We start from the raw sequence: 57,671 nt of genomic DNA, 5'->3' as shown, positions 1-57,671 counted from the left end.
GATGCCGTGCAGCTGGGCCATCGCATGCTCGACCGCGCGCTGGAAGCAATGGATTCCTCGCTGGAGCGGCTGCCGAAGGGGCGCCTGGACGCGTTCCTGGCCGAGCACCGCTTCCCGCGCCTGGAGGCCCTGCTGGCCGAAGTCGCGCTGGGCAACTGGATGCCGACCCAGGCCGCGCAGGCACTGATGGCCTACGCCGAACTGCGCGGTGGCCCGCATTCGCGCCACCACTCGCAGGAAAAGATCCTGATCAACGGCAGCGAGCGCGGCGTGGTCACCTTCGCCGGCTGCTGCCAGCCGATTCCCGGCGACGAGATCATGGGCTACCACACCGCCGGCAAGGGCATCGTGGTACACCGCATGGACTGCCCGAACCTGGCCGAACTGCGCAAGTCGCCCGAGCGCTGGGTGCCGATCGGCTGGGACACCACTGTCTCCGGCGACTACGACACCTCGTTGGTGGTGGAAGTGGAGAACGGCACCGGCGTGCTGGCGCAGCTGGCGGCCGCCATCGCCCAGAGCCACTCCAACATCGAGCGCGTGGACTACCTGGACCGCGACTTCAACGCCGCCGTGCTGGCGTTCAACATCCAGGTGCGCGACCGCAACCACCTGGCCGAAGTGATGCGCCGCCTGCGCCGCCTGTCGGTCGTGCAGTCGGTACGCCGGCAATAACGCGAACCTGGTAGTGCCGGCCGCTGGCCGGCAATCGCGTGGACCCGCTGCATTGCGAGGTTGCCGGCCAGCGGCCGGCACTACCGGGTTGCTACAATTGCCGCTCTGTTTCCCCCAAGCTCCGGAGCGACCCATGTCCCGCCAGATCATCAACACCGAAAAGGCTCCCGCCGCCATCGGCCCGTACTCGCAGGCCGTGCGCGCCGGCAATACCGTGTACTTCTCCGGGCAGATCCCGCTCGACCCGGCTACCGGCGACATCGTCGGCGCCGGTGACGTCGAAGCCCAGGCCCGTCGCGCCTTCGACAACCTCAAGGCCGTGGCCGAAGCCGCTGGCGGCTCGCTGGACAAGGTCGTGCGCCTGGGCCTGTACCTGACCGATCTGGGCGAGTTCGCCAAGGTCAACGCGGTCATGCAGGACTACTTCCAGGCGCCGTACCCGGCCCGTTCCACCATCGAAGTGTCCGGCCTGCCGAAGGGCGCCAACTTCGAGGTCGACGCGGTGATGGTCATCGACTGACCGCCACGTGGCACGCAAGGCGGCGGTCACCCCGGTCCTGTCACCGTCCGGCGAAGCATCCCTGGCGATGCTCGCTGGCGTGGGCCCGGCCGTGGCCGCCAAACTGCAGGCGCGTGGCCTGGCCACCCTGCAGGATCTCTGGCTTCACCTGCCGCTGCGCTATGAAGACCGCACCCGGCTGACCCGCATCGAAGACCTGCGCAACGGCGTGCCGGCGCAGGTGGAGGGGCGGGTGGTCGCGGTTGAACGCGGCATGCGCTACCGGCCGATGCTGAAGGTGGCGGTGGAGGATGAAGGGCAGGGCACCCTGGTGCTGCGCTTCTTCCATTTCCGCCAGCAGCAGGTCGGCCAGTTCGCGGTCGGCAACCGGCTGCGCTGCTTTGGCACGCCCAAGCCCGGCCACCTCGGCCTGGAGATCGTCCACCCCAGCTACCAGGTGCTGGGCCGCAATGACGATCCCGAACTCGGCGACCGCCTCGACCCGGTGTATCCCACCGTCGAGGGCGTTGGCCCGATGACGATGCGCAAGCTGATCGGCCAGGCCCTGGACCGCCTGCCCGAGGAAAGCACGCTGGAACTGCTGCCCAGTGGCTGGCTGGACGGCCTCAAGCTGCCCTCGCTGCGCAGCGCGCTGCTGACCGTGCACCGGCCGCCGCCGGATGCCGACCTGGCCGCGCTGGCCGCAGGCACCCATCCGGCGCAGCGTCGCCTGGCGATGGAAGAGCTGCTGGCGCACCACCTCAGCCTGCGTCGCCAGCGCATCGCATTGCAGGCGCATCACGCGCCGCCGCTGGCCGGCCCGGGCACGCTGGCCAAAGCACTGCTGAAGCAGCTGCCGTTCGCGCTGACAGGTGCGCAGGCACGCGTGTTCAAGCAGATCCGCGAAGACCTGTCGCGGCCCAGCCCGATGCTGCGGCTGGTGCAGGGCGACGTCGGCTCCGGCAAGACCGTGGTTGCCGCGCTGGCGGCGATGCTGGCGGTGGAACAGGGCAAGCAGGTCGCATTGGCGGCGCCCACTGAACTGCTGGCCGAACAACATCTCAACAACCTGCGCGGCTGGCTGGAACCGCTTGGCGTGCGCATCGCCTGGCTGGCCGGCAAGGTCACCGGCAAGGCGCGCGCCAAGGTGATGGAACAGGTCGCCAACGGCGAGGCGCAGGTGGTGGTCGGTACCCACGCGCTTATGCAGGACGCGGTGGTGTTCCAGGACCTGGCCCTGGCCATCGTCGATGAACAGCACCGCTTCGGCGTGCACCAACGCCTGGCCCTGCGCGACAAGGGCGCGGGCGGCAACAGCGTGCCACACCAGTTGGTGATGACCGCAACGCCGATTCCGCGCACGCTGGCGATGTCCGAGTACGCCGATCTGGACGTGTCGGCCATCGACGAACTGCCGCCCGGCCGCACGCCGGTGCAGACCGTGGCACTCAACAACGACCGTCGCCCCGAGCTGATCGAGCGCATCGCGCTGGCCTGCCGGGAAGGACGGCAGGTGTACTGGGTGTGCACGCTCATCGAGGAAAGCGAAGAGCTGGATGCCACGCCCGCGCAGGCCACCTACGAATCGCTGCAGGCGCTGCTGCCGGGCGTGCGCGTCGGGCTGGTGCATGGCCGCCTGAAGGCGGCCGAGAAGCTGGCGACGATGGTGGCGTTCAAGGCCGGCGAGATCGACCTGCTGGTGGCGACCACCGTCATCGAAGTGGGCGTGGACGTACCCAATGCCTCGCTGATGGTGATCGAGAACGCCGAGCGGCTGGGCCTGGCCCAGCTGCACCAGCTGCGTGGCCGCGTCGGCCGCGGTTCGGCCGTGTCGCGCTGCGTGCTGCTGTATCAGGCGCCGCTCTCGCAGATGGCGCGCGAGCGCCTGCAGACCATGCGCGAAACCAACGATGGTTTCGTCATCGCCGAGAAGGACCTGGAGCTGCGCGGCCCCGGCGAACTGCTCGGCACCCGCCAGACCGGACTGGCCGGATTCCGCATTGCCGACCTGGCCCGCGACGCCGGCCTGCTGCCCGGCGTGCACGACCTCGCCGAACGCCTGCTGGCCCAGCAACCCGCACTGGCCGACCGCGTGGTGCAGCGCTGGATCGGCACCGCCGTGCGCTACGCCTCGGCGTAATGCCGCTTGGGTGGGTGTGGACCTTGGCCCACACATCCACGCTGCGCGCGTGAGTCGAGCATGGCTCGACTCTACAGAGAGCTTTTTCGATGAATTCGTGGATGTGTCGACCAAGGTCGACACCCACCAAAGGCAGCGCAGAGCGCCGTTCCGGCAGCCGCGGAAATCTGTCGAAGGCGGGGTGGGTCCGGTGGCAGGGGTGTGAGCGGCATGGATGCCGCGACCAAGCCCCCATGGACGGGTTCACGGCGGCCCCTGCCACCGGACCCACCCCGCCATCCCCCAGGAAACCAGCTTTTGCCGTTGCTCTGGCGTTTGCCGTTGATTCGGCGGGTGCAGGGCGCAGCCCTGCCGAACCCCAACCCCCGTACTTGCAACGGTCATCATCCCGGTCCACACTTCGTTGCCGATCTGAAGACGGCAACGATGACCCACAAGATCCCCCTGTTGATCGACACCGACCCCGGTGTGGACGACGCCCTGGCCCTGCTGATGGCCTTTGCCGATGAACGGCATGACGTGGTCGCCCTGACCATCGCCGCCGGCAATGTCGGCCTGCAGTACACCGTCCGCAACGCCCTCAAGCTCTGCGACATCGTTGGCCGCGCCGACGTGCCGGTGTTTGCCGGCAGCCCGGATCCGCTGCTGCATCCCTCCGTCGACGCTGCCCACGTGCATGGCCGTGATGGTTACGGCGACGTGGACCTGCCGCCGCCGAGCCGCCAGGCCGAAGCCGAGCATGCTGCGCTGGCCATCCTGCGCCTGTCGCACGAACACGCCGGCGAACTGATGCTGGTGATGCTCGGTCCGCTGACCAACCTGGCGCTGGCGCTGAAGCTGGACCCGACCCTGCCCCAGCGCATCAAGCGCATCGTGGTGATGGGCGGCGCGGTCACCTGCCACGGCAACATCACCCCGGCCGCCGAGTTCAACATCGCGTTCGATCCGGAAGCGGCGCATGTGGTGTTCACCTCGTTCAAGCACCTGCTGGTATCGGACTGGGAAGCCACCGTCGCCCACGGCCTGCCCCTGCAGGACGCCGAGAAGTGGCTGCAGGCCGATTCCGATCGCGCCCGCTTCTACGAGCTGATCTCGCGCAAGACCCGTGGCCTGTCCGAAGACAGCAAGGGGGGCCGCTGGTACACCGCCGACGCGGTGGCCATGGCCTGGGCGTTGAACCCGGAAGGGCAGCTGCAGGTCGAGTCGCGGCCGCTGAACGTGGAACTGAACGGCACGTTCAGCCGCGGTGCCACCATCGTCGACTGGAACCGCCAGACCGGCCAGCCGGACAACTGCGATCTGCTGATGGCCTACGACCAGCAGCGTTTCGAGGCCCTGGTACGCCAGGCCCTGGGCGCGGACTGAGGTCGATGTCCCGGTACCGGTTGCCCCGGGCGGCAACCGGTGCTTATAATGCCGCTCTTGACCACCAGCCCATTTACGGTGTGAGCCCATGAAGGCCGATATCCATCCGAACTACCGCGACGTCGTCTTCCATGACGTCACCTCCGATTTCAAGATCCTGACCCGCTCGACCATGGCGACGAAGGAAACCATCCAGTGGGAAGACGGCAACGAATACCCGCTGGTCAAGGTTGAAATTTCCTCGGCTTCGCACCCGTTCTACACGGGCAAGCACAAGGTCATCGACACCTCGGGCCGTATCGACAAGTTCCAGAAGCGCTACGCGCGCTGATCTGTCGATCCAGCTTCGAACCGACGGCCGCGCTCTGCGCGGCCGTTTGTTTTTCCCCAACGCCTGCCCAACGGGCGTTTGGATGGACGGAACACTGCGTTCGTGTGACAACGCTTTTGCCGATCCGGGCCGCTCAATGGCCGGGTTCTGGCCGCCTGTCGTCTACGACTTCTGTCTAGCGCCGGGCAAATGCTGCTGTGCGATAATGGCGTGATCCCCGGCACAGGCCGAGGACGTCATTCACGTGCCTGACCAATGCGCTTGGGCAGGCGCCTTCCCATGAAGGAGCGCACACAGTGTCCGATCTTGATCAGGTCACGCTCAACGCCGGCGATAAGTCCGTCGTTCTGCCCGTCATCAAACCCACCCTTGGCAACGACTGCGTCGACATCGCGAAGCTGACCAAGGAAACGGGGTATTTCACCTACGATTCCGGCTTCACCGCGACGGCCAGCTGCAAGTCCGCCATCACCTACATCGACGGCGACAAGGGCGTGCTGCTGTATCGCGGCTACCCGATCGAACAGCTGTCGGAAAAGTCGAGCTACGTCGAAGTGGCCTACCTGCTGATCAACGGCGAGCGCCCGAGCGCCGAGCAGCTGAAGGCCTTCACCGACGAGCTGGCGGCCGAAGCCAATGTCGATGCGTCGATCAACACCCTGATCGGCAGCTTCGCCAAGGATGCCCACCCGATGGCCATCCTGACCGCCGCCATCGCGCAGCTGTCGGGCATCTACCACGCCTCGCTGGACCTGTCCGACGCCGAACAGCGCCGCCAGGCCGCCGTGCGCCTGATCGCCAAGGTGCCGACCCTGTCGGCGCTGATCTACCGCCACGGCAAGGGCCTGCCGGCCAACAAGCCGGACACCTCGCTGGATTACGTCAGCCGCTTCCTGAAGCAGACCTTCGAGTCGGCCGACGGCCAGTACGAGCTGAACCAGGACGTGGTCAAGGCGCTGGACCTGCTGTTCATCCTGCATGCCGACCACGAGCAGAACGCGTCGACCTCGACCGTGCGCCTGGTCGGTTCGACCGGTGCCAACCCGTATGCGTCGGTCGCTGCGGGCGTCACCGCGCTGTGGGGTCCGGCCCACGGCGGTGCCAACGAAGCCGTGCTGAAGATGCTGGAAGAAATCGGCACTGCCGACAACGTCGAGTCCGCCGTGCTCAAGGCCAAGGACAAGACCTCCGGCTTCCGCCTGATGGGCTTCGGCCACCGCGTCTACAAGAACTTCGACCCGCGCGCCAAGGTCATCGGTGAGATGACCGGCAAGGTGCTCAAGCAGCTGGGCGTGCAGGATCCGCTGCTGGACGTGGCCGTGAAGCTGGAACAGGCCGCGCTGCAGGACGAATACTTCGTCGCCCGCAAGCTGTACCCGAACGTCGATTTCTACAGCGGCATCATCTACAAGGCGCTGCAGATCCCGACCGAAATGTTCACCGTCATGTTCGCCCTGGGCCGTACCTCCGGCTGGGTGTCGCATTGGCTGGAACAGCAGGTCGATCCGGAAATGAAGATCGGCCGTCCGCGCCAGGTCTACACCGGCAGCGACGTGCGCGACTACCAGGGCTGATCGCCCGCAGTAGGTTGTGCTGAAGACGCCCCGCATCCGCGGGGCGTTTTTCTTTGCCTGGCGTTGGTAGGTGCCAACCTTGGTTGGCACGCATTCCGCGCAAGCCATCCACGCATGGCGTGGATCTACCGCGATGCCCGCGCTTTGGTGGGTGCCAACCTTGGTTGGCACGCATTCGGCCCAAACCCTCCACGCATCGCCTGGATCTACCGGGCTCGACGGGCGTTGAACCACCACCGCGCCAAGACCGCGTGATTCAAGGGTCTCATCCGCTTCACAACGGCTCGCGCAGCCTCAGGACGCCAGCTGCATTCGCAGCCCTTGAAACGGAGCGTCCATCCCGATGAGTACCCGATTTGATCCACCCGAGCGTGGCCCGCTCGGCCCCGACGTTGCCACCGTCGTCACCGCACCGGTCGTCCCGCCCGCCAGCGAAAGCGCGGTGTCCTGGGGCGCGATCTTTGCCGGTGCCGTCGCCGCCGCCGCCCTGTCCCTCATCTTGCTGATTCTTGGCGTCGGCCTCGGCCTGTCATCGGTGTCGCCGTGGTCGTTTGAAGGTGTCAGCAAGGAAACCTTCGGCTGGTCCAGCATCGCCTGGCTCACCTTCACCGCACTGGCCGCATCGGGCCTGGGCGGCTACCTGGCCGGCCGCCTGCGCACCAAGTGGACGCTGATCCACGGTGATGAAACCTACTTCCGCGACACCGCGCATGGCTTCGTGTCGTGGGCCGTGGCGACGCTGCTCACCGCCGGCCTGCTGACCTCGGCCATCGGTGGTGTGCTGGGTGCGGGCGCCAAGGTCGCCGGTGCCACGGCGGGTGCAGCGGCCTCGACGGCAGGCGTGGTCACCGCAGCAGCCGGCACGGCCGCTGCAGGCAATGCGCAGGAAGGCGACCTCAACTATTGGGTCGATTCGCTGTTCCGCAGCGCGGCTCGCCCGGCTCCGGGCGCACCGGAGGCAGGGGCGCCGCCGGCACCGGGCACGCCGCCGGCACCGGGTGCGATGAACGATCCGGCCGCACCGCCGCCGCCGGCGGCACCGAACGCCGGTCCGCGTCCGGCCGGCATGACGCCGCCGCCGCGCCCGATGGCGGGTGGCCCCGGCGGCGATCGCCGCGAGGTGCGTGCGGAAGTGAACCGCATCATCGTCAACAGCCTGCAGGGCGATGGCCTGGACCCGGCCGATACCCAGTACCTGTCACAGCTGATTGCCCGCGAAACCGGCATGAGCGAAGCCGAAGCGCAGGCCCGCGTGACCGACGTGCAGACGCGCATGCGTGCGGCGCTGGAGAAGGCCAAGACCACGGCCAAGCAGGCCGCCGACGATGCACGCAAGGCGACGGCGTACGCCGCCCTGTGGCTGTTCATCACCCTGCTGATCGGCGCGTTCTTCGCCAGCCTCAGCGCCACGTGGGGCGGCCGTCGCCGCGACCTGTAATTCCTATTGCTTCAGGAGAACGGATATGAAGATGTTGCTGCTATGGCTGCTGGGTGTTCCGATCCCGCTGCTGATCCTGTACGCGATCTTCTTCTGACGATTGCGTAGTGCGTGAAGTCTCAGGCCGCCGTAAGGCGGCCTGAGCCATTCTGGGTTGGGCGTTTCATGATGTTTGCGCAGAGCAATGAGAAATGTTGCAAAAACAGGTTGAGAGATATTGAGTAATTCCCAAACCTTGAGCGGCTTCAAAAATCCTGATCAGCGTTCAGCGTTTTAGGAATGCTTGAATGGTTTGTGGGGCAATGGATTCCTAACATTCTCTCCGTCGCCCGCATCCACCTCCGCCGGCGGCGCTTCCCTCGCCTTTGCGGAGAGGGGAGCTTTCACGTTTCCTGTCCGAGAGAGACACGCCCCATGAACGTCATCGTCAAGAAAGCCGCGCTCGCTGCAGCGCTGGCCACCGCTTCACTGTCTGCGCATGCAGTCGACACCCGCATCTCCGTCTACGCCAACGTGGACACCACACTTGCCTTCCAGCAGGAGAACGGCAGCCCGCTGCCGGACAGCATCACCATGAACTACCTGCCGGAGTTCAACGATGGCAGCGGTGGCAACGTCCGTCCCGGCGGCCTGGAGCCGTGGACGCTGATGACCCGCATCTTCACCAACGACGACAGCAAGGACATTCAGGTCAGCCTGCAGAATGCTCTGGAACTGGTGCCGACCATCGGCCACGTGGGTGCCACGCCGGTGCCGATGACCGTCAGCCTGCACAATCTGGAACTGACCACCGCCAGCCAGGATCTGAGCGCCACAGATCTGTTCGATGGTGCCATCGACGGCGTCTCCAAGCCGCTGGAACTGGCAATCACCCAGACCACCGCCGGGGTGCTGAAGTCCGGCAGCTATGAAGGCATGGCCACCATCGTGATGCGCCAGAAGCCGTAAGCACCACCCGCCGGCCCGTGATCGCGGGCCGGCCCCAATGCGATTCCCACTGCATGAACATTCCCGCCCCCGCCGTTACCCGGCTGGCGATGGCGCTCGCCTTGGCGCTGGCCCCCGCGCTGTGCGATGCGCGTACCGTCCCCGCCGGTTTCGAAGATCTGGTTGAAGGCCAGACCGAACAGCTGGACGTCAGCCTGTTTGGCCAGTCGGCCGGGCTGTCGCCGGTACGGGTAACGCTGGATGACGTGCAGTTGCTGGAGCCAAAACGTGTAGCCGAAGCCCTCGGGCTAACTGCCGAAGCACAGGCGGCCCTCCTTCCTGCGCTCTCGCAGCCGATGCCACGCAACAGCCATCTGGCCTGCCGCTACGGCGGCGCTGCAGCGGGCTGTGGCTACATGGCGCCTCCCGAGGAGCCCACTGCCGTAAGCGCGCTCTACGACGAGGGCGAAGGCTCGGTGCGCCTGTTCGTTGCCCGCCAGTGGATCCCCGGTGAAGTGCGCGAGCCGCACCGCTTCCACAGTGTCAGCAGCAACGCCGAGAACGCGTGGCTGCACCGGCAGACCTTCAACATCAGCGGTGGCCGCGATTACCAGTCGTTGAGCGCACAGGGTGCAGGCACGCTGGGTGTGTTCGCGCGTGGCCACCTGGCAGGCGAGTGGAACTACAACCGCCAGCAGTACCGCCACGGCGGCAGCCGTGATGATTTCCAGCTGGACAGCGCTTATTACCGGCACGACCTGGGTCAGGAGCACTACGTGCAGGCTGGCCTGATGGACCGCCGCAACCTGTCCAGCACGCAGGGCGGCACCTTCGCCTTCGGAATGCTGCCACTGGACCGCTTCCGCGGCGTGCGCTTCGGCACCACTTACGCTTACGTGGATGCCGACGGCGCCGTGCAGGCGTCACCACTGACCGTGCTGCTGGCGCGCGATGCGCGCGTGGATGCCTTCGATGGCGAGCGCCTCCTGCAGACCTTCTACCTGCAGGCGGGGGTGAACCAGCTCGACACCCGCAACTTCCCGATGGGCAGCTACAACGTCACCCTGCGCGTGTACGAGGACGGCATCCTGGTGCGCAGCGAAGATGCGCCGTTCGACAAGGGCGGCGACTGGACCGACAGCCGCATGCAGTGGTTCGTGCAGCTGGGACAGCGCGATGAGCGCCGCAGCAACACTTTCGACAGCGACCAGGCCCTGCATGCGGGCGTGCGCGTGCCGCTGGTGCGCGATGTGGCCGTTACCGCCGGTATGGCCGACATTGCCGGCTTCACCTATGGCGAAGTACGGCTGGATGTGCGGCGCCAGTTCACCACCCAGGATGTGCGCGGTGCCTTCAGCGTGCTGCGCGGCAGTGATGGCAGCAGCGGCCAGCAGCATCAGCTGTCCTACCGCCGCACGGCGGCGTGGAACCTCTACCAGCAACGCATGCGCGGCAATGCCTGCCGATTCCAGGACGATGCGCGCGACCGGCTGGGCTGCAGCGATTCGCTCAGCGCCTCGATGTCGCTGCCAGTGGCCGGCGGCAGTGCCTACGTGGGCTACACCCGCCGCCAAACCTGGCGGCCCGCGCGCGAGTTGCCCGGCTTTGGCGATGACCCGCTGGACGGGCTGCTGCCGTGGCTGCCGCCGGATCCGCTGCGCCCGCAGCGCGAGGCCCAGCGCAGCCGCACCTGGCAGGCCAGTTTCAGCCGTACCCATCGCTGGGGCGAGTTCACCGTTTCCACCCGCACCGGCGTGTGGCAGCAGCGCAACGACGCCGTGCTAGGCACACAGGGCAGCCGCGACCGTGGCGTGTTCCTCAGCGTCAGCCTGAGCCGCCTGCAGCAGGGCGAGCGCGGCAGCTCGCAGCGCCGCTATGCCGTGGATGCGCGCCAGCCCGAACACCAGCGCCCGGACGTGACCTACAGCGTGGCGCAGAGCCTGCGCCAGGACGTGGACGCCAACTACCGCGAAGTGACCGGCGAACTGCGCGCCACCAACAATGACCGCTACAGCGCCACGCTGGGTACGCAGCTGCAGAACCCGTGGGGCCAGACCGGCGCCACGCTGGCTGGCTACCGCCAGCCGGGCCGAAACACTTACTCGTACAGCGCCAACCACGCCTCCAGCTTTGCTCTGAGCCGCCGCGGTCTCTATTGGGGCGGCGGCGCCACCGCCGATGCCGGCTTGGCCGTGCAGGTGGATGACACCGACGACCTGGACCTGAGCGGCCTGGCCGCCGAGCTGCAGGTGGGCGGCGCACGCCGCCAGCGGCTGAAGCTGGGCGAGCGCCGGCTGATGCCGCTGCAGGCCTACCAGACCCACCGCGCCGAGCTGCAGGATGCAAGCGCGCTGGAGGGCATCGCTTCGGTGCGGGTAACCGGTGCTTCGGGCATGCGGCCGCTGTTCCTCTCGCCGGGCCGACTGGTACGCATGCCGGTGCCCATCGAGGTGACCTACACCTTCATCGGCAGTGCGCGCGACGTGGCAGGGATGCCGCTGGGCGGCGCCCGCATTCTCAACGCGCCGGTGCCGGGCACCAGCGCCAATGGCGGCTTCGTGGCCGAGTTTCCGCGCTTTGAGAAGACGCTCTATCTGCTGCAGGACGACCGCCTGCTGCAGTGCCCGCTGCAGATACGCGAGCGCCGCAGCGTGGTGCTGCTGGTGGGCGCCGTGCAGTGCGAGCCGCTTGCCGTGGCGCAGCTGCCGCCGGAGATCCGCCAGCAGGCGCGAGTGACGCGGCTGCTGCAGGAACAGGCCTTGATTGCGGTTGTGCCGCAGACCGCTGCTACAGGAGAAACGCCATGAGCCGGCGCGTGTTGTTTGTGTGGATGGTGATGAGTGCGTTGGGTGTGGTGGTGCCGAAAGCGTGGGCGCAGAGGCCGCCGCAGATGGATCCGCCGAGCGGTGTAACCACCCAGGACATCGTGATGAGCTGGGATCGATCAACGATGCCGGGGGATGTCGAGATATGGCCTCGACGAACGTTGATTGCCCACGATCATCTTGATCTTTCGAAAAAGTATGGCGCACTGTTTTTTACGTGTGCGTCCGCGAGTGACTCGGCGAGGGGGCGGTGTGCAGTTGAGGACACGCATCAAACAGCCTCGACGCTCAGTGACGTCCCTACGATGTTCACCGAACAGCGGAGTGGCCTGCGCTCCAACATTGTTGTTTCCGTGGGCGTTCAGCGTGTTGATCCAAGCGCCGGCTGTTCGAGTAACTACTGGGGAGACCCGCAAGTGGCTGAGTCGTCCAATGGGCGGCCCTGCTTTGGCGGCCCTCAAGTTGGAACCGGAGGGGTACTAATGCTGGCCGCGCAAAGTCTTCAGTCTCTCACCGCAGGCCACTGGAAAGGCACCCTCGAGCTCCGCCTGCGCCGCCCACCTTCCGAGCGCCTCGCCACCTACATTTTCAACTTCGATTTCACGATCACCGACTACGACGCGATCTCGATCTACCTGCCCGCGTTCGAGAACGGCAACGCCAACGTCAACATGGATTTGCGCTACGACCCGATCAAGGGAGAGATTGGCGGCAGCAAGGACGTCGACATGTGCCTGTACGACGGCCTGGGTTCGCAGAGCGAACATCTCGGTATCACGGTGCGGGACACAGGCTCACGGCCCAGCGTCGGCGACGACTACCCACTCTGGCACCGCGATGCCACCGGCGACGACCGCGAACGCGTGAGCTTCAATGTCTGGCTCAACTATGCCGGTAGCAAGCGCCGCATGCGCAATAACGTGGAAGAGCAACTGCTGGGTGTCGACACAACCGCGCTGCGGCTGGTGAAGCTGCCCAAGTTCGACCAGCCCGTCTATTGCGTACCGACGCCGATCACTCTTGAAACGCCAGCCTTCAAAGCCAGCACCAAGCGTGAAGGCGTCTACACCGGTGAGCTGAAGGTGGAACTTCGCGTCCCCACCGCCCGGCCCTGATTCCCACGGAGATACTCATGAACAAGTTCGTCTACCTGTTACTGCCGGTAGCGCTGCTGCATGCAGCACCCGCCCATGCCAATCTGACCGTTCACCCCATGCGCTCGTCGGTGGAGGGCAAGCGCAGTACGCAGATCCGCGTGTACTCGCAGTCCACCCAGGCACAGTACGTGCAGGCCACGCTGCGCCGCATCGACAATCCTGCGAGTGCCAACGAGCAGGAAAGCGAAGTTGAGCCGCATGAGGCCGCCATAGCGGTAACACCAGGGAAGTTCGCACTGGCTGGCGGCGGCAACCGCCTGATCCGCGTCATTCCGCTGCAGCCCGTGCAGAAGGAAACGGCCTACCGCGTGTACTTCGAGGGCGTGCGCGGGCCAGATGAAACCACGCAGGAAGGCGAAGGCCGCTCCCAGGCCAACGTAGGGGTCAGCCTGGTATGGGGTGCCTTGGTCAACGTGCTGCCCACCGATGGCGAAGTGGTGCTGCAGCTGCAGGGCAACACCCTGCTCAACACCGGCAGCCTGCGCGTGGGCATCACAAGCGTGGCCGAGTGCACCCGCGCGGGCGCATGCACCGCCCACGACATTACCCACAGCCTGTACCCGGATGCCGCGCTGGAGCTGCCCTTCCAGCCCAAGGCCGGCAACACCCTGCAACTGCGCTATCGCCTTACCCGCGACGGCTACCGCGAGCACGTGCAGACCGTCGCCGGCTCAGCAGGCTGAGGCCAGCCCCATTCTTTGGCCTGCGCATCGGCGTGGGCTGCTCTTTCCCTGTGTTGTTGAGGAGTTTCAATGAACCGTATCTATCGACGTATCTGGAATGCCGTCCGGCAGTGCTGGGTGGTGGCCAGTGAACTGAGCTCGCCGCGCGGCAAACCCGCGCAGACGCGAGTACTGATGTCCGCGCTTCTGCTGACGACCGCCGGTGGGGCCTTTGCGGCCAATGAAACGGATGACCTGGATCTGGCTACAGAATCCAGTTCCGGAACATTGCTGATCCAGAAGGAGCTCATCCCCGTGATGTCCTTCGCGGCGCCGAATTCTGTCGCATCGGCGATCGCACCGCGCGGGAGGTACGATCAGTGGGCGATTGTAATGAGCGGAAACTACGCCGATGCTCGTGTCAGCGGTGCTGATGTTCTGGCACTTGGCTCGCGCGCACAGATCTACGGCACCGAGTCTACCGGCCTGGGCAACTACGCAGAGACCAGCGGCGGATACGCTACTGCCGTGGGCCACTTCGCAAGGGCGTTTGGTGGACATGGCACCGCGCTGGGCACGAAAGCCTATGCCAGCGGGAAAGGTGCAACGGCGCTTGGCCACGATTCGCAGGCGTCTGCGGGGAACGCGGTTTCAATTGGCAGCGGCGCCCGCGCTTCCTACTCCGATTCTGTCGCCATTGGCGCAAACTCTGTGACCTATGGTTCCAACACGGTTTCGGTAGGCAGCAGCGGCGGGGAGCGTCGAATCACAAATGTGCGTGAGGGCAGCAACGGCACGGACGCGGTCAATCTAAACCAGCTCGCCAACACCAATCGCAACGTCGCCACGACATACGATATGGCGAGCACGGCTAAAAGTACGGCAGCGTCAGCGCAGACGACCGCAAACACCGCACAAAACACCGCCAATACCGCAAGAAGCAATGCAGATAGCGCGCTTTCGAAAGCCAATACGCTTTCAGCACTGCTCAGCCAGACAGCCAGTTACAGCGACATCCGCATCGGTGCCGGCAATAGTGGCTCACTGCTGGACATTCGCAACAGTGGCGGCTATACGCGCAGAATATACGGCGTCTCCGAGGGGACGATTAGTTCCAACAGCACAGACGCGGTCAATGGCGCTCAGCTGAATCGGGTTCAGAACGCCGCCTCCGACGCCAGGACTGTCGCGAACTCGGCGCAGACATCCGCCAATGCTGCGCAGACCACGGCCAACACTGCAAAGAGCAACGCTGACAGCGCTCTTTCGAAGGCAAACACCCTCTCGACTCTGCTAAGCCAGACAGCCAGCAACGGTGACGTCCGGATCGGTGCTGGCAATAGTGGCTCGCTGCTTGACGTTCGCAACAGCGGTGGCTATTCGCGCAAGGTCACTGGCGTTGCCGAGGGAGCGGTTGGTTCAAACAGCACAGACGCGGTCAATGGCACGCAGTTGAATCGGGTTCAGAACACCGCATCCGACGCCAGGACCGTGGCGAACTCGGCGCAGTCATCCGCCAATACCGCGCAGACCACGGCCAACGCAGCAAAGTCCAATGCCGACAGCGCTCTTTCGAAGGCAAACACGCTTTCGACCCTGCTTAGCCAGACGGCCAGCAACGGCAATGTCCGCATCGGTGGTGGAAACAGTGGCACGATCCTTGACGTTCGCAACAGTGGCAACAGCAACCGCCTGATCACGGGCGTGGCCAAGGGAAAAGTCGATTCGACCAGCTCTGACGCCGTGAATGGTCAACAGCTATTCGCCACCGACGAGATTGCCCGTGGTGCCGGAACTCTGGCGCAGGGCGCGGTAGCTGCTGCGAACAATGCGGTAGCCAAGGTTACGGTGCTGGAGGGGTTGGTGCGCGAGGATGGGCCGGCAGGCAGTGTTCGCCTGGGAGGGAACAACGCCGGTTCCGTGCTGGATGTTCGTAACAAGAGTGATGGCAAGCGGAAGATCACTGGTGTTGCGGAGGGCTCGCTTGTTGCTGGAAGTGCGGACGCTGTGACGGGCGGGCAGTTGGCGACAACCAACGCTAACGTGGCTGGCGCTGAGAAGTCGATTGCCGATGTGGTGGCGCGCGTTGAGGCTGCATCCAGGCATATTGCGGTGGGCCGCCCCATTGATGATGAAAAGGCTCAGGCGGGCCGCCTCGGAGTTGCGATCGGTGACTCTGCATATGCAGCGCCAGCAAAGGATGGAGCTGTTGCGCTTGGTAGCTATTCGCGAGCCGAGGCAGAGGACTCAGTTTCGCTGGGACGAGCGGCATGGGTTCAGGAGAGTGCCAGCCGCGGTTTTGCACTGGGATCCCGCTCCGTAGTTGAGGAGGCGGGTGGCTTGGCCTTGGGGGCAAACAGCTCTGTAAAGAAGGGCGCTCAGAATGCAGTTGCTATTGGTTACGGATCAACGGCGTTGGAAAGCAACACTGCATCCTTTGGCGATGGTGCGCTGCAGCGTCGCCTCACCAACATCGCCCGCGGCACCGCCGATCACAACGCCACCACCGTGGGCCAGTTGAACGACAGCCTCGCCACCCTCGGTGGTGGCGCCAAGCTGGACGCCAACGGCAACGTGACAGCCCCCACCTACAGAGTCCAGAACACCGACCAGCGTACCGTGGGCGGCGCACTGGCCATCCTCGATGGCGCCGTTCTCCGCACCACCTCCCGCGTCGACGGCATGGAAGGCCAGCTCCGTTCCATCTTCCAGGACACCGCCACCGCCCGTGCCGATGGCTTCAACCAACTCACCCTCGCCGGTGCGCAGGGCATGATCATTTCCAATGTGGCCAACGGCCTGATCGCCGCAGGTAGCCGCGAGGCAGTCAACGGCGGCCAGCTGCATGCGGTGCAGCAGCAGCTCAACGGCCGCATCGACGGGCTGGAACAGCGCGTAGACGGCCAGGGCCCGGCGCCGCAGTCGCGTGCCATGGCGCTGGCATCCACCGAGCAGGAGGCCGCGGTACCCACGCCGCCCGCCACGCAGGACGACAAGGTCGTCGCCGATACCGGCAACGCACCGAAGTCCTCGCCCGCGCCGCAGCCCAAGGCTGATGCGCCGGAATCACCCAAGCCGCAGGTCGACACCGCCGAGCTGGAGAAGATGCTGGCCCGCGCCAACGACTATAGCGATGGCATCGCCCGCGAAGTGGATGCGCGCTTGAACAAGATGGACAAGCGCTTCAACCGCATGGCGGCGATGAGCAGCGCGCAGACCGCGATGGCGATGAACACCGCCGGCCTGGCCACCTACAACCGCCTCGGTGCGGGCGTGGGCTATGCCGAGGGCGAATCGGCGATGGCGGTGGGTTACCAGCGCGTGTTGAACGACAAGGGTTCGGCCACCTTCAGCCTCAATGGTGCGTTCACCAACAGTGGTGAGCGCAGCGTGGGCGTGGGTGTGGGCATCGGCTGGTAAGCCATGGAGCCCCGGCGTGGTGCGCGTAGCGGGCCCTGCCGCGCCGGGGCGCTTGCCGAGGAGAAGGCGATGTACGGATGGGTACGCCAGTTCATCAACTATCGCAGCTTCTACCTGTGGCGTGCGCGCTATCGGTACTACACGCGCAATGTGGACGGCTGGATGCTGTCCAGCGCGCTGTGCCTGGCGTGCATGGCGATGGTGCTGTGGTACTACTGGCGGGTAGCGAGCGTGCTGCCCCCACGCGTGCATCCCGAAGCGGCAGCGCTGCGCGTGGAAAACATCACCCATGAGGCCATCCGCCGCATCGTGAGTGTGCGGCACGGTGGCAGCGTGCCTGGCGAGATGTTCGGCACGCCCGAAGAGGTCCGCGCCGGCACACTGCGCACGCTGCAGGTGCGGCAGCTGCTGGACAGTGCGGAGGCGTGGCAACTGAAGGCCCACCTGCTGGCCGACATGGCTGACTACATCACCGCTACCGGAAGCTGCTTCCCCTACGAGTGCTGGCGCGTGACGCATCGCCTGGAGCTGCTGCGGACGGCGCAGGCAGAGAATGCGGCGATCAACGATGCGCTGGCGTCGGTGCTGGCCGAGCCGTTGGACAGGATGCCGAACCTCGATGGCGGTGAGCGCACGCGCGTGCAGAGCGCCTGGTCCGATACGTTCGGCGATGCCTACAACCACACCTGGTTGCTGGGGGATCTGCAGGCCATGCACGCACGGATGATGCTGGAATACCCGCAACGCGCGGGCGCACCGTGGCTGGCGCGCTTGCTGACCGGGGATGCGGAAGAGCCGCACCTGTACCCCCTGTAGCGCCGAGCCGTGCCCGGCTGCCTTTCGGTCAGGTACCCGGATACTCGAAGTAGAGTGCGGACCGACGGTCCGCACCCACTACAGCCCGCCAGAGGTTCTTCCCATTATCCGCCGATGTAGGCGGTGATCTCGGCCTCGGCCAGCACCTGCCGCAGCTGTGCCACGGAGGCACGCCGCATCGGCTTCTCGTCCACCGGCGACAGCGGTGCCTGGCGCAGGGCGTCATAGGGCAGCACTGCCAGGTCGAAGGTCAGCTCTTCGGCACTGAACACCCAGACCGGCACGTCGAGGCTGCGCTCGCGGTCCATGCGCAGGCGACGCGTGCGCGATTCGGCCGGGATGCCATGCTCGTCCAGGAAGCGATGCACGGCCTCCGGGTCGTCGCTGTGCAGGTGCAGCTGCACGGGGCTGTTGGCGTCGGCAGTGCCCTCCAGCACCGGGCCGGCCAGTCGCGGCGCGAAGCCGTGCAGGAACTCCAGGGCGCGCATCGCGGCTTCGCGGCGGCGCTGCAGTTCGTTGCCATGCTGCGGCCCGGAGAACAGCCGCTGGTACTCGCGCAGGGCGTCCTCGATCTCGGTGTTGCGGGGCAGGGAGGCATCGTCGTGGATGCCGAGGCGGCTGGCGGCCTTCAACTTGGCCTGGTGGTAGTCGCGGATGCCGCCTTCGGCCATCAGGCGGGCGGCTTCGTGGGCGAGGCGGTGACGCCGCTCGCGGGTCTGGCTGGCAGCATGCTGGCGCGCGCGATGCATGCGATGACTCCTGTTGCGACCTGGCTACAGACTAGCGCACGGATGTGACATCTGCGTGGGGGCGGACATTGGTAGCGGCCAACCTTGGTTGGCCATCGTTGCGGGTGCCGACCTTGGTCGGCACCCCAGTGACCCTTCCTCAGAAGATATCAAACGCGGCGGCGTCGGCCTGCGGCGTATTGAGGTTCAGGTCGTAGTCGGTCAGGCGGTCCATGTCTTCCACCTTCACCCACTCGGTCGCGCCGTTGAGGGTGGCCTGCACCATGCCGCTGGGCGGGTCGTTCTGCGCGATCGGGGTGTCCTTCAGCGCGGTGCGCATGTAGTCGATCCAGATCGGCAGGGCGGCCTTGCCACCGTATTCGCGGTAACCCAGCGAGCGGAAGTCGTCGCGGCCGACCCACACGGTGGTCACGTACGGGCCGCCGAAACCGGAGAACCAGGCGTCGCGGTGGTCGTTGGTGGAGCCGGTCTTGCCGCCCACGTCCTCGCGGCCGAGCACCTTGGCCTGGACGCCGGTACCGCGCTGGACCACGTCGCGCATCATCGACACCAGCTGGTAGGCGGTGCGGGCGTCGATCGCGCGCGGGGCGGTGCGGGCGTCCGGGTTGGCCGGTACGGCAGCGGTTTCGGTCTTGGCTTCGGCCTTGGCTGCCGCAGCGGGGTCCACCTTCGGCGCCGGAGCACCGAAGTTGAAGCCGTCCACGACCTGGTTGACCGGCTGGTCGCTGCTGCCGGCGCACTCGCGGCAGGCCAGCGCCGGGTTTTCCTTGAACACCAGGGTGCCGTCGCGGTCATTGACCTGGTCGATCAGCCAGGTGTCCACGCGCGAGCCGCCATTGGCGAACACGGCGTAGCCACGGGCCACCGACAGCGGGGTGAGCGAGGCGGTGCCCAGCGACATCGACAGGTTCGGCGGCAGTTCCGATTCGGCGAAACCAAATTCGCTGATGTACTTGCGCGCGTAGTCCACGCCCATGCCGTCAAGCAGGCGCACCGAGACCAAGTTGCGCGACTGCACCAGTGCTTCGCGCAGGCGCATCGGGCCGCGGAAGCCGCCGCCGTCGTTCTGCGGGGCCCAGGTCTTGCCGCGGCGGTCGCGGAACACGACCGGGGCGTCGAGCACGATCGAGGCCGGGTTGTAGCCCTTGTCGAAGGCGGCCGCGTAGACGAACGGCTTGAAGCTCGAGCCCGGCTGGCGACGGGCCTGGGTGGCACGGTTGAACTTGTTGCCGGAGAAGCTGAAGCCACCGACCAGCGCCTTCAACGCGCCGTTGTGGGCATCCAGCGAGACCAGAGCGGACTGGCCGCGCGGCAGCTGGTCCAGCAGCCACTCACCGTCCTTGGCGCCGGCGCGCACGCGCACGATGTCGCCGCGCTGCACCAGCTTGCCCGGGGTCTTGTTGGTCCACTTGGCGGCGCTGGCCGGCAGCACGATCTCGCTGCGGTTGGCCAGCACCACGGTGGCGCTGCCGTCGGCGCCCGTGCTGGCAACGATGGCCGGCAGCAGGCCGGACTGGCCGAACATGCCGCGCAGGTGCTCGGCGAGGGCGGCGGCATCTTCGCCGGCCCCCACCTGGACCTGCTTCTCCACGCCGTGCCAGCCGTGGCGGTGGTCGTACAGCAGCAGGCCATCGCGGACGGCCAGGTTGGCGGCGGTCTGCAGGGTCGAGTCGATGGTGGTGGTGACGCGGTAACCCTTGTTGACCACATCGCCGCCGAAGCGGGCGATCATTTCCTGGCGCACCAGTTCGGCCACGTAGGGGGCATCGACCTGCACCGGCGGCTCATGCGCGCTGGCATGCATCGGCACCGCCTTGGCGGCGTCGGCCTCGGCCTGGGTGACGAACTTCAGGTCGGCCATGCGCTGCAGCACGTAGTTGTCGCGGCGCTGGCGGGCACGTTCCGGGTTGGAGATCGGGTTGCCGGAAGAGGGGAACTTGGGGATGCCGGCCAGCGAGGCCATCTCGTCCAGGTTCAGTTCGCCCAGCTTCTTGCCGTAATAGAACTCGGCGGCGGCGGCCACGCCGTAGGCGCGGTTGCCGAAGAAACTCTTGTTCAGGTACAGCTCGAAGATCTCGTCCTTGCTCAGCTCGGACTCGATCTTCCGTGCCAGCAGGATCTCGGCCAGCTTGCGGGTATAGCTGTACTCGGAGCTGAGGAAGAACTGGCGGGCGACCTGCTGGGTGATGGTCGAACCACCCGGCACGCGCTTGTCGTTGGTGGTGGCCAGCAGCCACACCGCGCGGCCGATGCCCATGTAGTCCACGCCGCCATGCTCGTAGAAGCGGGCATCCTCGGTGGCCAGGAACGCCTGCTTCAGGCGCTCGGGCACGTCCTTCATGGTGACCGGGGTACGGCGGGTCTCGCCGAACACCGCCATCAGCTTGCCGTCGGCGGCATAGACGTACATGGGCTCCTGCATCTCCACGTCGCGCAGGGTCTGCACGTCGGGAAGCTTGGAGGATACGGCGTAGTACAGACCGCCCACGGCGGCCGCGCCGATCAGCGCCAGGACCAGGACAATCAGGAAGATCCAGCGCAGCCAGCGGCGGAGTCGAGTCATCGGGTTCAGATTCCGATTGCGAATTTCGTGGTCGCAGAGTATAGATTACGCAAGGTGGCGGCTGGGGTCGGCACTGGGGAGCGCAAGGGGAACTGCCAGGGGCTGCAATGTGAATCCGTGAGGGACTTCACAGCAGGGTCGTTGCCATTTGCTAAGAATACGTTATTAATGCTCGGACGCAGGTCTTGTGTCCAAGTGCCCGTCGGCAGGGGAGAAACCGTGGGGCTCATCCCAAAAAGTCAGTCGCCGCTTGTAGGCGTCGACATCAGTTCGACTGCGGTAAAGCTTTTGCAGCTGTCCCGCAGCGGCAATCGTTTCCGTGTGGAACACTATGCTGTGGAACCACTTCCGCCGAATGCGGTGGTGGAGAAGAACATCGTGGAGGTGGAAGCGGTCGGTGAGGCCATCCGCCGGGCGATGAACCGTTCAGGCAGCAAGGCCAAGCTGGCCGCTGCCGCCGTCGCCGGGTCGGCGGTGATCACCAAGGTGATCCCGATGCCGGCCGAGCTCGACGAAAACGACATGGAAGCCCAGATCGAGCTGGAAGCGGTCAACTACATTCCGTATCCGATCGAGGAAGTGAACCTGGACTTCGAGGTGATCGGGGCGATCCCGAACAACCCCGAGATGGTGCAGGTGCTGCTGGCCGCGTCGCGTTCGGAGAACGTGGAGCTGCGCCAGTCGGCGCTGGAGCTCGGTGGCCTGCAGGCCAAGGTGATGGACGTGGAGGCCTTCGCGGTCGAGAACGCCTACGCCCTGGTCGCCAGCGAGCTGCCGGTGTCCATCGACGGTGTCGTCGCGCTGGTCGACATCGGCGCGACCATGACCACCCTCAATGTCCTGCGCGGCGGCCGCAGCCTGTACAGCCGCGAACAGGTGTTCGGTGGCAAGCAGCTGACCGACGAGATCATGCGCCGCTACGGCCTGAGCTACGAGGAAGCCGGCCTGGCCAAGCGCCAGGGCGGGTTGCCGGAAAGCTACGAGATGGAAGTGCTGGAGCCGTTCAAGGAAGCGACGGTGCAGCAGATCAGCCGCCTGCTGCAGTTCTTCTATGCAGGCAGTGAGTTCAACCGCGTCGATCACATCGTGCTGGCCGGCGGCTGTGCCGTGCTGGGTGGCCTGCCGGAGATGGTCGAAGAACAGCTGGGCGTGCCGACCGTGGTCGCCAACCCGCTGGCACAGATGACCCTGGGCCCGAAGGTGAACGCGCATGCGCTGGCCCAGGATGCCCCCGCGCTGATGATCGCCACCGGTCTGGCGCTGAGGAGCTTCGACTGATGGCACGCATCAATCTATTGCCCTGGCGCGCCGAGCGGCGCAAGCAACGCCAGCGTGAGTTCTACGCAATGCTGGGCATGGCTGCGATCGGTGGCCTGCTGCTGTCGCTGCTGATCTGGTTCTACTACGACCGCCAGGTGAGCGGCCAGATGGATCGCAATGCCTATCTGTCGGCCGAGATCGAGAAGGTCAAGGAACAGAACAAGGAGATCGACCGCCTCGATGCGCAGAAGGAACGCCTGCTGGCACGCAAGAAGGTGATCGAGGAACTGCAGGCCAAGCGCTCGCAGATGGTCCATCTGTTCGATGCGCTGGTGCGTACGATTCCCGATGGTGTGGTGCTGACCGCACTGAAGCAGGAAGGCGACGTGCTGACCCTGGAAGGCCGTACCCAGTCCAACGCCCGTGTTTCGGCCTACATGCGCAACCTGGACACCTCCGGCTGGATGACCAATCCGGAGCTGTCGATCATCGAGGCGCGCGAGCCGGAGAAGGACAAGGACGGCAAGACCGGTCCGGTTACCGACATCAAGGCACTGCCGTACGTGTTCGTGGTCAAGGTGAAGCTGCCGGCACAGAGCGAAGAGGTTGCGGCGACGCCGGGCCTGAACGCGGATGGCACGGTTGTGTCGGCCCCGCCGGCTGCGGTGGCCCCGCTTGCTACGGGTCCGGACGCCGCCGCGCCTGCCACGCCTGCCGCCCCGGCTGCGGCTCCGGCCGCGAATGCGCAGGCACCGGCTCCGGCGGCACCTGCCACTGCACCGGCCGCTGCACCGGCCAAGCCGAACCAGCCGGCAGCGCCGGCTGCCAAGCCGGCGCCGAAGCCTGAGGGAAGCCGCCTGGCGCAGCCGCCGCAGGCCTTCATCGCGCCGCTGCAGGGGGACCGCGCATGAGCCAGAAGATCGATCTGAAGAACCTCGATTTCAACGACATCGGCAACTGGCCGCAGAAGGCCAAGATCGTCTTCTGCTCGGTGCTGGCGCTGGTGATCATGTTCCTGGCGTGGATGCTGCTGATCAGCGGCAAGCGCGAGGAGCTTGCTGGCCTGGAATCGAAGGAAGTCGAGCTGCGTTCCGAGTTCACCAAGCAGCAGGAACGCGCGGTGAACCTGGCCCCGCTGAAGCAGCAGCTGGCGCAGATGGAGCAGGTGCTGCAGCAGATGCTGCGGCAGCTGCCGAGCAAGACGGAAATGCCCGACCTGATCATCGACATCTCGCAGACCGCGTTGTCCAGCGGCCTGGCCAACGAGCTGTTCGAGCCCGAACAGGAGCAGGTCAAGGAGTTCTACGCCGAGAAGCCGATCAAGCTGCGGATGGTGGGCAGCTACCACCAGTTCGGCGCGTTCGTCAGCGGCGTGGCGTCGCTGCCGCGGGTGGTGATCCTGACCATGCACGACATCAACCTCAAGCCCAAGGACAAGTCCAAGGGCAATGTCCGCAGCGGTGCGCTGGAGTTGTCCGGCACGGTCAAGACCTATCGCTATCTGGACGAGACCGAAGTGCAGGCGCAGCAGGCTGCTGCCGATGCCGAGGCGAAGAAGAAGGGCAAGGGGGGCAAGAAGTGATGCGCACGTACATCGCACGCGGTGCAATGGCGTTGGCGGTCCTGTTGCTGGCCGCCTGCGGCCGCGGCGTGACCAGCACGCCCGGCGACGCCCCCAACCTGGAAAAGTGGGTGGAAGGCGAGCGGGCTCGGCCGGCGCAGCCGCTGGAGCCGCTGCCGGTGATGCAGCAGTTCGAGACCTTCGAGTATTCGGCGCAGGGCATGCGTGACCCGTTCACCGATGCCTGGACCAATCCGCAGCAGGGGAATGGCGGATTGCGTCCGGATCCGAACCGGCGCAAGGAGCCGCTGGAAGGCTTCCCGCTGGACGCACTGGACATGGTCGGCACCATCGGCACGGGTGCAGGCGTCGTCGCGCTGGTGATGGGGCCGGACAAGGTGACCTACCGGGTGCGCCCGGGCGGTTACCTGGGACAGAGCGACGGGCGGATCACGGCGGTCTTCGAAGACCGCGTGGAGCTGATCGAACTGGTGCCGGATGGTGCGGGCGGCTGGCTGGAACGGCCGGCAACGCTCTCGCTTGAAGATCAATGATCGTTTACTGGGGATAGCACGATGACCTTTCACCAAGCCAAGGGGCTGCGTCCCATCCGGCGCTCTACCTTGAACCGTGTCAGCGCGTTGGGAGTCGCGCTGATGCTGGCCTGCGCTCCGGCGCTGGCTGCCACGCCGGCGGAAAAGCCGGCCGGCGCCACCGTGGCTGCGGCCGTCGCACCGACAGGCCTGTCGGTGGCGAAGATTGATTTCAAGCGCGGCGATGACGGCGCCGGCCGCCTGATCGTCCAGTTCGACGGGCAGGGTGCGGTGCCGGACCTGCGCACGCAGGGCAACAGCGTGGTGGTCGATGTCGGCAACGCCCGGCTGCCGGCCAACCTGCAGAGGCCGATGAACGTCACCGACTTCGCAACGCCGGTGCAGCGCATCGACGCCAAGCCCTCCGGCGCGGGTACCCAGCTGGTCCTGAGCACCGGCGGTGCGGTGGATTCGCTGGCCTACCAGAGCGGCAACGAATACGTGGTCGAGATCAGCCCGCGTCAGGCGCCGGCGGCAGTCGGTGCGGTCACTGCGGGCAGCGTTGCGCAGGCCGCCAAGGCCGTGGGCCAGCGCGGTTTCACCGGCAAGCCGGTGACCTTCAACTTCCAGGACGTGCCGGTGCGCACCGTGCTGCAGTTGATCGCCGAAGAATCCAACCTCAACGTGGTGGCGTCCGATTCGGTGCAGGGCAATGTGACCCTGCGTCTGGTCAACGTGCCGTGGGACCAGGCGCTGGACATCGTGCTGCGGGCCAAGGGCCTGGACAAGCGTCGCGACGGCAGCGTGATCTGGGTTGCGCCGCAGGCCGAGCTGGCCAAGTTCGAGCAGGAGAAGGAAGACGCGCGCATCGCCATCGAGAACCGCGAAGACCTGGTTACCGATTACGTGCAGATCAACTATCACAGCGCCACGCAGATCTTCAAGGCGTTGACCGAAGCCAAGGGTATCGGCGGTGGCGGCGGCAACGGCAGCAGCGGTGGTTCGGCGTCGCAGGAAGACAGTGGCTTCCTGTCCTCGCGTGGCCGCATCGTGGCCGACGAACGCACCAATACGCTGATGATCAGCGACATCCCGAAGAAGATCGCGCGCATGCGTGAACTGATCGGCGTGATCGACCGGCCGGTCGACCAGGTGCTGATCGAAAGCCGTATCGTCATCGCCACCGATACGTTTGCCCGCGAGCTGGGTGCCAAGTTCGGCATCAGCGGCAGCCGCGACAACGTGTACTTCAGCGGTGACCTGGAATCCAACCGCAAGACCCGCCTGTCGCAGGCGGATACCGCGGCCGCCAATGCCAAGGCCTATCGCGATTGGGAAGCGGGTGGCAGCGTTGGACCGGCACCGGTGCCGCTGCTTCCGGCCATCACCCGTGGCCTGAACTTCAACCTGCCTGCCGCTTCGACCGCCACCCCGGGCTCGTTGGCGCTGTCGATCCTCAACGCCGGCTACCTGCTGGACGTGGAGCTGTCGGCGATGCAGGAAGAGGCGCGTGGCGAAGTGATCTCCAACCCGCGCGTGGTGACCACCAACCAGCGCGAGGCACTGATCAAGCAGGGCAAGGAAATCGGCTACGTCACCATCAGTGGTGGCGGTACCGGCGGCGTTGCCACGCCCAACGTCCAGTTCAAGGAAGTGGTGCTGGAGCTGAAGGTGACCCCGACCATCACCAACGACAACCGCGTGTTCCTCAACATGCAGCTGAAGAAGGATGAAGTGGAGCGCCTGATCCAGCTGCAGGGCTATGGCACCGTACCGGAAATCAACCGCCGTGAAGTCAATACCGCGGTGCTGGTGGACGATGGCCAGACCGTCGTGATCGGTGGCGTGTACGAGTTCACCGACCGCAGCAGCGTGAGCAAGGTTCCGTTCCTGGGCGACGTGCCGTTCCTGGGCAACCTGTTCAAGAAGCGTGGCCGCAGCAAGGACAAGGCCGAACTGCTGGTGTTCGTCACGCCGAAGGTGCTGCGCGTGGCCAAGCAGAACTGAGCCGGTACCACCTGTTGCAGGAAGAAGGGCCGCCTTGTGCGGCCCTTCTTCGTTGAGGCCGGTCATGCGGTGCGCGAAGGGCTGTTCAGCCGTTCTTGATGTCAATCGCAGGGCACCCTGCGATGATGTCGGGAACCCGTGCCGTCCTGCGCCGGTCAAAGGCCCCCATGAACCTGCCTCCGCCGATGCCCGAAACCGTCCCGCCGCCCCCCGCGCCGGCCAGCTCCCGCCTGCACGCCGCCTTCAGCCAGCTGCGCGATGCGCTGTCAGCCGAAATCGTCGGCCAGTCTGCGCTGGTCGAGCGCCTGCTGATCGCGCTGCTGGCCGACGGCCACCTGCTGGTGGAGGGGGCGCCGGGGCTGGCCAAGACCACGGCGATCCGCGCGCTGGCAGCACGGCTGGAAACCGACTTCGCGCGCGTGCAGTTCACCCCGGACCTGCTGCCGGCCGACCTCACCGGCACCGAGATCTGGCGCCCGCAGGAAGGCCGTTTCGAGTTCGTGCCCGGCCCGATCTTCCACCCGATCCTGCTGGCCGATGAAATCAACCGTGCGCCGGCCAAGGTGCAGTCGGCGCTGCTGGAAGCGATGGGCGAACGCCAGGTCACCGTGGGACGCCACACCTACGCGCTGCCGTCGTTGTTCCTGGTGATGGCCACGCAGAACCCGATCGAGCAGGAAGGCACCTTCCCGCTGCCGGAAGCACAGCTGGATCGCTTCCTGATGCATGTGCGCATCGGCTACCCGGACCAGGCGGCCGAATCGGAAATCCTGCGGCTGGCCCGTGAGCGTGCCCGTGGCGCATTGGGCGAAGCCGCGCCGGCGCCGGAGAAGCTGCCGATGCAGGATGTGTTCGCGGCCCGTCGCGAAGTGCTGGACCTGCACATGGCGCCCGCGCTGGAACGCTACCTGATCGAACTGGTGCTGGCCTCGCGCGATCCGTCGCGCTACGACGCCGGCCTCGGTCGCCGCATCGCGTGGGGCGCAAGCCCGCGAGGTTCCATCGCGCTGGAACGCTGCGCACGTGCGCGCGCCTGGTTGGCGGGCCGCGATTTCGTCACGCCCGATGACGTGCGCGCGGTCGCCGCTGATGTGCTGCGCCATCGCGTGCTGCCCAGTTACGAAGCCACAGCCGAAGGCTGGGATGGCGAGCGCCTGGTGCAGGAGCTGCTGGCCCGCGTGCCGGCACCCTGAGCCTGCGCATGACCGATCCATCCCCGGCACCTGCATCCATGGCCAGCGAGGGCGACGGGCTGCGCCCGCAGTTGGCCGAACTGGTCGCGCTGCGTCGGCTGGCACAGCGCCCGCCGCCGCCACGCCGCGGCCGTGCCGGCAATGCCGGGCAGGCACCGTCGCCGCTGCGCGGGCGTGGCATGGAGTACGCCGAATCACGCGAGTACGTGGCCGGTGATGATGCGCGGCATATCGACTGGCGGGTGACCGCGCGTACCGGCCGTGCCCACACCAAGCTGTTCCAGGCCGAGCGCGAGCGGGTCAGTCTGATCGTGGCCGACACCTCGCCGGCGCTGTATTTCGGCACCCGGGTGCGCTTCAAGTCGGTACAGGCTGCACGTGCGGGCGCCGTTGCCGCCTGGTCGGCGCAGCGTCGAGGCGACCGCGTGGGCGCCCTGCGTGGCAGCGACCGCGAGCCACCGATCGCACCCGCAGGTGGTCCGCGCGGTGTGCTGCGCGTACTCGATGCACTCACCCGATGGTACGCGCAGCCTCCCACCGATGATCTTGGTCTTGAGCGTGCGCTGGACCACGCCAGTCGCGTGCTGCGCCCCGGTGCGCGCATGCTGGTGCTGGCCGATCCGCAGCAGGCGGCACGGATTGCGCCGGTACGCTGGAGCGCGCTGGCCCAGCACCATGACCTCAGCCTGGTTCTGCTGGTCGATCCATTGGAACTGCAGCCGCCGTCGGCCGCGCTGCAGTTCCAGACCGCGCAGCAGCGCGTTGGACTCGACCTGCGCCGCAGCGACGTGCAGGCGCATTGGCAGGCACATTTCGTTGAACCGCTGCAGGAACTGCGGCGCCAGCTCGGCGCACGCCGCGTCGACGTGCAGGTGCTGTCCACCGATGCGCCCAGCGATGCCTGGCTGGCCCCGTCGCCGACCGAGGTGCCGGCATGAGTGCCAACCTGCCGCTGCGCGACGTGCAGCTGCCGCCGGCCCCGTCGTGGTGGCCACCGGCACCGGGCTATCTGATGATCGGTGCCGCGTTGCTACTGCTGCTGTTGGTTTTCGCATTCCTGTGGTGGCAGCGTCGCCGCCGTCGGCAGCGCTGGTTGCAGCAGTTCGACAGGGAGTTGGCGGGCTGCACCGACGCGGCGGCGGAACTGGCGGCGATCGCCGGCCTGCTGCGTCGTGCCGCGCGCCAGGCACGTCCGGGCAGTGAATCGTTGCGCGACGACGCATGGTGGCAACGCGTGGACCCGCAGGGCACGCTGTCTGACGCACGGCGCAGCCTGCTGGCCGAGGGCGCCTATCGGCCACGCGTCGATGCCAGCGAAGTGGCCGCGGTGCGCAGCTGGTCCCGCGCGCGCTATCTGGCATTGCTGCTGGAGCGTCGGCGATGAATCTGCTGGCGAGCTACTGGCCGTGGCCGGACCTGCAGCTGGCATGGCCGCTGGCGCTGCTGGCGTTGCCGTTGCCGCTGCTGATGTACGCGTGGAAGCGTCGCGCTGACCCCGGCGCGGCGCTGCGCGTGCCGTATGCCGCCAGCGAACTGGAAGCACTGACCGGTGGTGGCCGCGTCGACGTGTCTTGGCTGCGTACCCTGCTGTTGTGGTTGGGCTGGTGCGCGCTGTGCGTTGCGCTTGCCCGTCCACAGCAACTCGGTGAGGCTATCACCCCACCGCAGCAGGGCCGGCAGATGATGCTGGCAATGGACGTGTCCGGCAGCATGGGTGAGGGCGACATGGTGCTGGGCGGACAGGCCGTGGATCGCCTCACCGCAGCCAAGGCGGTGCTGGCCGACTTCCTCGACCGCCGCGCCGGTGATCGCATCGGCCTGCTGATCTTCGGCGACCGTGCTTACACGTTGACGCCCCTTACCGCCGACCTGGCCAGTGTGCGCGACCAGCTGCGCGACAGCGTGGTCGGCCTGGCCGGTCGCGAAACCGCCATCGGTGATGCCATCGGCCTGGCGGTGAAGCGCCTGCGCAGCCAGCCCGAAGGCCAGCGCGTGCTGATCCTGCTGACCGACGGTGTCAGCAATGCCGGCGTACTGGAGCCCCTGCGCGCGGCCGAAGTTGCCCGCGCCGAGGGCGTGCGCATCCACACCGTCGCGTTTGGCGGCGACGGCAGCATGCGCGTGTTCGGCATCTCCATTTCCGCCGACCAGGATCCGGTCGACGAGGCCACATTGAAGAAGATCGCGGGCATGACCGGTGGCCAGTTCTTCCGCGCACGCGATACGGCACAGCTGGCCGGCATCTATGCCGAACTGGACCGGCTGGAGCCGATCGCTGCGAAGGGACCCAGCCTGCGCCCGCGTGAGGAACGCTATGCCTGGCCGCTGGGCCTGGCGTTGCTGCTGGGTGCGCTGGCGTGGCTGTGGCCGGAGCGTCGCCGATGATCGCGTTGGCGTCGAATCTTCCCGACTGGAATGCGCTGCATTTCCTGCGCCCGGAATGGCTGTGGGCCCTGCTGGCCCTGCCAGTGATCCTCGCGCTGGCGCTGTACCGGCAGCGGCGCAGCGATGCATGGCGGCAGGCGGTGGATCCCCACCTGCTGCCGCACCTGCTGGCGGCAGGCACGCGTCGCCGTACGCGCCTGCCGTGGGCGCTGCTGCTGGGCTGGACGCTGGCGTCGCTGGCGATGGCCGGGCCGAGCTGGCGGCAGCAGGCGCAGCCGATGTTTCAGGCCAGCGCACCGCTGCTGGTCGTGCTGGATCTGTCCAGCCGGATCACCGCCACCGACCTGCCGCCGTCGCGGCTGCTGCAGGCGCGGGCCAAGCTGGGCGAGCTGCTGCGCGCGCGCAAGGGCGGCCAGGTCGGCCTGGTGGTGTATGCCGATGACGCCTATACGGTGGCGCCGTTGACCGATGACGGCAGCAATGTCGCGCTGTATCTGGATGCCTTGTCCCCCGAGGTGATGCCGCGCGATGGACAGCGTGCCGATCGCGGTATCGACTGGGCGGCGCAGCTGATGCGGCAGGTCGCGGCGCTGCAGGGACAGGTCCTGCTGGTCACCGACCAGGCCGACAGTGAGGCCGCGCTGGCGGCGGCCCAGGCACGCAGCCTTGGCCTGCAGGTTTCGGTGCTGGGGCTGGGTACGCCGGCCGGTGCGGCCTATCGCGATGGCAATGGGCAGATCCGCCAGGCGGCGCTGGATGAGGGCAGCCTGCGCGCCGTGGCCACCGCAGGTGGCGGGCGCTATGCACGTATCGCCGCCGATGACAGTGATCTGCGCGCGCTTGGGGTTCTGGATGCGCGCGAGGGCACAGCGGCACAGCGGCCGGGTGAAGGCAAGCAGTGGCGCGATGAAGGCTTTTGGCTGCTGCCGCCGTTGATGCTGCTGGCGCTGCTGGCCTTCCGCCGGCGCGCGGTGCTGGCCGCGGTGCTGGCCGTTGGCCTGCTGCCCTGGATGGGGGATGTGCAGGCGCAGGCGTCAGCAGCGCCCGCACCGCCGCCCGTGCAGGGCACCCTGTGGAAGCGTGCTGACCAGCTGCAGCACCAGCGCCTGGCCGAAGGTGTGCAGGCCTACCGTAACGGCGACTTCGCCGGTGCACGCAAGCAGTTCGAAGGCATCGACAGCGATGCCGGCTGGTACAACCTGGCCAACGCACTGGCGCGCCAGGGCAACTACGATGAGGCCATCGCCGCTTACGACCGCGCGCTGGCGCTGCATCCCGGCATGGCCGATGCGGTGGCCAACCGTGCCGTGGTCGATGCCGCGCGCAAGCGCACGCAGTCGGGTGGCCAGGGCCGGGATCAGCAGAAGCCCCAGCAGAGCGGCCGGCAGAAGCAGCAGAACGATTCGCAGGGCAAGCAGAACCCGTCGGGCCAGCAGCCGCAGCAGGGCCAGCAGAATCCCGGCCAGGGCCAGCCGCAGTCGGGCCAGCAGGACCCGCCCAAGGCGGGTGACAACAACGCACAGTCGAAGCCTCAGCCCGGCGAGCGCGGCCGCGATGGCCAGCAGGCACCACCGCAGGTGGAAGATGCCAAGGCGCAGGCGCAGGCCGACGAGCAGCAGCGCCAGCGCATGCAGCAGGCAATGCAGAAGGCACGTGAAGGCAAGGGCGAACAGGATGGCAAGCCCGTGCCAGGCAGCGAAGGCACCACCTCGCGCCAACGCGAGGAGCAACAGGCCGTGGAGGCGTGGATGCGACGCGTACCCGATGATCCGGGGGCGCTGCTGCGGGCCAAGTTCCAGCTGGAAAACGAACGCAGGAAGAGGGAAGGGCGATGACGCGGGCGATCAACATGCATGGGCGCTGGCCCCGGCAGGTACTGGCAGCGCTGCTGCTGTGGCTGCCGCTGCTGGCCTGGGCGCAGCCGCGCGCCTGGCTGGACCGCGATCGCATTGCAATGGGCGATACGGTCACCCTCAATGTCGAGAGCGATCAGGGCGCGCCTGACTTCACGCCTCTGCGTACCGACTTCGACCTGAGCGCGCAGACCAGCAGCCGACAGGTGGAGTGGAGCAACGGCAGCATGCAGCAGCGCAACCTGTACGGCGTGGCGCTGACGCCGCGACGCAGCGGTGCGCTGGTGGTTCCGGGCCTGCAGGTGGGCAGTGTGCGTACCGCGCCGCTGACCCTGCAGGTGGACGCGGCCGCCGTGGCGGGCCCGGACAGCACTGCGATGGCTTTCATCGAGACGGTTGTCGATGACGAAACGCCGTACGTGCAGCAGAGCGTGGGCGTGGTGGTGCGGTTGTATTTTGCTTCGCAGCTGGCGTCGGGTGAACTGGTACTGGATACCCCGGCGGGCGCGTCATTGCAGCGCGTGGGCGATGACCGCACCGATGTGCGCCAGGTCAACGGGCGCCGCTACAACGTGGTCGAGCGCCGCTTCCTGCTGATCCCCGAGCGCAGCGGCGCATTGCGGTTGGCCGGTGCGCGCTTCAGCGGGCGCAGTGCCGGTGGCTTCTTCGACGACTTCTTTGGCGGGGGCGACGGCCGCATGAATGCCACCGGCGCCGACCGCACGTTGCAGGTTCAGGCACAACCGGCGCAGGCGCCGCAGCCGTGGCTGCCGCTGCTGAGCCTGCAGTTGCGCTATACCAGTGCGCCGACCAGCGCCCGCACCGGTGAAGCGGCCAATGTGGTGGTTGAAGCGGTTGCCGAGGGGGCGACGCGTGCACAGTTCACCGATCTGCCGGTGCCGGATGTCGGCGCCAATGCGCAGGTGTTCGCCGAACCAGCACAGTACGAAGAGACCTTCAACGGCAGCACGCCACGCCTGAAGATCACCCGCCGCTATTCGATCGTGCCGCGCCAGCCGGGTTCGCTGGTGGTGCCCGGCCCGCGCCTGCCCTGGTGGGATGTGCGCAGCGGCAAGGCACAGGAAGCAACGCTGCCGGACCTGACGCTGACGGTTGCGGCGGGCAATGGCGGCGGCAATACCTCGCCGGCTCCGTTGCCGCCGATCGACACCGACGCCGCGCTGCCCGGCACCGATGGCCAGGACAGCCGCATCGCGGCCACCGACCCGCGCGCCAGCGGCATGGCCGAGCGCCCATGGCCCTGGATGGGCGCGGCGATCGGGCTGGCGCTGCTGTGGCTGCTGACCCTGCTGTGGGGCTGGCAGCGTGGCCGTCGCCCGCGTGCAGCGGCGCCTGTCGCAGGCACGTCCGCTGTGCCGACTGTGGCGAGCGGCCGTGCCGGTTTGGCCGAACTGCGCCGCGTGCTCGATGGCGAGGGCTTCGACCAGGTGGAAGCACAGCTGTGCGCGATGGCCGGTGTCGAACGTATCGAGCAGGTCATCGCGCGTCTGGACGATCCGGAGCAGCGCCAGGTGTTGCAGGACCTGCAGCAGGCGCGCTGGGGCGGGCAGGGCGATCTGGCGGCGCTGCGTACGCGCCTGCGCGCGGCCTTCCGTGACGGACCGCACTGGTCGGCGGTTGCGGGGGCCGCTGACACTGGCCTGGCGCCGCTGTATCCACCGCGGCGAACCTGAACCGGCGCCGCTTGCGCGCTTTGTTAGAGTGCATTCATTTTTCGAGGGAACCCGCGTATGACAGCAGCTGCTGCCGACAAGAAGAAGTTGCCCCTGCACTGGAAGATGGGCATCGGCTTTGCGATCGGCCTGGTCCTGGGACTGACCGTGCATGCCCTGGGCGGCAGCGTCGAGGGTCTGCAGGGCGGTGCCAAGTGGGTAATGGACTACGTCACCACCCCGGCGTCGGGCCTGTTCCTCAACCTGATCTTCATGCTGATCGTGCCGCTGATCTTCTCGGCGCTGATCATGGGCGTGTCGGAGATGGGTGACATCCGCGCCCTCGGCCGCATCGGCTGGAAGACGCTGGCCTATACCGTGCTGCTGTCCGGCATTGCCGTGGGCATCGGCCTGGTGCTGGTCAACGTGCTCAAGCCGGGTGCCGGCGTCGACCCGCAGGTCGCTGCGATGATGCTGTCGGAGAACGCCGAGCGCAGCAAGGAGATCGTGGCCGGCATCCATGGCACGCCGAAGGGCATGGACATGCTGCTGTCGATCGTGCCGAGCAACGTGCTGCAGGCCGCATCTGACAACGGCGCGATCCTGTCGCTGATGTTCTTCGCGTTGATGTTCGGCATCGGCATGGTGCTGACCGACAACGAGAAGGTCGCTCCGCTGCGCCGCGCCATCGAAGGCGTGTTCGAAATCTCGATGACCCTGATCAACCTGGTCATCCGCCTGGCCCCGTACGCGGTGGCCTGCTTCATGTTCAACCTGGCCGCGCTGTTCGGCTTCGAGCTGATCATCCGCCTCGGCGCCTACGTGGGCGTGGTGGTGCTGGCGTTGGGCCTGCACATGATCGTGACCTACGGCACCGCCGTGTGGCTGTCGGGCCGCTCGCCGCTGTCGTTCTTCCGCGATACCCAGGAAGCGACGGTGATGGCGTTCTCCACCGCCTCCAGCAACGCCACCCTGCCGACCGCGCTGCGCGTGGCCGACCAGATGGGCCTGCCGCAGCGCGTGTCGCGCTTCGTGCTGACCGTCGGCGCCACCGCCAACCAGAACGGCACCGCGCTGTTCGAGGGCGTGACGGTGATCTTCCTGGCCCAGTTCTTCGGCGTGGACCTGAGCATCGGCCAGCAGTTCATGGTGATGGCGGTGTGCATCCTCGGTGGCATCGGTACCGCCGGCGTGCCGTCGGGCTCGCTGCCGGTGGTGGCGATGATCTGCGCGATGGTCGGCGTGAACCCGCTGGGTATCGGCCTGATCCTGGGCGTGAACCATTTCCTGGACATGTGCCGTACCGCACTGAACGTGACCGGCGACCTGGCCCTGACCACCCTGGTGGCCAAGGGCGAGTCCCACGACGGCCCGGCGCTGGGTCCGCAGCAGGACTGAGTCCAGATTCCCGCCCCCGAACTCCGGGGGCGGTAGTGCCGGCCGCTGGCCGGCAACTTCATGATCTTCATTGAATTCTGCGCAACTGCCGGCCAGCGGCCGGCACGACCGGGCAAGCTGGAACTGACCCCTGCCCGGTGACTATGGGACAATAGGCCGCCCGCACGTCCGCGGCCGCCTCCCGATTCCGACAGAACCATGACGCAGCCTACCCGTCGCCAGTTGGCCAACGCCATCCGCTTCCTTGCCGCCGATGCGGTTGAAACCGCAAAGTCCGGCCACCCCGGCATGCCCATGGGCATGGCCGACATCGCCGAAGTCCTCTGGAACGACTACCTCCGCCATAACCCGAGCAACCCGCACTGGTTCAACCGCGACCGTTTCGTGCTGTCCAACGGCCACGGTTCGATGCTGCAGTACGCGCTGCTGCACCTGAGCGGTTACGACCTGCCGATCGAGCAGCTGAAGCTGTTCCGCCAGCTGGGCAGCCACACCGCCGGCCATCCGGAACGCCACGAGACCCCGGGCGTGGAAACCACCACCGGCCCGCTGGGCCAGGGTTTCGCCAACGCCGTGGGCTTTGCCCTGGCCGAGAAGCTGCTGGCACAGCGCTTCAACCGCCCGGAGCTGGAAGTGGTCGACCACCGCACCTGGGTGTTCATGGGCGATGGCTGCCTGATGGAAGGCGTGTCGCATGAAGCGGCATCGCTGGCCGGTACCTGGGGCCTGCACAAGCTGGTCTGCTTCTGGGACAACAACCACATCTCCATCGACGGCAACGTCGAGGGCTGGTTCACCGACAACACCCCGGAGCGTTTCGAGGCCTATGGCTGGAACGTGGTCCGCGATGTTGATGGCCACGACCCGGACAGCATCAAGGCCGGCATCGAGGCCGCGCTGTCGCAGAGCGACAAGCCGACCCTGATCTGCTGCCGCACCACCATTGGTTTTGGTTCGCCGAACAAGGCGGGCAAGGAATCCAGCCACGGCGCACCGCTGGGCAAGGACGAGCTGGAAGCCACCCGCAAGCAGCTGGGTTGGGAATACGGTCCGTTCGAGATCCCGCAAGCGATCTACGACGGCTGGCGCGCCAATGGCGCCGGCACCCTGCGCCAGGCCGAGTGGGAGCAGCTGTTCGACAAGTACGCCAGCCAGTATCCGGCGGAAGCGTCCGAGCTGACCCGTCGTTCGCACGGCGAGCTGCCGGCCGACTTCGTTGCCAAGGCCGATGCCTACATCGCCCAGGTGGCCGCCGAAGGCCCGACGATCGCCTCGCGCAAGGCCTCGCAGCTGACCATCGAAGCCTACGCCCCGCTGCTGCCGGAAATCGTCGGCGGCTCGGCCGACCTGGCGCACTCCAACCTGACCCTGTGGAAGGGCAGCAAGTCGGTCGCCAGCGACGACGCCAACGCCAACTACGTGTACTACGGCGTGCGCGAGTTCGGCATGACCGCGATTGCCAATGGCCTGGCGCTGCACGGTGGCTTCATTCCGTTCGACGCCACCTTCCTGGTGTTCAGCGATTACGCGCGCAACGGCGTGCGCATGAGCGCGCTGATCCCGGCCCATGCCATCCACGTCTACACCCACGACTCGATCGGCCTGGGCGAAGACGGCCCGACCCACCAGCCGGTGGAGCACCTGGCCTCGCTGCGCTACATCCCGAACAACGATGTGTGGCGCCCGTGCGATGCGGTCGAGTCGGCAGTGAGCTGGAAGGCCGCGATCACCCGCCAGGACGGCCCGAGCTGCCTGGTGTTCAGCCGCCAGAACCTGCCGCACCAGCCGCGCAACGCCGAGCAGATCGCCCAGATCGAGCGCGGTGGCTACGTGCTGGCCGATGCCGCCGGTACCCCGGACGTGATCCTGATCGCGACCGGTTCGGAAGTCTCGCTGGCGACCGAAGCCAAGGCTCAGCTGGATGCGGCCGGCCTCAAGACCCGCGTGGTCTCGATGCCGTCCACCGACGTGTTCCTGCGCCAGGATGCGGCCTACCGCGAATCGGTGCTGCCGAACGCCGTGCGCAAGCGCGTGGCCGTGGAAGCCGGCGTCACCGGCTTCTGGCGCCAGTTCGTCGGCCTGGACGGTGCGGTGATCGGTATCGACACCTTCGGTGCCTCGGCCCCGGCCGACCAGCTGTACAAGCACTTCGGCATCACCACCGCCCACGTGGTGGAAGCTGCGAAGTCGCTGTAAGCCGCCTCGCGGTGCAACAAGGGAAAGGCCGGCACACGCCGGCCTTTTTCGTTCTTCAGAGTGGAGAAAAAGGGGACGGAGGGGATTAAGTCGTTTGTGCACATGCGACTTATCCTCTCCGTCCCCTTCTCCTTTGCCCGAAATGTTCCACCCAGCGGCACCAGTGTCGCGTTGGCCTCTTCATCTGACCTGCATTCCTTGCGAAAAGGAGGGCCTGCCGAGGCACCCTCAGAAGTGGTCATGGACAAGAAGATCGGCGCAGAAAACCATGGTGGATTTGCGGGGTGTAAGGTGATGCCTTACACTGGTGCCGCGTGATCGTCAGCTTCAGGCACAGGGGTCTGAAGGCGCTCTATGAACGGGGCGACATTTCAGGCGTTCGTGCCGATCATGCGGGGCGGTTGCGGCGCTTGCTTCACCAGCTGGACCAAGCCCAGCGTCCTGGAGACATGGGCTTGCCTGGAAATCGCCTGCATCCTCTGCGCGGAAGCTATAGCGGCTACTGGGCTGTAAGTGTCTCCGCGAGTTGGCGATTGGTATTCCGCTTTCGTGGGCTCGACGTCGAATTGGTCGATTACCTCGATTACCACTAGGAGTCTGCTCGATGCCGTTGCATGATCCGCCGCATCCCGGGGAATCGCTGCGCGAAGACATACTGCCGGCGATCAGCATGTCCATCAGTGCGCTGGCGCAGCATCTTGGTTATTCCCGCGGACAGCTGTCGACCATCATCAACGGGCACGCCGGTATCTCCGCGGAGCTTGCATTCCGCCTTGAGCTTGCAGGTCTGGGCAATGCGCGCATGTGGCTGGCAATGCAGGCGGCCTATGACCTGTGGCAGGTCGAGCATCGAGAGCATCCACCGATTGCCCGCCTGCATCTTGAGGATTCGGTGAGGATCGGACAGTAGATCCGCGCCATGCGTGGATGAGAAAAGGGACGGAGGGGATTAAGTCGTTTGTGCAGAAACGACTTAATCCCCTCCGTCCCCTTTTTTCAGGCGGTGCGCGCCAGCGCCAGGCGCAGCAGGCGTGCGTCCAGGCGCTCGGCGAAATCCTTCGGTGCCTGCAGGCCCATGCGCTGCAGGTACACCGCATCGCCATCACCGGCCGGTTGGCGCAGCGCCGCCCACACCGTGCGCAATTTGTCGCCACGGGTCTGCGTGTTGGCCTTCAACCAGCCCAGCGCCTTCACCAGCACCTGTTCGATCTCGTTGAAGTCGCTGCCCAGCGGATAGTCCGGAAGGCTGCCATCGGCGCGGAACGGTGCCAGTGCCGCGGCCAGTGACTGCGGCGTGTTGCGCTGCAGGCGTTCGGGATCCGGCGGCGTGGCCCTCAACAGCTTGCGCGCGGCGTGCGCCTGCTGCAGCAGGCCGGACTGGAACGGTGCCTCGGTGATCGCGGCCATCGCCTGCACGCAGTCCTCGTCGGTCAACCCGCGCAGATCGGCGATGCCGTATTCGTTGAGGTAGATGTCGCGCAGGTGGCGCGGGATGGTGGTGTGGCCATAGTTCCAGCGCACATTGGATTCGCGCTGGCCCTTGTCGTCGCGCGCGGCGCGGAACATCAGCACGCTGCGGGCTTCCGGCAGGGCATGTGCCATCGCCACGAAGTTGTACTGGCCGCCCACCCCGGATACCACGCGGCCGTCATCCAGCGCGTCCGAGACCGCCGCACCCAGTGCGGTGGCCATCATGCAGGAGTTGAAGAAGCGCGCATGACGGCGCTGCAGGCGCTCCAGCGTCTCGTTGCCGCCGTACAGCTGGTTGATCTCGCTGATGCGGCGCATGCCGATCGCGCGGCATTCGTCTTCCGGCAGGGTGCGCAGCCATTCGTAGAACTCCGGTGAGCCCAGGTAGAACGCGCCGTGCAGGTACTCGCCTTCGGCAGCCAGCGTGGCATGGTCGATCGACAGGGTGCTACCGTTCTCGATGCGCTGCATCAGCGCGAGGTCGTCGTGCACCTTGCGCTTGATCACCCCGGTCTGTACCAGCCGCCGGAAGCCCTCGTTGAGCATTTCACTGCAGCCGTACAAGCCCACTTCAAAGGGGTCCAGCCCGCCGATTTCCTGCACCAGCGGATGGCTGGCCAGCTGCGGATCAAGCGCGTGCAGCACGCGGCGGTAGCGCACGTTGTCGGTGTGGCGCAGCACCAGTGCATGGCTGAGCGCATCGGCCAGCGTGCCAATGCCGATCTGCAGCGTGCCGCCATCGCGTACCAGGGTGCTGGCATACAGGCCGATGGCATAGTCGGCATCGCCAACCGGCTGGCGGGGCAGGCCGAACAGCGCCGGGTACGGCGGTGGCGGGGTGATCACCAGATCGAAGAACGACACATCGACGGTGGCCGAGCCGCCCAGGTAGGGCAGCTGCGGATCGATCTCGGCGACCAGCAGCGGGCGCGGCAGTCCGCGCGCGGCGATGGCATCCAGCGTGTCCTGGGTAATGTCGTTGTTGCACGACAGCGAGAGCCGCCGGTCATCCGGGCGCATCGCCACTTTCTGCACGATCACCTGCGGCGCGCGCTGGGCGACCGCATCGGCGGCGTGGGTGTAGTTCAGGCTGGTATAGCTGGACTGCGCCTGCCGCGAACCGAGCAGGGCGCCGGACTGCATGTAGAACTCTTCCACCTGCACATGTGCCGGCAACGCGTCGCGCGCGATCGCATCGGCATAGGCCAGGCGCGGAAAATCATCGCCGAAGTGACGCTGCGCGAACGGCGCCATGAAACGCGCTTCCAGGCCGTTGCCGCGCGCCTTCGGCGGGTTCAGCGACAGCGCGGTATACAGCTGCAGCGGCCGCGACGGATCCTGCTCGACGCGTGCATACAGGGCATTGAGCAGCCGGTGCGGCTTGCCCAGTGCCAGTGGCGCCCCGATCCGCAGCGGCCCGTCCACGCGCGCAAACAACCAGTCGACAGCGGCGTCCAGGTCGGTGAGGTGTTCGGTCATGCGGGGCGGTCCTGCGTCTGGGGGGAGTGCCGGCATTACAGCATGTCGGGCTTGAACCGCCGTCGACGCGAGACTTCGGCGCCGGACACCATGAACTGCCCATCGCCCCGGTAATGCATCGTGCGCGGTAGTTTCGGCCGGGGCGCAACATGGGCGCGCACGATTTCCCAGATGAACAGGTTGTTCGACGCCACCTGGCTGTCGTCGTACAAGCGGCACTCGAAGCACGAATGGCATTGCCCGACCAGCGGCGCGCCGACCTCGCGCGCGGGCAGTGCATCGAGCCCGAAACGGGCGAACTTGTCGACCTCGCGGCCACTGCAGTTGCCGATGTCCACGACCGTATCGAGCAGCTCCACGCCGGGAACATTGATCACGCACTCGCCGCTGCCGCGCGCCAATGCGTGGCTGTGGTTCTCGTGCCACAGGTAGGTGGCGACCAGCGAAGGCGAGAAGCCCATCACCATGTGCCAACCCATCGTCATCAGGTTGCGCTGGCCGCGCCACGCGGTGCTGACCAGCACGATCGGACCGGGTTCGAGGAAGCGGCGGGCCTGCTCGACCGGGAAATCTTCCTTGGGCAGCGCTTTCATCCGGGGCCTGGGGCGGGAGGAACCGATGCTGGCGCAGCCGGGATGAACCCGGAGTCGAGGGGCTTGACATGAGGTTCGATTACGCGCGTAATCAATTCGTCGATTACGGATGTAAACCATGACCCCGATCAGCGAAGCCGAAGCCGTTGTGATGGAGGTGCTGTGGCAGCAGGCACCGCGTAGCGCCGACGAGGTGGTGGCCGCACTGGCCCACCGCGACTGGGCCGAGCCGACTATCAAGACCCTGCTCAACCGCCTGCTGACCAAGGGCGCGATCGCCGCCGAACGTGATGGCCGGCGCTATCTTTACCGGCCGCTGCTGCAGCGCCAGGCGTGGGTGGAGGCACAGAGCCAGGACTTCATCGGCCGCGTCTTCGAAGGCCGCGTGGCACCGCTGGTGGCGCACTTCAGCGAACGCGGCCAGCTGAGCGCGCAGGACATCGCCGAACTGAAGAAGTTGATCCAGGAGCTGGACCATGACTGAGCTGCTCGACGGACTGTGGCAGGCCAGCCTGTGGCTGGCAGTGGGCGTGGTCGTGCTGGCCGCGCTGCGGCCCTTGCTGGTGCGGCTGGGGGGCGCTGGGTTGGCCTATCGCAGCTGGTGGTTGCTGCCCTTGCTGATGGTGGCGCTGCTGGTGCCGCTGCCCCGGGTTGCATTGCTGCAGCAGGTGCCGACGCTGCCGCTGAAGGTGATGCCAGGCGCCCTCGAGGGCGCGAGCGGTCATTCGCTGCCATGGGCCGGTTTGTTGCTGGTGGCCTGGGTACTGGGGATGGGCGTCTGCCTGCTGCGCGAGCTGCGTGCGCAGCGGCGCTTCGAGCGGCATATGGGCCTGCTGCGGCCGCGTGCCGATGGCAGCTGGCAGGCCAGCGGTGATCCCGGGCTGCCGGCGCTGGTCGGTTTGTGGCGGCCACGCATCGTGGTCGGCCCGGCGTTCGACCAGCAGTTCAGCGCACAGGAGCAGGACCTGATCCTGCAGCACGAGCGCAGCCACCGTCGCAATGGCGACCACTGGGCCAATGGTGCGCTGCTGCTGATGCGCACGGTGTTCTGGTTCCACCCGCTGTTGCCCTGGGCCGCACGCCGTTTCCTGCGCGAGCAGGAACTGGCCTGTGATGCCCGCACCATGGCCCCGCAGCCTGCGCTGCGCGGCCTCTACGCCAGCACGCTGCTGAAAGCGCAGCTGGTCCATCCGGTTGCGCCCGCGGTCTGCCATTGGCGCAGCCAACCCGTGTTGAAGGAGCGTATCGCCATGTTGAAGCAGTCCAAGCGGAAGGCATTGCCGTGGGTGTCGGGCCAGGTGCTGGTGATCGGGGTGTGCCTGGGGATGGGAGCGGTGGCGTGGGCCAGCCAGAGTGGTACGGCGGGAGCGCCGAGGATCGGGGTCGAGCCGTTTGAATACGCTCAGGAAGACGCAGCCAGGGCTGGGCTGGACCGACCCGTCCAGGTCGACAAGATGCCGCCGCCGTCCTATCCGAAGTCTGCGGCCGAACAACGCCAGGTGGGCGTGGTGAACCTGCGCGTGGAGGTGGATGCACAGGGGCGTCCCGCCGATGTCCAGGTGCTCAGCGCTACCAATCCGGGCGTGTTCGATGCGGTATCGGTGGCTGCTGCGCGCAGCTGGACCTATCGTCCGGCAATGAAGAACGGTAAGCCGGTGGCCGCTGCCGTGCGTATTCCGATCACCTTCGCGATGGACGATACCGAGGACGCGAAGTGAAGCACGCGCCGCTGTTGATGATGGCGGCGCTGTTGGCAGGGTGCGCGACCCAGGGCCGGCTGGCCACCGTCGATACCCGCAGCGAGAATGTCGGCCACCAGCGCCTGCGGCCGCAGACCGGCGACGGCGATGGACAGGTGCAGGCGTACTCGCTGGGCGCGAGCGAGGGCTACCGGATGCCGCAGCTCTATGCGGCACCGGACCCGGAGGTCGGTGATCGTGATCCGCGCGCGGAGCTGGCACCCACCACCATCTGCCTGCAGGTGGTGGTGGACGCCGATGGCGGTGTGGAACGCAGCCTGCCATTGACCGATCGTGCCGAGTGCACAGCCGGGGCCGCACCTGAGAACGCGCCCTTGTTGCAGGCGGCTCAGGACGCGGTGGCGATGTGGAAGTACTCGTCGGCGGCGGTCTGCCATTTCGCACCGGGCAAGGTGCCGGCGGATCGCGGCGATTGCCGCGGCGCGGAGCGCATCGAGCCGGTGGCGGTGACCCTGCAGTACGCCTTCACCTTCGAGATCGTGAAGGGGCAGCATGTGGTGCGGATGCAGGGGCGGTAGCGGCGGGCTTGCTGTCGGGCACGAAGATGTAAGAGGGTTGTTGACAATAGCCGGTTCCGGGCGTAACCCGGTGGCTGGCGGCACCATGAGCCGCAACTTCAATGGCGCCAGGCCGGATGGGAAGAATCTGGAAGATGTTCTGGATCCCAGGAAGGACAGAACCATCGTGAGAGGGTGCAGCTATGCGAGCCAATAGCAAGAGGCTGCTTTTCCTTGCCTGCCTGGGCTGCCTCGGTGCATGTACGCACCGCGACGGCGACGCTCCAACGCCGATGAGCCGCGAGTTCGGGGTGTGCATTTTCCTTCGGGCCGGTGACAGCTACCACGTGAAGGCCCCGGGACTGGATTTTGAACAGGGATTGTTGAAGCTGGCTGGCAAGGACATTGATGTCTACATCGGGAATCATCCTTCCTACGATGGCGTTCGATGGAACCGGGATCTGAGCCCGACCCGTGGATTCGTGCTGGTCGGCACGGAGCATTCAAGAGGTAAGGATCGAGTGCTGCTCGGCAACAAGCGCGCAGACCAGAAAGGCCTGATCTACGTACAGTTCATGGGTGTTGACCTTGCGGCGCAGGTTCCCGTTCTGACGCGCAAGGATCTGGTAGTGGATTGTGGACTGGATTGAGGTAAGCGGGTCTGCGAAGGTCCAGCAGCCAATACCCGCCCTTACCCCGTTCTTCTCGCCGCGGGATCTCACATGAAGCGTTCGCTTTTACTCGTTCTGCTGATGCTGGCATCAGGCTCGACGGCTGCAGCGGTTTCAGTGCACATCGGGGGCAAGCCAACGGAGCTTCTGACCGCGCAATCTCCGGGTATGAAGGTCGAAGTGCGACTGGGCATTCGTGCTACAACGGCCGACGATCCGCGCTACGTAGTCTGCGAAGGCGCGCGCCCCTGCAAAGGAGTGGAATCGCTGCAGATCCGAGTCAATGGTGCTGCCTTGGTTGTTCCGCGTTCCGCCTATTTCGATCTGGTGGATCTTTCCAGTGCGACGATTGATCTCAGCTCCAAGGGCGGCAGCCTGATGTTGCAGGGCGGGGATGCCTCAGAGAGTTACAACGTGCGCATTCGCTTCAACAAGAACCGGGTCCTGTCGAGAGAGATCTTTGTTGGAACGTCGCAGGATGACCTGTTGGAGGAAACCACCTATCACGAGGCGAGCATCGGATAGGCGCTTCTCTTGCTGTCCTCCTGGACCTCAGGCCCCGCCCTGGATGTTGGCCTTCACCGCCGGCTGCATCAGTTTTGGTTCTTCCAGCGTGGCATCGCGGGCCTGGCGCACGCTGACGAACTCCGCCTCGGCCACGCCATCGTGCACGTGGATGTTGTGCGCGCGCTGTTCGCCGATGGTGGTTTCGTTGGCGAAGTCGCGGCCGCCCGGGCCGTAGTCGTGGCAGACGAACACGCGGGTGGCATCGGGTAGCGCCAGCAGGCGCTGGATCGAGCGGTACAGCTGCGTTGCATCACCGCCCGGGAAATCGCAGCGGGCGGTGCCGCCGTCGGGCATGAACAGCGAGTCGCCGGTGAACAGCGCATCGCCGATCAGGTAGGCGATGCTATCGCTGGTGTGACCGGGCACGGCGATCACCTGGCCGCGCAGTTCGCCAAGCGCAAAGATTTCGCCATCGCTGAACAGGTGGTCGAAGATTTCATCGGCCGCTGGTAGCTGCAGGCCATAGCGCGGCGCAAAAGTGGCCTGCACCGCGCGGATGCCTTCGCCGATGGCCAGCGTGGCCTGCGGGAAGTGCTGCTTGAGCCGGCGCCCGGCCGACACATGGTCGGCGTGGGCATGGGTTTCCAGCAGCCAACGCAACTGCAGGCCCTGTTGCTCGATGGCCTGCAACGCGGCGTGCAACGGCGATTCGCTGCTGGCATCAGTATCCGGGTCGTAGTCCAGGACCGGGTCGATCAGCGCTGCCTCGCCACTGGCCGGGTCACTGACCAGGTAGCTGAAGGTATTGCTGTCACGGTGGAAGAACGACTGCACCTGGACTGCCATTTGCATGCTCCTCAGCGCGTGCCGAGCACGCGGTTCAGCAACTGCGCCAGGTTTTCACCGGCCAGTCGCAGCTGCGCTTCAGCCAGCGGCCGGTAGCGCTCGGTGTATTCGTCGCCGATTTTACGCGATGCCGGATAAACGCCAGCTTGCATGGAGATGCGGCAGCTGGCCTCAGCCCACGTCTGCGGGTCGCGCTGCGGGTTGGACTGGCGCACCAGCTTCGGCGCACGCTGGCTCTGCAATAGTGGCAGATAGGCGGCGTCGTCCAGCTTGCGGGTGTTGAGCATGCCGCTGTCCCACAGCGAGTGCAGGTTGGTACCACGGTTGCCGAACTGCAGCTGGAAATCGTTGCCGCCCTTGTCGTGGGCATAGCCGGCGTGCATCGGCTGGTGGATGTCGCCGACCAGATGCACGACGAACTTCAGCGCCTGCAGGCGCTCGCCGTCGGTCAGGCTGCGGTCGCCGAGGATGGCGCTCTGTGCCTTCAGCGCCTCGACGATGCAGTTGCCGTTTTTGCAGTGCTTCGGTGCTTCGTAATGGCAGTTGTCTTCGGCGATGTTGACGTAGTGCCAGCCGGCCGAGCGACGGCCCAGGCCCGGGTCCTTGGCGCGCAGCTGATCGGCCCAGGGCGCGATGCTGGCGAGGGTGGCGTCCGGTTCAGTGGCCAGCAGGCGATCCACTTCGGCGCGGGCGGCAGGGGTGAGTCGGGCGTCTGCGACTTCGGCGACAAGGCGGTGGCCTTGCGCGCCCCAGGCATGGGCGGGGGCGGAGACGGACAGCAGGGCCGGCGCCAGGGCGGCGGCGAGGAAGAGGGAGTGCAGGGCTTTCATGCGCACATTCTAGCCGGGGGTAGGTGGATTGAAGAGCGGCGCGTTCCCGTTTCGAAGTGGGTGGGCTGCAGGGGCAGGCGCTGCAGCCCCCATCAGACATGGCCGCGGAGGCGAATGCAAAGGTCAAAGCAACATCAAAATCAAATGCAGGATCAAAACCTGCCTCCTGCAATTGCAGGCAACCATTACGCCTCGGATGTACAGGTTCTGCTTCTGCTCTTGCCTTTGCTTGAGCTGGCACGCGCGCAGTGATGGGAAGGGGCGAGGCGGGGAGCGGGGCCGGGACCGTTGGCGCCATGGATGGCGCCATCGAGCCCCCATGGATGGGTTTACGGCGTGTCCCGGCTCCGCTCCCCGCCTTGCCCCAGCTCCGGAACCGCTTCAGTCCCAGCAACAAAAAAGCCCCGGCAATCACCGGGGCAACATGCTGCGAGGGTTTTGCGTGTAGCGGGGGAGCGGGGGCGAAGCCCCCGCGCTCAACACACCGCTTAGAACTTGAAGACGTAGGACGCGCCGTAGACCAGCGGGTCGATGTTGACCGTGCCGATCTTCTCGCCGTTCAACTTCACCTTGCTGTCGATGTCGATCCAGCGCATGTCCACGCGCAGGGCGCCCTTCTCGCTGATCGCGAAGTCCACGCCCACATGCGCGGCCAGGCCCCACGAATCCTGCAGCTTCAGGCGGCTGTCCTTCAGCGCACCGGTGGTGTCTTCGCTGAAGAAGGTCGTGTAGTTCACGCCCGCACCGATGAACGGCGACACCTTGCCCTTGCTGTTGAAGTGGTACTGCAGGGTCACCACCGGCGGCAGCTGCTTGGTGCTGCCGACGCGGCCGAGGCCGTTGATGTTGATGTCGTGCTTGAACGGCAGCGCGGCCAGCACTTCGATGCCCAGGTTGTCGGCGATGAAGTACTCACCGGTGATGGTCGGCTTGACGTCGTTGTCGACGTCGACCTTCAGGGTGCCGTTGGCCAGCCAGCCGTTGTTCGACTTCGGCGCCACCTGGTGCACGCCGGCCGAAACGGTCCAGTCGCCCTTGGACTGGGCCATGGCGGGGGCGGCGGCGAGGGACAGGGCGGCGGCCAGGCCGGCCAGGATCAGGGGGGAGGTCTTGCGCATGGGGGTGATCTCGTTGCTGGGTGGATGGGGCCAGTGTCGGCCTCACGCCGCGCTAACGCTTTGATCCGGATCAAATCCTGTCCGCCGGCCTTCCGCCGGAGGCGCTGGCCCACGGTGGCCAGCCCCGGTTTGCTAGACTTATGGGCCCTATCCATCCCGCCGCACCTGTCGCGGCCGCAGGAGCTTGAGAACATGGCAATCAAGGTTGGTATCAACGGTTTCGGTCGCATCGGGCGCAACGTCCTGCGCTCGGCGGTGCTGAACTTCGGCGACGACATCGAAATCGTGGCCATCAACGATCTGCTGGAGCCGGACTACCTGGCGTACATGCTCAAGTACGACTCCGTGCACGGCCGCTTCAAGGCCGAGGTGTCGGTGCAGGGCAACGACCTGCTGGTCAACGGCAAGAAGATCCGCCTGACCCAGGAACGCGACCCGACCAACCTGAAGTGGGACGAAGTCGGCGCCGACGTGGTGCTGGAAGCCACCGGCCTGTTCCTGACCAAGGAAACCGCGCAGAAGCACATCGATGCCGGCGCCAAGAAGGTGATCATGTCGGCCCCGTCGAAGGACGACACGCCGATGTTCGTCTACGGCGTCAACGACAAGACCTACGCCGGCCAGGCGATCATCTCCAACGCCTCGTGCACCACCAACTGCCTGGCCCCGCTGGCCAAGGTCATCAACGACAAGTGGGGCATCAAGCGCGGCCTGATGACCACCGTGCACGCGGCCACCGCCACCCAGAAGACCGTCGATGGCCCGTCCAACAAGGACTGGCGCGGCGGCCGTGGCATCCTGGAAAACATCATTCCGTCGTCCACCGGTGCGGCCAAGGCCGTCGGCGTGGTCATCCCGGAACTGAACAAGAAGCTGACCGGCATGAGCTTCCGCGTCCCGACCTCGGACGTGTCGGTGGTCGACCTGACCGTCGAGCTGGAAAAGGAAGCCACCTACGCCGAGATCTGCGCTGAAGTGAAGGCGCAGAGCGAAGGCCCGCTGAAGGGCATCCTGGGCTACACCGAAGACAAGGTGGTGGCCACCGATTTCCGCGGCGAAACCTGCACCTCGGTGTTCGACGCCGATGCCGGCATCGCCCTGGACGGCACCTTCGTCAAGCTGGTGACCTGGTACGACAACGAGTGGGGCTACTCGAACAAGTGCCTGGAAATGGCCAAGGTCATCGCCGCCAAGTAAGGCCGGTGTAGATCGAAGACGGACCCCGGCCTGGCCGGGGTTCGTCGTTTATGGGGCCAGCCCTGTCGTAGCATGGGGCGGTCGACCGCTGCCGCTGGGGCGCGGGAACGCAATGGAAGCACGCAATGGAAGCACTGATAGCCCTGGTCGTACTGGTCCTGCTGGCCATCCCGCTGCTGCTGGTAGTGGCGTTGGTGATGATTGCCGGCCTGCGCCGTCGTGTCGCCGCGCTGGAAAGCGCGATGGCCGCTGTGCCTGCCGCTGCCAAGCCGGCCGTCACCACGCCCGCGCCTGAACGGCCGGTGGTCACGCCCGCGGCCAGTGCCGATCCACCGTTCCTGCGGCCGGTCGCTGCGGCTGCACCGCAACCTCCAGAACCGCCGGTGCGAGAGGTCGCGCCCACCGAGGCACCTGCGCCCCGTCCTGCTGCACCACCGCCGGTACCGCCGGTGCCGGTGCAGCCGCCGTTGCCGCCAGAACCGGCGCTGCCGAATTTCATCGAGCGCGGCATCGGTGCGGTCAAACGCTGGTTCACCGAAGGCAACGTACCGGTCAAGATCGGCATGCTGGTGCTGCTGGCCGGTGTCGCCGCGCTCCTGAAGTACGTCAGCGACCAGGGTTGGCTGGTGTTGCCGATCGAACTGCGCCTGGCTGGCGTCACCGTCGGCGCGTTGGGGCTGCTCGCGTTCGGCTGGCACCAGCGCGAGCGCCGGCGGATGTTCGCGCTGGCCCTGCAGGGCGGCGCCATTGGCGTGCTGCTGCTGACCATCTTCGCGGCGTTCAAGCGATTCGAGCTGATTCCGCCGGGCTTCGCCTTCGCCAGCTCGATCGCGCTGGTGGCCGGGCTGTGCGTGCTGGCAGTGGTGCAGAATTCGCGCACGCTGGCGGTGCTGGGCATCCTCGCCGGCTTCATGGCGCCGCTGTGGCTGTCCACCGGCAGTGGCAACCACGTGGGCTTGTTCAGTTACTACGCGGTACTCAACGCGGGCATCTTCGCCATTGCCTGGTTCCGCCCGTGGCGCGCGCTGAACCTGCTGGGCTTCGCCTTCACGTTCGGCATCGGTACGTTCTGGGGCGTGCTGCAGTACGCGCCGGACAAGTTCAGCAGCACCGAACCGTTCCTGCTGCTGTTCTTCGCGTTCTACCTGCTGATCCCGCTGCTGTACGCGCGTCGCCAGCCGGCCGGGCGGCGTGACCTGGTCGATGGCAGCCTGGTGTTCGGCACGCCGCTGGTCGCATTCTCGCTGCAGGCGGGCATGTTGCACGAGCAGCCGATGACGCTGGCGCTGTGCGCGCTGGGCCTGGCCGCGATCTATGCGGTGCTGGCGTGGGCGTTGATCAGGCGGGCGTCGTACACCGTGCTGGCGCAGTCGCATGCGGTGCTGGCAGTGGGCTTTGCCACGCTGGCGGTGCCGCTGGCGCTGTCGGCGCGCGCCACCGGCGCGGTGTTCGCACTGGAAGGTGCGGGGCTGGCATGGCTGGGGCTGCGCCAGAAGCGATGGTTGCCACAGGTGTCCGGTGCGCTGTTGCAGATCGGCGCTGCATTCGCCTTCGTGGCCGGCGGCGATCATTGGCACGAGGACCTGCGCTTCCTGATCAATCCCACCGCCATCGGCGCGCTGCTGCTGGCCGTGGCTGGCTTTGCGTCGGCCTGGAGTTACCAGCGCCGGTCGCGCCACGAGATCGCGCTGGTCTACTACCTGTGGGGCCTGCTGTGGTGGCTGGGTGGACTGGTGCATGAGATCACCCGCTTCTTCCCGTACCGCACCGAAGTGGATGCGCTGCTGGTGCTGGCGGCGGTCACGGCATGGCTGGCCGCCGAAGCACAGCGCCACCAGCCAGCCCGTGCGCTGGGCGTGACGGCACTGGCGATGCTGGCGCTGGGCTTCCCGCTGGCCCTGTTGCAGAGCGATGCCCACCACCAGCCGTTCGCCGGCTATGGCGCGCTGGCCTGGGCACTGTTCGCGGCGCTGGGCGTACGTACGTTGCTGTGCCTGCGCCAGGGCGGCAACACCGTGGCACGCATCGCGCAGTTCCTGTGGTGGCTGCTGTGGCCGTCGCTGCTCTCGCTGCTGGCCCTTTGGGGCGGCGGCGAGGCGGGGCTGGCACAGGGCTGGACGACCCTGCTGGTCACGCTGCCGTGGCTGCTGATGGCAGCGCTGTCGCTGTGGCGCTGGAACATGCTGCGCTGGCCGTTGGGTGAAGCGTTTGACCGCGTACGCACGCCGCTGCAGTGCGTGCTGTTCGGCCTGCTCTCGATCGGCTGGCTGCTGGGCCAGCTGTTGCCGGGCGACGCTGCCCCGCTGCTGTGGCTGCCGGTGCTGAATCCGGCCGAGCTTGCGCAGTGGCTGAGCCTGCTGCTGCTGGCGCGCTGGCTGTACAGCGATCAGGCGCCGCAGGCACTGCTGAACATCCGCATGCCGCTGCTGTCACTGGCCATCTTCGTTGCGCTGACCAGCGTGGTGCTGCATGGCGTGCATCAGTGGGGCGGCCTGGCGTGGAACGCATCGATGATGCGTTTCAGCCTGGCCCAGACCAGCCTGACCGTGTTGTGGAGCGTGCTCGGCGTGATTGCCTGGGTCTGGGGCTCGCGCCGCGGCCAGCGCGTGTTGTGGATGGTCGGCGCCGTGCTGATGGGCGTGGTGCTGGCCAAGCTGGTCATCGTCGATCGCCAGCACCTGGGCAACCTGCTGGGCATCGCATCGTTCATCGCCTACGGCCTGCTGTGCACGGTCGTGGGTTATCTGGCACCGGCACCGCCCAGCGCGGCGCTGTCCGTGGAGGAAAAACAATGAGGAAGTGGAGCAGGGCGCTGCTGCCGGTGATGTTCGGCATGCTGGCCGCCGTCGTGGCGCAGGCTGCCGATTACCGCAGCCAGTACGCCGAACAGTGGCCGCTGACGCTGTCCAGCGCACAGTCCGGTGCATACAGGGTGGTCCTGGAACCGGCGATCTATCGCCGTGCCGGCGCTGCCGACCTGGGCGATCTGCAGGTGTTCAATGCGGCGGGGCAATCGTTGCCCTCGGCGCTGCTGGCGCCGGATCAGCCGCTGGCACAGCCGCCGGTGCAGCGGGAGCTGCCGTGGTTCGCACTGCCGCCGTTGGCCGAAGCACAGCGCAACGATCTGCAGCTGCTGACCGAACGCGATACCGATGGCCGCGTACGCCGGGTCGAGGCGCGCGTGGGGGGCGGTGCGGTGGCGAACGGGCAGGGCGGTTGGCTGATCGACGCCAGCGTGCTCGGCCAGCAGCCGGTGGCGGCGCTGGTGCTGGACTGGGCCGATAGTGGCCAGCCCTTGCAGGCACAGGTGCAGCTGGATGCCAGCGATGATCTGCAGCACTGGCGTGCGGTCGGGCGCGACATTCCGCTGGTGGACCTGCAGCGCGCCGGCAAGCGCCTGCTGCAGCGCCGCCTGCAGGTGGACGGTGAGGCACGCTATCTGCGCGTGCTCGCACAGGGCGATGCACGCCTGCCGACCCTGCACAGCGTGCTGGCTGAACTGCCGCCTGCCCCGGCCACGCTGCCGTGGGAATGGTTGTCGCTGGAGCCGGTTACGAAGGGCAAGGGCGAATACACCTTCGAACTGGACGGCCGTTTCCCGGTCGCGCGTGCGGACGTGGCCAGCGCCGACAACAGCCTGGTGCAGTGGACGTTGTTCAGCCGCGATGATGAGAGCGCGGAGTGGCAGCGCCGCAGTGCGCCGTGGATCGCCTACCAGCTGCAGCAGGGCGCGCAGGGCCAACGCCAGCAATCGGCGGCCCAGTCGCTGGGGGGCGTGCATCGCGACCGCTACTGGAAGCTGGTTGCGAATCCTGCCGAAACGGCCACCGCGCCTACGCTGCGCCTGGGCTACCAGCCGGAGGTGCTGGTGTTCCTGAGCCAGGGCGCGGCGCCGTATGCCCTGGCCGTCGGCAGTTCGACCGCGCGCCGGATGGAGGCGCCGATCGGTGTGCTGATCGAGGAACTGCGCCAACGCAATGATCCGTCATGGCAGCCGACGCTGGCGCGGCTGGAGGGGAGCCCCGAGCCGCTGGCCGGCGAGGCGGCGCTGAAGCCGCAGCATGATTGGAAGTCGTGGCTGCTGTGGGCGTTGCTGGGGCTGGGGGTGTTGGTTGTTGGCGGCCTGGCGGTCAGCCTGCTTCGGCAGAAGCCGGCGCCTTCGGCGTAGGTTCCGGCGAACGGCGCAGCCCCTCGTGGGTGGCCGTAGCGTCGGTAGAGTCGAGCTTGCTCGACTGCAAAGCTGCGCTTGGCCGGGCGGGTGGGCTGGGCAGGGGACGCCGTAAACCCGTCCCTGGAGGCTTAGCCGCGCCATCCATGGCGCGGATACCCCTGCCCAGCCCACCCGCCCGACCTCTGACAGTTTCCGTGTGCGTACACCCACGGAAGAGAAAAAAGAAGAGCAAAAAGCAAAAGCAAAAGCAAAAGCAGCTTGGCTGCGCGCTCCTTGTAGAGCCGAGCCCATGCTCGGCTCTCCATTTTTTTCCCGACACCAGAAATCGTTCCTGCTTCTGCCTTTGCCATCCGCTCTGCCTCATGAACCTGTCGAGGCCGGGGTGGTGTGGGCTGGCAGGGGTGTCAGCCGCATGGATGCGGCTGCCAAGCCTCCAGGGATGGATTCACGGCGTCCCCTGCCAGCCCACCCCACCCCGGCCCACCCACAGCATCACAAGGCGCCAGCGCTTTGGCTTTGGCTCTGGCTGTTGCTGTTGCGCCTCTGCCTGCCGCAGGCATCGGCCCTCCCACCACCCGCACCCGATACAATGGCCGTCTGCCGTAGCCCGGCATCCCGTCCCTGAGCCAAAGAGTTGCCCATGTCCATCGTCCGCATGACCGACCTCGACCTCTCCGGCAAGCGCGTGCTGATCCGCCAGGATCTGAACGTGCCGATCGAGAATGGCCGCATCACCTCCGAACAGCGCATCACCGCTTCGCTGCCGACGCTCAAGCGCGCGCTGGAGCAGGGCGCGGCGGTGATGGTCACCTCGCACCTGGGGCGCCCGAAGGAAGGCGTGTGGAGCGAGGCCGATTCGCTGGCGCCGGTCGCCGCACGCCTGTCCGAGCTGCTCGGCCGCGAAGTGCCGCTGGTGCGCGACTGGGTCGACGGTGTCGACGTGCAGCCGGGCCAGCTGGTGCTGCTGGAAAACTGCCGCATGAACGTGGGCGAGGGCAAGGATGACGAGGCCCTGTCGAAGAAGTACGCCGCGCTGTGCGACGTGTTCGTGATGGACGCGTTCGGCACCGCGCACCGCGCCCAGGCCTCGACCCATGGCGTGATCCGCTTCGCTCCGGTCGCCGCCGGTGGCCCGTTGCTGATGGCCGAACTGGATGCGCTGGCAAAGGCGCTGGATGCTCCGGCCAAGCCGCTGCTGGCCATCGTCGCCGGCAGCAAGGTCAGCACCAAGCTGGAACTGCTGGCCAACCTGGTCGGCAAGGTCGATCAGCTGATCGTCGGTGGCGGCATCGCCAACACCTTCATCGCCGCCGCCGGCTACAACGTCGGCAAGTCGCTGTACGAACCGGACCTGCTGGACACCGCGAAGAAGATCGTGGCCGATGCCAAGGCGCGTGGCGCCGACATTCCGCTGCCGGTCGACGTGGTCACCGCCAAGCAGTTCCTGCCCGATGCCGTGGCGGAAGTGAAGGCGGTCGACGCCGTGGCCGAGGACGATCTGATCCTGGACATCGGCCCGCAGACCGCGGCGCAGTACGCACAGCTGATCGAGAAGGCCGGCACCGTGGTCTGGAACGGCCCGGTCGGTGTGTTCGAATTCGAAGCCTTCAGCAAGGGCACCGAAGCGCTGGCCCGCGCCATCGCCAGCTCGAAGGCGTTCTCCATCGCCGGCGGCGGTGACACCCTGGCCGCCGTTGACAAGTTCGATATCGCTGGCGACGTCAGCTACATCTCCACCGGCGGTGGTGCGTTCCTGGAGTTCCTGGAAGGCAAGACGCTGCCGGCCGTGGCGGCCCTCGACGCGCGCGGCGCATGAGCACCGATCGCAGCAGGGATGTCCTGTTCTTCGACCTCGACGGTACGCTGATCGATTCGCAGGTCGGCATTACCGCGTGCATCGCCTATGCGCTGCAGAAGATGGACCATCCGGTACCGCCGCAGGAGACACTGCTGGGCTGGATCGGTCCGTCGCTGCGCACCACCTTCGCGCCGTTGTTCGTTGAACCGGCGCGGGTGGAACAGGCGGTGGGCTACTACCGTGAACGCTTCGACGCCGAGGGCTGGCGCGAGCACACGGTGTACCCGCAGGTGGAAGACACCCTGCGCACGCTGCATGGTCGTGGCCACCGCCTGGCGGTGGTCACCGCCAAGAACGAGCCACATGCGCGCCGCATCCTTGCCCACCTGCCATTCGGCGGGCTGTTCGAGGAGATCATCGGCTCGACCCTGGACGGCTCGCGCAGCCACAAGCCGGAGCTGGTCGGCGAGGCGCTGCGCCGGCTGCAGGTGCAGCCCGCACAGTGCTGGATGATCGGCGACCGCCGCATGGATATCGAAGGCGCGCGTCACCACGGCCTGCGCAGTGTCGGTGTGCTGTGGGGCTTTGGCGGCGAAGCGGAACTCACCGAAGCCGGCGCCGGCCAGCTGGCCCGTGAGCCGGCACAGCTGGAAACGCTGCTGGCCTAGCTCCCTGTAGAGCCGGGCACGGGCTCGGCTCTACAGAACTCCCTGCGCCAGCGTATGTCCGGACCATGTCCGTTCCATGACCCGCGAAGTCAGGCAGCACAAGGCTGTAACCGTATACATGCGGCGTGAAGGATGTGCTAATTTCCGTTCTTTATCGGGAGAGGCCCTTTCACCATGTTCGAGCGTCAGCGTCGCACCAAGATCCTTGCCACCCTCGGCCCGGCCACTGATCCGCCGGGCGTGCTGGAGGATCTGTTCCGCGCCGGCGTCAACGTGGTGCGCCTGAACTTCAGCCACGGCGATCCGTCCGGCCAGGCCAAGCGTGCCGCCGAAGTGCGCGCCGCTGCGGCCCGCGTCGGCGTGGAAGTGGGCATCCTGGCCGATCTGCCGGGCCCGAAGATCCGCATCGAGCGCTTCGCCGAAGGCAAGGTGCAGCTGAAGGCGGGCGACCGCTTCGACCTGATCGCCAGCGAGAACGCCGGCCCCGGCAGTGCCAGCCAGGTCGGCGTCAGCTACCTCGGCCTGCCGCAGGACGTGGGCCCGGGCGACGTGCTGCTGCTCGATGACGGCCTGATGCAGTTGCAGGTGGTGGAAGTGCAGGGTGACCGCATCGTCAACACCGTGCTCAACGATGGCGTGCTGTCCGACCGCAAGGGCCTGAACAAGCAGGGCGGTGGCCTGTCGCTGGGTGCGCTGACCGAGCGTGACAAGGAACTGATCGGCATCGTTGCCAAGATCGGCGTCGACTTCATCGCCGTGTCGTTCTGCCGCAACGCGCAGGACATGAACGACGCGCGTGACATCGCCCGCTCGCACGGCTGCGATGCCGCGCTGGTGTCGAAGATCGAACGTACCGAAGCGATCGAGAACCTGGAAGAAATCGTCGAGGCCAGCGACGTGGTGATGGTCGCCCGTGGCGACCTCGGCGTGGAAATCGGCGATGCCGAACTGCCGGGCCTGCAGAAGAAGATCATCAAGGCCTCGCTGGCGCAGAACAAGGTGGTGATCACCGCCACGCAGATGCTGCAGTCGATGGTGGAAAGCCCGATCCCGACCCGTGCCGAAGTGCTGGACGTGGCCAACTCGGTCATCGACGGTACCGATGCGGTGATGCTCTCGGCCGAAACCGCCGCCGGCGCCTATCCGGTCAAGGCCGTGGAAGCGATGGCGCGCATCTGCCTGGGTGCCGAGCGCCAGTTCCAGACCGAGACCGACTTCAACGCCTCGCCGCGCAACCTGGAACGTGCCGACCAGGCCATCGCCATGGCCACCATGTTCCTGTCGCAGCACGTGGGCGTGCGCGCGATCGTGGCGATGACCGAATCCGGCGGTACCGCACGCTACCTGTCGCGTTTCCGCGCCAAGGCGCCGGTGTTCGCGGTGACTCGCCACGACGGTGCCCGTCGCCAGATGGCGCTGATGCGCGATGTCTATCCGATCAATTTCGACAGCCGCGGCCTGACCCCGCGCGAAGCCGCACGCGGCAGCATCCGCCTGCTGGTGGAATCGGAACTGCTGCAGGCCGGTGACCGCGTGGTGTTCACCAGTGGCGAGCACATGGAAACCCTGGGTGCGACCAACACCCTGCGCCTGCTGGAAGTGGGCGAAGACGGCCGCGCCAGCGGCCTGGGCGATCTGTAAGAGACGGACTGCATCGGGCCGGAACCCTGCGCGGGTCCGGCCCCCGGGGCCGGACGCCAACGTGGCTCTGGCCCGGTCGTGGCAGGTCAACGTCTGTCCTGTGCGGACATTGGAATCGTTTCCATCCTGGCCTCGACGTCGAGGCAACGGGTGGCGGGGCTATACTTACGTTTTTCCCGCACCCGCCACAGGAAGTACATGAGCATCGAACAGCTGGCTGAAACCGCCCAGGCCATGGTTGCCCCGGGCAAGGGCATCATCGCGATCGACGAATCCACCGCTACCATCGCCAAGCGTTTCGCTGGCGTCGGTATCGAGAACACCGAGGAGAACCGTCGCGCCTACCGCGAACTGCTGCTGACCACGCCGAAGCTCAACGAGCACATTTCCGGCGCCATCCTGTACGACGAAACCATCCGCCAGTCGACCAGGGACGGCGTGCCGTTCGCCAAGTACATGGCCGACCACGGCATGATTCCGGGCATCAAGGTGGACAAGGGTGCGCACCCGCTGGCCGGCTGCCCGGGCGAGCTGGTGACCGAAGGCCTGGACGGCCTGCGCGAGCGCCTGCAGGAGTACTACAAGCTGGGTGCGCGCTTCGCCAAGTGGCGTGCGGTCATCAACATCGGTGAGAGCATCCCTTCGGGCACCTGCATCGAGTCCAACGCCCACGCGCTGGCCCGTTATGCCGCCCTGTGCCAGGAATGCGGCCTGGTGCCGATGGTCGAGCCGGAAGTGATCATGGACGGCGACCACGACATCGAGACCTGCTACGAAGTCACCGAAGCCACCCTGCGCTCGCTGTTCGATGCGCTGTACCAGCAGAACGTGCTGCTGGAAGGCACCATCCTGAAGGCATCGATGGTCATCTCCGGCAAGGGCTGCGACGAGCAGGCCGACGTCGAGGAAGTGGCCGAGTCGACCGTGATGTGCCTGAAGAGCACCGTGCCGGCGATCCTGCCGGGCGTGGTGTTCCTGTCCGGTGGCCAGACCGACGAACAGTCGACTGAGCACCTGAACGCGATGAACCAGCTGGGCAACCTGCCGTGGCCGCTGAGCTTCTCCTACGGCCGCGCCATGCAGCAGGCCGCCCTGAAGCTGTGGGCCAAGGACATGAAGGGCAACTACGCTGCTGCCCAGAAGACCGTGTACGAGCGCGCCAAGGACAACGGCCTGGCCGCGCTGGGCAAGTGGAACGGCTGATCGGTTCCATTGCTGGATGAAA

General features: G+C 66.6%; 47 protein-coding genes (1 of these 47 only partly in view). 40 read left to right on the top strand and 7 right to left on the bottom strand.

All coding sequences use genetic code 11. From position 1 onward, the window contains the following. The 13 genes from K5L94_RS17990 to K5L94_RS17930 all read left to right on the top strand — a co-directional run. On the top strand, positions 1-675 hold the end of the coding sequence (locus K5L94_RS17990) for a RelA/SpoT family protein (protein WP_006466563.1). It extends 1,488 nt beyond the left edge of the window; 675 of the gene's 2,163 nt are visible here — the last part of the coding sequence; its start codon lies beyond the left edge, outside the window; its stop codon occupies positions 673-675. 133 nt (positions 676-808) lie between these two features. Next, entirely contained in the window at positions 809-1,195 is a 387-nt protein-coding gene (locus K5L94_RS17985) for a RidA family protein (protein WP_005410875.1), read from the top strand. 67 nt (positions 1,196-1,262) lie between these two features. Further along, positions 1,263-3,314 (top strand): ATP-dependent DNA helicase RecG, encoded by a 2,052-nt coding sequence (gene recG, locus K5L94_RS17980; protein WP_219626267.1) that lies wholly within the window; start codon positions 1,263-1,265, stop codon positions 3,312-3,314. Between the two features lie 426 nt (positions 3,315-3,740). After that, positions 3,741-4,679, top strand: a complete 939-nt coding sequence (locus tag K5L94_RS17975) for a nucleoside hydrolase (RefSeq protein ID WP_049457374.1) — start codon at positions 3,741-3,743, stop codon at positions 4,677-4,679. Positions 4,680-4,767: 88 nt separating this feature from the next. After that, entirely contained in the window at positions 4,768-5,010 is a 243-nt protein-coding gene (locus K5L94_RS17970; RefSeq protein WP_005410871.1) for a type B 50S ribosomal protein L31, read from the top strand. Positions 5,011-5,306: 296 nt separating this feature from the next. Then, positions 5,307-6,584 carry a citrate synthase gene (locus tag K5L94_RS17965; RefSeq protein ID WP_053512167.1) on the top strand — a complete coding sequence of 426 codons (1,278 nt, stop codon included), beginning with the start codon at positions 5,307-5,309 and terminating at the stop codon, positions 6,582-6,584. 343 nt (positions 6,585-6,927) lie between these two features. Continuing rightward, positions 6,928-8,022 carry a hypothetical protein gene (locus K5L94_RS17960; RefSeq protein ID WP_274511043.1) on the top strand — a complete coding sequence of 365 codons (1,095 nt, stop codon included), beginning with the start codon at positions 6,928-6,930 and terminating at the stop codon, positions 8,020-8,022. 414 nt (positions 8,023-8,436) lie between these two features. After that, entirely contained in the window at positions 8,437-8,970 is a 534-nt protein-coding gene (locus K5L94_RS17955) for a CS1 type fimbrial major subunit (RefSeq protein ID WP_274511042.1), read from the top strand. A gap of 53 nt (positions 8,971-9,023) precedes the next feature. After that, entirely contained in the window at positions 9,024-11,756 is a 2,733-nt protein-coding gene (locus K5L94_RS17950) for a TcfC E-set like domain-containing protein (protein WP_274511041.1), read from the top strand. Beyond that, positions 11,753-12,889: a CfaE/CblD family pilus tip adhesin gene (locus K5L94_RS17945; protein ID WP_274511040.1), complete on the top strand. Its 1,137-nt coding sequence runs from the start codon at positions 11,753-11,755 to the stop codon at positions 12,887-12,889. The genes K5L94_RS17950 and K5L94_RS17945 overlap by 4 nt, the downstream gene beginning before the upstream one ends. Before the next feature lie 17 nt (positions 12,890-12,906). Further along, entirely contained in the window at positions 12,907-13,614 is a 708-nt protein-coding gene (locus K5L94_RS17940; RefSeq protein ID WP_274511038.1) for a pilus assembly protein, read from the top strand. Between the two features lie 69 nt (positions 13,615-13,683). Continuing rightward, positions 13,684-17,013 carry an ESPR-type extended signal peptide-containing protein gene (locus tag K5L94_RS17935; protein ID WP_274511036.1) on the top strand — a complete coding sequence of 1,110 codons (3,330 nt, stop codon included), beginning with the start codon at positions 13,684-13,686 and terminating at the stop codon, positions 17,011-17,013. A 69-nt stretch (positions 17,014-17,082) separates the two neighbouring features. Next, positions 17,083-17,829 carry a hypothetical protein gene (locus K5L94_RS17930; RefSeq protein ID WP_274511035.1) on the top strand — a complete coding sequence of 249 codons (747 nt, stop codon included), beginning with the start codon at positions 17,083-17,085 and terminating at the stop codon, positions 17,827-17,829. 104 nt (positions 17,830-17,933) lie between these two features. Here the strand turns inward: K5L94_RS17930 and K5L94_RS17925 are convergent, their stop codons facing one another. After that, positions 17,934-18,578 carry a hypothetical protein gene (locus tag K5L94_RS17925; RefSeq protein WP_006466035.1) on the bottom strand — a complete coding sequence of 215 codons (645 nt, stop codon included), beginning with the start codon at positions 18,576-18,578 and terminating at the stop codon, positions 17,934-17,936. 139 nt (positions 18,579-18,717) lie between these two features. Then, the gene (locus K5L94_RS17920) at positions 18,718-21,141 is read right to left on the bottom strand and encodes a penicillin-binding protein 1A (protein ID WP_337999987.1); all 2,424 of its coding nucleotides are present in this window, start codon (positions 21,139-21,141) and stop codon (positions 18,718-18,720) included. A 219-nt stretch (positions 21,142-21,360) separates the two neighbouring features. Here K5L94_RS17920 and K5L94_RS17915 point away from each other — a divergent pair, with 219 nt between their 5' ends. From K5L94_RS17915 to K5L94_RS17845, 15 genes are all read left to right on the top strand, one after another. Beyond that, positions 21,361-22,419, top strand: coding sequence for a pilus assembly protein PilM (locus tag K5L94_RS17915; protein WP_005410860.1), 1,059 nt, complete (start codon positions 21,361-21,363; stop codon positions 22,417-22,419). Further along, positions 22,419-23,312, top strand: coding sequence for a PilN domain-containing protein (locus K5L94_RS17910; RefSeq protein ID WP_274511033.1), 894 nt, complete (start codon positions 22,419-22,421; stop codon positions 23,310-23,312). Before K5L94_RS17915 ends, K5L94_RS17910 begins: the two co-directional genes overlap by 1 nt. Next, complete coding sequence (locus K5L94_RS17905) at positions 23,309-23,983, top strand: type IV pilus inner membrane component PilO (RefSeq protein WP_006465991.1); 675 nt, start codon at positions 23,309-23,311, stop codon at positions 23,981-23,983. The genes K5L94_RS17910 and K5L94_RS17905 overlap by 4 nt, the downstream gene beginning before the upstream one ends. Next, positions 23,983-24,516, top strand: a complete 534-nt coding sequence (locus K5L94_RS17900) for a pilus assembly protein PilP (protein WP_006465989.1) — start codon at positions 23,983-23,985, stop codon at positions 24,514-24,516. Before K5L94_RS17905 ends, K5L94_RS17900 begins: the two co-directional genes overlap by 1 nt. Positions 24,517-24,537: 21 nt before the next feature. Next, a complete protein-coding gene (locus tag K5L94_RS17895) occupies positions 24,538-26,502 on the top strand; it encodes a type IV pilus secretin PilQ (protein ID WP_053450673.1) in 1,965 nt (654 codons plus the stop codon). A gap of 167 nt (positions 26,503-26,669) precedes the next feature. Further along, positions 26,670-27,695 carry an AAA family ATPase gene (locus K5L94_RS17890; protein ID WP_053450672.1) on the top strand — a complete coding sequence of 342 codons (1,026 nt, stop codon included), beginning with the start codon at positions 26,670-26,672 and terminating at the stop codon, positions 27,693-27,695. Between the two features lie 8 nt (positions 27,696-27,703). After that, on the top strand, positions 27,704-28,633 hold the full coding sequence (locus K5L94_RS17885; protein WP_053450671.1) for a DUF58 domain-containing protein: 930 nt from the start codon (positions 27,704-27,706) through the stop codon (positions 28,631-28,633). Further along, positions 28,630-29,079, top strand: coding sequence for a DUF4381 family protein (locus tag K5L94_RS17880; RefSeq protein ID WP_053450670.1), 450 nt, complete (start codon positions 28,630-28,632; stop codon positions 29,077-29,079). The genes K5L94_RS17885 and K5L94_RS17880 overlap by 4 nt, the downstream gene beginning before the upstream one ends. Beyond that, positions 29,076-30,080, top strand: a complete 1,005-nt coding sequence (locus K5L94_RS17875; RefSeq protein WP_053450669.1) for a vWA domain-containing protein — start codon at positions 29,076-29,078, stop codon at positions 30,078-30,080. The genes K5L94_RS17880 and K5L94_RS17875 overlap by 4 nt, the downstream gene beginning before the upstream one ends. Further along, a complete protein-coding gene (locus K5L94_RS17870; protein ID WP_274511031.1) occupies positions 30,077-31,915 on the top strand; it encodes a vWA domain-containing protein in 1,839 nt (612 codons plus the stop codon). The genes K5L94_RS17875 and K5L94_RS17870 overlap by 4 nt, the downstream gene beginning before the upstream one ends. Next, a complete protein-coding gene (locus K5L94_RS17865) occupies positions 31,912-33,627 on the top strand; it encodes a BatD family protein (protein WP_274511030.1) in 1,716 nt (571 codons plus the stop codon). Before K5L94_RS17870 ends, K5L94_RS17865 begins: the two co-directional genes overlap by 4 nt. A 57-nt stretch (positions 33,628-33,684) precedes the next feature. Continuing rightward, positions 33,685-35,004 (top strand): dicarboxylate/amino acid:cation symporter, encoded by a 1,320-nt coding sequence (locus K5L94_RS17860; protein ID WP_006465816.1) that lies wholly within the window; start codon positions 33,685-33,687, stop codon positions 35,002-35,004. A 198-nt stretch (positions 35,005-35,202) separates the two neighbouring features. Continuing rightward, positions 35,203-37,200: a transketolase gene (gene tkt, locus K5L94_RS17855; protein ID WP_274511029.1), complete on the top strand. Its 1,998-nt coding sequence runs from the start codon at positions 35,203-35,205 to the stop codon at positions 37,198-37,200. Positions 37,201-37,514: 314 nt separating this feature from the next. Further along, positions 37,515-37,793 carry a type II toxin-antitoxin system RelE/ParE family toxin gene (locus tag K5L94_RS17850; RefSeq protein WP_080357201.1) on the top strand — a complete coding sequence of 93 codons (279 nt, stop codon included), beginning with the start codon at positions 37,515-37,517 and terminating at the stop codon, positions 37,791-37,793. A gap of 11 nt (positions 37,794-37,804) precedes the next feature. Beyond that, on the top strand, positions 37,805-38,110 hold the full coding sequence (locus K5L94_RS17845) for a HigA family addiction module antitoxin (RefSeq protein ID WP_006465761.1): 306 nt from the start codon (positions 37,805-37,807) through the stop codon (positions 38,108-38,110). Between the two features lie 86 nt (positions 38,111-38,196). Here K5L94_RS17845 and K5L94_RS17840 read toward each other — a convergent pair whose 3' ends face one another. Both K5L94_RS17840 and K5L94_RS17835 read right to left on the bottom strand, forming a co-directional pair. After that, on the bottom strand, positions 38,197-40,149 hold the full coding sequence (locus K5L94_RS17840; protein WP_274511028.1) for an acetyl-CoA hydrolase/transferase C-terminal domain-containing protein: 1,953 nt from the start codon (positions 40,147-40,149) through the stop codon (positions 38,197-38,199). 35 nt (positions 40,150-40,184) lie between these two features. Continuing rightward, positions 40,185-40,742, bottom strand: a complete 558-nt coding sequence (locus tag K5L94_RS17835; protein WP_274511027.1) for a flavin reductase family protein — start codon at positions 40,740-40,742, stop codon at positions 40,185-40,187. A gap of 118 nt (positions 40,743-40,860) precedes the next feature. Here K5L94_RS17835 and K5L94_RS17830 point away from each other — a divergent pair, with 118 nt between their 5' ends. The 5 genes from K5L94_RS17830 to K5L94_RS17810 all read left to right on the top strand — a co-directional run bounded on the left by K5L94_RS17830 (position 40,861) and on the right by K5L94_RS17810 (position 44,195). Next, complete coding sequence (locus K5L94_RS17830; protein WP_012481135.1) at positions 40,861-41,226, top strand: BlaI/MecI/CopY family transcriptional regulator; 366 nt, start codon at positions 40,861-40,863, stop codon at positions 41,224-41,226. Further along, on the top strand, positions 41,219-42,460 hold the full coding sequence (locus tag K5L94_RS17825) for a M56 family metallopeptidase (protein ID WP_274511024.1): 1,242 nt from the start codon (positions 41,219-41,221) through the stop codon (positions 42,458-42,460). The genes K5L94_RS17830 and K5L94_RS17825 overlap by 8 nt, the downstream gene beginning before the upstream one ends. Beyond that, on the top strand, positions 42,457-43,020 hold the full coding sequence (locus K5L94_RS17820) for a hypothetical protein (protein ID WP_274511023.1): 564 nt from the start codon (positions 42,457-42,459) through the stop codon (positions 43,018-43,020). Before K5L94_RS17825 ends, K5L94_RS17820 begins: the two co-directional genes overlap by 4 nt. A 272-nt stretch (positions 43,021-43,292) precedes the next feature. Then, the gene (locus tag K5L94_RS17815; RefSeq protein WP_154582894.1) at positions 43,293-43,649 is read left to right on the top strand and encodes a hypothetical protein; all 357 of its coding nucleotides are present in this window, start codon (positions 43,293-43,295) and stop codon (positions 43,647-43,649) included. A 72-nt stretch (positions 43,650-43,721) separates the two neighbouring features. Continuing rightward, positions 43,722-44,195, top strand: coding sequence for a hypothetical protein (locus tag K5L94_RS17810; RefSeq protein WP_274511022.1), 474 nt, complete (start codon positions 43,722-43,724; stop codon positions 44,193-44,195). Positions 44,196-44,222: 27 nt separating this feature from the next. Here the strand turns inward: K5L94_RS17810 and K5L94_RS17805 are convergent, their stop codons facing one another. The 3 genes from K5L94_RS17805 to K5L94_RS17795 all read right to left on the bottom strand — a co-directional run bounded on the left by K5L94_RS17805 (position 44,223) and on the right by K5L94_RS17795 (position 46,971). Further along, a complete protein-coding gene (locus tag K5L94_RS17805) occupies positions 44,223-45,023 on the bottom strand; it encodes an MBL fold metallo-hydrolase (RefSeq protein WP_274511021.1) in 801 nt (266 codons plus the stop codon). Positions 45,024-45,034: 11 nt separating this feature from the next. After that, on the bottom strand, positions 45,035-45,853 hold the full coding sequence (locus K5L94_RS17800) for a S1/P1 nuclease (protein ID WP_274511019.1): 819 nt from the start codon (positions 45,851-45,853) through the stop codon (positions 45,035-45,037). A 488-nt stretch (positions 45,854-46,341) separates the two neighbouring features. Next, positions 46,342-46,971: an OmpW/AlkL family protein gene (locus K5L94_RS17795; RefSeq protein WP_180879966.1), complete on the bottom strand. Its 630-nt coding sequence runs from the start codon at positions 46,969-46,971 to the stop codon at positions 46,342-46,344. Positions 46,972-47,163: 192 nt separating this feature from the next. Between K5L94_RS17795 and gap the strand changes: the two genes are divergently transcribed. The 7 genes from gap (at position 47,164) to K5L94_RS17760 (ending at position 57,649) form a co-directional block, all read left to right on the top strand. Further along, positions 47,164-48,168, top strand: coding sequence for a type I glyceraldehyde-3-phosphate dehydrogenase (gene gap / locus K5L94_RS17790; protein WP_274511017.1), 1,005 nt, complete (start codon positions 47,164-47,166; stop codon positions 48,166-48,168). A gap of 125 nt (positions 48,169-48,293) precedes the next feature. Further along, the gene (locus K5L94_RS17785) at positions 48,294-50,963 is read left to right on the top strand and encodes a DUF2339 domain-containing protein (RefSeq protein WP_274511016.1); all 2,670 of its coding nucleotides are present in this window, start codon (positions 48,294-48,296) and stop codon (positions 50,961-50,963) included. After that, positions 50,960-52,336, top strand: coding sequence for a DUF3999 domain-containing protein (locus K5L94_RS17780; protein WP_274511015.1), 1,377 nt, complete (start codon positions 50,960-50,962; stop codon positions 52,334-52,336). The genes K5L94_RS17785 and K5L94_RS17780 overlap by 4 nt, the downstream gene beginning before the upstream one ends. 643 nt (positions 52,337-52,979) lie before the next feature. After that, entirely contained in the window at positions 52,980-54,155 is a 1,176-nt protein-coding gene (locus tag K5L94_RS17775) for a phosphoglycerate kinase (protein WP_053450652.1), read from the top strand. Next, the gene (locus tag K5L94_RS17770; protein ID WP_053450651.1) at positions 54,152-54,805 is read left to right on the top strand and encodes an HAD hydrolase-like protein; all 654 of its coding nucleotides are present in this window, start codon (positions 54,152-54,154) and stop codon (positions 54,803-54,805) included. The genes K5L94_RS17775 and K5L94_RS17770 overlap by 4 nt, the downstream gene beginning before the upstream one ends. A gap of 174 nt (positions 54,806-54,979) precedes the next feature. Next, entirely contained in the window at positions 54,980-56,446 is a 1,467-nt protein-coding gene (gene pyk / locus K5L94_RS17765; protein ID WP_053450650.1) for a pyruvate kinase, read from the top strand. A gap of 198 nt (positions 56,447-56,644) precedes the next feature. Beyond that, on the top strand, positions 56,645-57,649 hold the full coding sequence (locus K5L94_RS17760; protein ID WP_053450649.1) for a class I fructose-bisphosphate aldolase: 1,005 nt from the start codon (positions 56,645-56,647) through the stop codon (positions 57,647-57,649). Positions 57,650-57,671: the final 22 nt, after the last annotated feature.

The sequence above is a fragment of the Stenotrophomonas forensis genome, assembly GCF_028752115.1.
Classification (GTDB): Bacteria; Pseudomonadota; Gammaproteobacteria; order Xanthomonadales; family Xanthomonadaceae; genus Stenotrophomonas; species Stenotrophomonas forensis.
The sequence above is the reverse complement of the archived record's forward strand: the minus strand, read 5'-3'. Positions and strand labels throughout refer to the sequence as shown.

Bases quoted from the DNA above. Each gene is read 5' to 3' on its own strand.
- K5L94_RS17985 (WP_005410875.1), top strand. From the start codon at position 809: ATGTCCCGCCAGATCATCAACACCGAAAAGGCTCCCGCCGCCATCGGC.
- recG (WP_219626267.1), top strand. From the start codon at position 1,263: ATGCTCGCTGGCGTGGGCCCGGCCGTGGCCGCCAAACTGCAGGCGCGT.
- K5L94_RS17975 (WP_049457374.1), top strand. From the start codon at position 3,741: ATGACCCACAAGATCCCCCTGTTGATCGACACCGACCCCGGTGTGGAC.
- K5L94_RS17970 (WP_005410871.1), top strand. From the start codon at position 4,768: ATGAAGGCCGATATCCATCCGAACTACCGCGACGTCGTCTTCCATGAC.
- K5L94_RS17960 (WP_274511043.1), top strand. From the start codon at position 6,928: ATGAGTACCCGATTTGATCCACCCGAGCGTGGCCCGCTCGGCCCCGAC.
- K5L94_RS17955 (WP_274511042.1), top strand. From the start codon at position 8,437: ATGAACGTCATCGTCAAGAAAGCCGCGCTCGCTGCAGCGCTGGCCACC.
- K5L94_RS17950 (WP_274511041.1), top strand. From the start codon at position 9,024: ATGAACATTCCCGCCCCCGCCGTTACCCGGCTGGCGATGGCGCTCGCC.
- K5L94_RS17945 (WP_274511040.1), top strand. From the start codon at position 11,753: ATGAGCCGGCGCGTGTTGTTTGTGTGGATGGTGATGAGTGCGTTGGGT.
- K5L94_RS17940 (WP_274511038.1), top strand. From the start codon at position 12,907: ATGAACAAGTTCGTCTACCTGTTACTGCCGGTAGCGCTGCTGCATGCA.
- K5L94_RS17935 (WP_274511036.1), top strand. From the start codon at position 13,684: ATGAACCGTATCTATCGACGTATCTGGAATGCCGTCCGGCAGTGCTGG.
- K5L94_RS17930 (WP_274511035.1), top strand. From the start codon at position 17,083: ATGTACGGATGGGTACGCCAGTTCATCAACTATCGCAGCTTCTACCTG.
- K5L94_RS17925 (WP_006466035.1), bottom strand. From the start codon at position 18,578: ATGCATCGCGCGCGCCAGCATGCTGCCAGCCAGACCCGCGAGCGGCGT.
- K5L94_RS17920 (WP_337999987.1), bottom strand. From the start codon at position 21,141: ATGACTCGACTCCGCCGCTGGCTGCGCTGGATCTTCCTGATTGTCCTG.
- K5L94_RS17910 (WP_274511033.1), top strand. From the start codon at position 22,419: ATGGCACGCATCAATCTATTGCCCTGGCGCGCCGAGCGGCGCAAGCAA.
- K5L94_RS17905 (WP_006465991.1), top strand. From the start codon at position 23,309: ATGAGCCAGAAGATCGATCTGAAGAACCTCGATTTCAACGACATCGGC.
- K5L94_RS17900 (WP_006465989.1), top strand. From the start codon at position 23,983: ATGCGCACGTACATCGCACGCGGTGCAATGGCGTTGGCGGTCCTGTTG.
- K5L94_RS17895 (WP_053450673.1), top strand. From the start codon at position 24,538: ATGACCTTTCACCAAGCCAAGGGGCTGCGTCCCATCCGGCGCTCTACC.
- K5L94_RS17890 (WP_053450672.1), top strand. From the start codon at position 26,670: ATGAACCTGCCTCCGCCGATGCCCGAAACCGTCCCGCCGCCCCCCGCG.
- K5L94_RS17885 (WP_053450671.1), top strand. From the start codon at position 27,704: ATGACCGATCCATCCCCGGCACCTGCATCCATGGCCAGCGAGGGCGAC.
- K5L94_RS17880 (WP_053450670.1), top strand. From the start codon at position 28,630: ATGAGTGCCAACCTGCCGCTGCGCGACGTGCAGCTGCCGCCGGCCCCG.
- K5L94_RS17875 (WP_053450669.1), top strand. From the start codon at position 29,076: ATGAATCTGCTGGCGAGCTACTGGCCGTGGCCGGACCTGCAGCTGGCA.
- K5L94_RS17870 (WP_274511031.1), top strand. From the start codon at position 30,077: ATGATCGCGTTGGCGTCGAATCTTCCCGACTGGAATGCGCTGCATTTC.
- K5L94_RS17865 (WP_274511030.1), top strand. From the start codon at position 31,912: ATGACGCGGGCGATCAACATGCATGGGCGCTGGCCCCGGCAGGTACTG.
- K5L94_RS17860 (WP_006465816.1), top strand. From the start codon at position 33,685: ATGACAGCAGCTGCTGCCGACAAGAAGAAGTTGCCCCTGCACTGGAAG.
- tkt (WP_274511029.1), top strand. From the start codon at position 35,203: ATGACGCAGCCTACCCGTCGCCAGTTGGCCAACGCCATCCGCTTCCTT.
- K5L94_RS17845 (WP_006465761.1), top strand. From the start codon at position 37,805: ATGCCGTTGCATGATCCGCCGCATCCCGGGGAATCGCTGCGCGAAGAC.
- K5L94_RS17840 (WP_274511028.1), bottom strand. From the start codon at position 40,149: ATGACCGAACACCTCACCGACCTGGACGCCGCTGTCGACTGGTTGTTT.
- K5L94_RS17835 (WP_274511027.1), bottom strand. From the start codon at position 40,742: ATGAAAGCGCTGCCCAAGGAAGATTTCCCGGTCGAGCAGGCCCGCCGC.
- K5L94_RS17830 (WP_012481135.1), top strand. From the start codon at position 40,861: ATGACCCCGATCAGCGAAGCCGAAGCCGTTGTGATGGAGGTGCTGTGG.
- K5L94_RS17825 (WP_274511024.1), top strand. From the start codon at position 41,219: ATGACTGAGCTGCTCGACGGACTGTGGCAGGCCAGCCTGTGGCTGGCA.
- K5L94_RS17815 (WP_154582894.1), top strand. From the start codon at position 43,293: ATGAGCCGCGAGTTCGGGGTGTGCATTTTCCTTCGGGCCGGTGACAGC.
- K5L94_RS17810 (WP_274511022.1), top strand. From the start codon at position 43,722: ATGAAGCGTTCGCTTTTACTCGTTCTGCTGATGCTGGCATCAGGCTCG.
- K5L94_RS17805 (WP_274511021.1), bottom strand. From the start codon at position 45,023: ATGGCAGTCCAGGTGCAGTCGTTCTTCCACCGTGACAGCAATACCTTC.
- K5L94_RS17800 (WP_274511019.1), bottom strand. From the start codon at position 45,853: ATGAAAGCCCTGCACTCCCTCTTCCTCGCCGCCGCCCTGGCGCCGGCC.
- K5L94_RS17795 (WP_180879966.1), bottom strand. From the start codon at position 46,971: ATGCGCAAGACCTCCCCCCTGATCCTGGCCGGCCTGGCCGCCGCCCTG.
- gap (WP_274511017.1), top strand. From the start codon at position 47,164: ATGGCAATCAAGGTTGGTATCAACGGTTTCGGTCGCATCGGGCGCAAC.
- K5L94_RS17785 (WP_274511016.1), top strand. From the start codon at position 48,294: ATGGAAGCACTGATAGCCCTGGTCGTACTGGTCCTGCTGGCCATCCCG.
- K5L94_RS17780 (WP_274511015.1), top strand. From the start codon at position 50,960: ATGAGGAAGTGGAGCAGGGCGCTGCTGCCGGTGATGTTCGGCATGCTG.
- K5L94_RS17775 (WP_053450652.1), top strand. From the start codon at position 52,980: ATGTCCATCGTCCGCATGACCGACCTCGACCTCTCCGGCAAGCGCGTG.
- K5L94_RS17770 (WP_053450651.1), top strand. From the start codon at position 54,152: ATGAGCACCGATCGCAGCAGGGATGTCCTGTTCTTCGACCTCGACGGT.
- pyk (WP_053450650.1), top strand. From the start codon at position 54,980: ATGTTCGAGCGTCAGCGTCGCACCAAGATCCTTGCCACCCTCGGCCCG.
- K5L94_RS17760 (WP_053450649.1), top strand. From the start codon at position 56,645: ATGAGCATCGAACAGCTGGCTGAAACCGCCCAGGCCATGGTTGCCCCG.